Below are 57,671 nucleotides of genomic sequence, written 5' to 3'. Positions count from 1 at the left end.
CAAGGGAAATATAAAAATATTCTTAAATCGCTAAATTAGAATTAGAAAATCTTGACTTTTAAACCTCGCTTTGAGATAATAATACAGGTGTGCAGGCACGATTACGGCGGTTACGCTGTGAAAAGGCCGCGCCGGTGCGGTTTTCACTGCCGCATTGGTGAAAAGATGCGCATTGCAAGGCGTGAAGCCGTGGATTTGCAACAGAAACGGCTCTTCGGACAAGCCTAAACAGCTGCTGCCTCGAGGGGGAAAGGCTGCAATCACGCGGTACATAATACACACAAATAAAGGAGGACGTACTAATGTCAACAAAAGCGTATTATCCAATTTCCGAAATCGGCGCTGGTAAGACAGGTTTTTCCAAAACCAGATCTATCATTGAAGCTGCATTTTACGGAAATAATGTAGTTAAGATCAACACTCTGAAAGAGGCTTATGATCTTGCTAAGAATTCTCCTGGTACTGTTGTAACAGATATGCCTATTTACAGAGGCGATGAAATCGGACTTGAGAGAGATTCCAAGGTTCTTCTGTTCAACGACGGCGCAGTTACGGGCCGTTATGCAGGAGCACGCCGTATCAAAGGCGAACCTGGTGTAGATGCCGCAAAGCTTGACAAGGTAGTTATGGATGCTGTTTATGAGACACGTTGGAAAACAATGTATCATGCAGAAGTATACATCGGCCTTGATCCTGAATTTATGGTTAAAGCTCATCTGCTCATTCCGGAAGGCGAAGAGAACATCATGTACTCCTGGATGCTGAATTTCCAGTATATGTCTGATGAGTATGTAAGAATGTACAAGAACTCCAAACCTGTTGGAGACGGCAAAGAAGCTGACGTTTATATCTTCTCCGATCCTCAGTGGGCACCCACCAACCATCCGGATGTTGATTACAGCTGCTTAAGCGATCCTCTGACACTGTGCTACTTCGATACCAACGAAAACTGCGCAGCTATCCTTGGTATGAAATACTTCGGAGAGCACAAGAAGGGTACTCTGACAATGGCATGGGCTATTGCCAACAGAAACGGATATGCTTCCTGCCACGGCGGACAGAAGGAATATACTCTTGCTGACGGCAGAAAATATGTTGCTTCCGTATACGGTCTGTCAGGATCCGGAAAGTCTACTCTGACACATGCAAAGCATGGCGGAAAGTATGACATCAAGGTTCTTCATGACGATGCTTTCATCATCAATACAGATACCTGTGCTTCCATCGCTCTGGAGCCTTCTTATTTCGATAAGACCGCAGATTATCCTACAGGATGTGAAGATAACAAATACTTATTAACAGCTCAGAACTGCTCCGCAACTCTGGATGAGGACGGAAAAGTACAGCTGGTAACCGAAGATATCAGAAATGGTAACGGACGTGCTATCAAATCCAAATTATGGTCTCCTAACCGTGTAGATAAGCTTGACGCTCCCGTTAACGCTATCTTCTGGATTATGAAAGACCCTACCATTCCTCCGGTAGTTAAACTGAAAGGATCCGCTCTTGCATCTGTAATGGGCGCAACCCTTGCTACCAAGACATCTTCCGCAGAACGTGTTGCAGCAGGAACCGACCTGAACGCTCTTCGTATCGTTCCTTACGCTAACCCTTTCAGAACCTATCCTCTGGCTAACGACTATGAGAAGTTCAAAAAGCTGGTTGAAGAGAAGAACGTAGACTGCTACATCATCAACACAGGCGATTTCATGGGCAAGAAGGTTAAACCTGCCGATACTCTTGGAATCCTTGAGACCATCGTTGAAGAAAAAGCAGAATTCAAGCCTTGGGGACCTTTCTCCGATATCGAAATTATGGATTGGGAAGGCTTTGTGCCTGACCTGAAGGATCCTGAATATGTTGGCCAGTTAAAGGCTCGTATGCAGGACCGTGTAAATGCGGTAGAAGGTTTCGCAACCAAGAAAGACGGCTACGACAAGCTTCCTGACGAAGCACTCGCAGCGCTGAAGAAGGTTGTTGACGAAGCTAACACTCTGTAATTTTTAAAGAAGTGGAAGGGAAGGGCTAGTAACTGTTCAGACCTGTCTGAACAGTTACAAGGGTGGTTTACAGCCTTTCCTTTCCTTTTTTTTCTGTTGTATTTTCAGTACGATCAGGATATAATATAACTAACCTGAAATGTTCGATAACTCTTGTTGTTTTGAACCTACATTTACTTTAAACGGGACTCCTACATTGCCGCGTGGATGTCAGGCCCTCATTGCGCAGGGGAAGGCAGAAGCGCCGGTTGCGGTAACCCACCTAGCAGATAGCTAGGAGTCAAAAGACAAGAGCCGGCATTTTGGGGGACACAAAAGATAAGAGCAGCCTTCAATGGCTGCTTTTTTCAATCATTGAAACTTTCTGTACTGTTGAATATAAGGGGAGTTTATGGAAAGAGGCGGACGGGAAAGAGACAGCAGACAAAATCATCCTGCACGGTCTGCAAGGCGAAAGAGCACCATGCAGACACCGGGGCATAACCGGTATCTGGATGAAAAAAGAGACGCGCAGAGAAGGGAAGCGGAACGCAGGGCGGAAAAACGTCTGGCTGCCATAAACCGCGCCGGAAAACAGCAGAATCACAGACAGTCCCGGGGCAGGAGCTATGGTTTTGCCGGAAGAATTGGCCTGAAGGAAAACGCTGGCCTGAACAAAAGGGCGGGCCTGAATGGAAGAAATGGTACATACGGGGGAAATCCTCCGGGCGGAAGATGGATGAAGCTGACTGTGATTGTGCTGGGGGCTGCGCTGCTGTTTTTGCTGCTGATTCGGGCAATTGTGGAGATTACGGTGCCGCGTGCCGAAGGAGAATATCTGTCGCTCCAGGAGGCTGGTAATATGACCTGGCTGTTGGCGGATACTGCAGGGATCACGGACAGTAACGCATATGCATCGATTTTTGCCCGGGAGGCGTCTTCGGACAGCGACGGGATGCTGACCTTTTCCCAGTGGAAGCAGATTACTGAGCTGTTTCCGGATTGCGCTTTTGAGCTTCCCGGAGGCTACCGGAAAAAGGAGAAGGTACTGCAGGAGGACTGGTACCGTTTCTTTGATGAAGCCAGGAGGGTGTATGACCAGGAGGGGCGAATCCACGATATGGATTTGACACCCATTGGTTTTGGCGCTTCCGTTACGGACGCGGACGGCAGGGCGCTGGAAGAAAATGCTCTGATATCTGCAGAAAGCGCATATACTTATATGAGTGAACGGATCAGGGATTGTCTGTTTTTGCCGATAGTAGCGGTGGAAAGGGACGGTATTCTGTATGCTCTGCGGGAAAAGACAGGAACACAGTCTGAACTGTCCAACATCTGGCTTATGGAAGTGGAAAAGGATGCCCTGCGCTGCTTCTGGAACGATTATGAGCTTACGATTTCCATGCCGGAGGGAAAAGCGGAGCAGCTGGGAGCTTCCAGGGAACAGGTGGCGGATCTTTCTTTTGCGGACGGGGCGCTGGCGGCGGTTCATATGTGCACTGATAAGGTTTCCGGCAAGCTGTTAAAAATCAGGGACAATGGGGCGGAGATTGAAGGCCAGGGCTTTTATCCCTTTGCCGAAAAGCTGAAAATTTACAGGCTTTACGGAACTTTGAAAAAGTATTATACCACCGACTTATGTATCGGCTATGATTTTACGGATTTTGTAATAGAAGACGGGGAAATCCAGGCCTGTCTGGTAGTCAAGGAAGAAGCGATGGAGAATATCCGGGTGCTGGTTAAGACCTCGGATTTCGGAAGCGCTTTCCATGAAGCTCTGGAAATGAAGGCAGACTGCGACCTTTCTGTGATATCAGGCCCTTATGAAGCAAGGCAGACAACGGTGGTGCCTGCTGGAGAAACACTCATGATAGGAAAAGACAGCGAGCTTTTTGCGGGAGGACGCGTCCGCATTGAGCCTGCGGTGCTCACCGGGCATATCAGCCTTCTGAATGTAAACCGCAGCCAGGGAGTGCCCTCATACCGGGGAAGCCTGGAGCTGGAAAAGCAGCAGGATGGGATCGTTGTGATAAACGAGGTGCTTTTAGAGGAGTATCTTTACGCGGTGGTTCCCAGTGAAATGCCTTCCTCATATCCGCTGGAAGCGCTGAAAGCACAGGCGGTATGCGCAAGGACCTATGCCTACGCGAAGATGCTGCATGCGGGGCTGCCCGCTTACGGCGCCCATGTGGATGACAGCGCAGGATTCCAGGTGTATAACAATATTACGGAAAATGTGGAAACGACCAAAGCGGTAAAGGAGACGAAGGGCGAGCTGGTTTATTACGGTGAGCAGCTGGCGGATACCTATTATTATTCCACCTCCTGCGGTTATGGGACGAATACGGGAATCTGGCTGAATTCCGTTCCGGAAAATTTCCCTTATCTTCAGGCGAAGGCCGTAAATGTGGCGGGAGTGACCGATGCGCAGGGAGATGCGATTGACGAAAGCGTGAATGAAGCGGATATCAGTCCCGCCGGCTCCATGATGACTGAGGAGGAATTTGCCGCTTTTATCACCACCACCAGGGATTCTGATTTTGAAAAAGACGAAGCCTGGTACCGGTGGACCTATCAGGTGGATCAGCTTGACAGTACGATTCTCTATTCCAATATTGTAAAGCGGTATGAAGCAAATCCGGGTGCGATTTATGTCCGCCAGGCGGACGGCGGCTTTGCCAACCAGGCTCCGGTGGATCCGGGCCGGGTTACGGATATTTACATCGCTGCCAGAAATGCCGGCGGTGTGGCGGAGGAGCTGGTTATCGAAGGAGAGAACGGAGCGGTAATGGTGAAAACGGAGCACAATATCCGTTATGTCCTGAGCAACGGCACCAGCAAGGTAATCCGCCAGGACGGAAGCGAATATAATGCGGCCTCCATGCTTCCCAGCGCCTTTTTTACCATGGAAACTGGAAAAGAAAATGGATATGTGGTAGGATATAGGTTAATTGGCGGCGGCTTCGGCCACGGAGTGGGCCTGAGCCAGAACGGCGCCAGAAGTATGGCGGCGGATGGCTGCGACAGCGACACCATATTGGGATTTTTCTATGAAGGAAGCAGCGTAAAAGCGGTTTACTGACCGCTTTCTGCGTCTCTGACGCGGGAACGGCGGCGCCGCGCTGGCAGTTGCGGCGCCGATACGGGATGGGATCATCCCAATTAAAGACCCCGCTGCAAGCAACAGGGTATCAAACTTGCAGCGCTGCAGAGCAGCGGGGTATTCGGTCTACGCTCCGCTTCGGTCGGTGCAAAACATGTGCCACTGGCACATAGCACCCCTCGCGGCAGTCGCCAAATATCCATGCAAGCATGGCTACTTGGCTCGTTGCTCGCGGGAATAAATGCCATAAGCAGATTACAAAATAAAACGCAGGAAAGGAAAAGCGGTCAATGAGAATTTACAGGATTCTGAGAGGGTTTGGAAGACAGATGTCCCGTGCAAATGTGAATGCATATGCGGCCAGCACCGCCTTTTTCCTTTTTCTGTCCCTGATCCCCATGGTCATGCTGATTTGCTCCATCATACCTTATACGCCGCTGAAGGAATCCGATCTGACAAAGGCTGTCCTGCTTTTGCCAACAACGATTTCTCCCCTGCTGTCCTCTTTGATTGCGAGCATTTATGACAATTCCTTTGGTATCATGAGCGCCGCGGCGATTGTGACGATCTGGTCCGCGGGTAAGGGCGTGCTGGCGCTGATGCGCGGGCTGAATGCCATGAACAGCGTGGTGGAGGACCGGAACTATGTGCTGCAGAGAATTATAGCCTCCTTTTACCTGATTATTTTTCTGATTACCATCATATTTTTATTGATTGTAATGGTATTCGGAAATCTGCTGGCGGACACCATTGTGCGGCATGTGCCCCAGATGGAGGATCTCTTCGCGCTGCTGCTGCATTTCAGGGGGCTTTTTTCCTGGTGCGTCATGATCCTGATATTTGCGGTGATGTATACCTATATACCCAACTGTAAGCTGAAATTTTCCCACCAGATTCCCGGTGCCGTATTTTCCGCAACCACCTGGAATATTTTTTCCTGGGGCTTTTCTGTTTACGTCCAGCACTTTAACGGATTTGACATGTACGGCAGCCTTACCACAATCGTCATCGTAATGCTCTGGCTTTATTTCTGCTTCTATCTTTTCCTGATCGGGGCGCATATCAACAGGTTCCTTGCCCCTTTCCGAAGAATCAGGGAACAGACGGCATATGGAAATGTAAGAAAATAAAAAAATCACCGGGGTACGGTGATTTTTTTATTTCCGCGGGCAATGAGCCAAGTATCCATGCTTGCATGGATATTTGGCGACTGCCGCGAGGGTCAAAGACCCCGCTGCTCTGCAGCGCTGAAAGTTTGATACCACGTTGCTTGTAGCGGGGTCTTTGATTTTACAGTAATTACAGGGCAGCCAGCCGCCGCGTGTTCTCGGGATTCATAAGTGTGAGACCGGACACCGGCGATACTAAGCAGCTTCCCAAAGGAAACCGCCGCCGCACTCCTCCCGGAACTGACTGCACCTATATTATAGTCAGTTCCGGCGGCTTTTGCAAGTTTTTAGAGTAACATGGGTTGACAGCCCGGAAGGTTTGTGATACATTAACGATAGTTTATAGCAAATGAATCATTTTCTAAAAACTGTGATGGGAAGAAGTAAGGAAAAGAAGAACCTACAGAAAGCAGCCGGCAGATGAGAGGCGCAGGAGATACTTTCCCGAATACATCCCGGAGTTTCGCACCCAAATCGTTAAGAGAGTAGGCTGCGACGGAAAGCAACCGTTATCCTGCGAAGAGTATCGCTGATGTTGGCCGGACTGCAGGCCGGAGACAGGACAGTCGTACTCGAAGAGGCAGACAGTGTGAGCTGGCTGCGAATGAAGGTGGTAACACGGGTAACAGACACTCGTCCTTTTTTCCGGATATGACGGAAAAAGGGATTTTTTTATTTGCGCGGGCAGCGAGCCAGGCAGCCATGCCTGCATGGATAGCCGGCGACTGCCGCGAGGGTCAAATCCCCCATTGTTTGCAGCGGGATATTTGATTTTTAAGGATGGAATACGAGTGGAAAACCTGGCGTCGGCCTGTAAAAAATATGAAAAAGATAACTGAGAGTTACCGGACAGTAACAAAAGGAGAATGAAAAATGAAGGTATTTGAAGAATTAGGAGCGCGCGGGCTTCTGGCGCAGCTGACGGATGCAGAGGAGATCAGAGAGCTGGTAAATGCAGGAAAGGCTACTTTTTATATTGGTTTTGACCCTACGGCGGACAGTCTCCATGTAGGGCATTTCATGGCGCTTTGCCTGATGAAGCGTCTTCAGATGGCGGGAAACAAGCCCATTGCCCTGCTGGGAGGCGGCACCGGCATGATCGGGGACCCTTCCGGAAGAAGCGATATGCGTACCATGATGACAAAGGAAACTATTGACCATAACTGCGAATGCTTCCGGAAGCAGATGAGCAAGTTTATTGATTTTTCAGAAGGAAAGGCAATTCTGGCAAACAATGCGGACTGGCTGCTGGATCTGAACTACGTGGAGCTGCTGCGCGAGGTAGGCGCCTGCTTCTCCGTAAACAATATGCTGAGGGCGGAATGCTACAAGCAGCGTATGGAAAAGGGGCTGAGCTTCCTGGAATTTAACTACATGATCATGCAGAGCTACGATTTCCTCATGCTGTACAAGAAATACGGCTGCAATATGCAGTTCGGCGGCGATGATCAGTGGAGCAACATGCTGGGCGGTACGGAGCTTATCCGCAGAAAGCTGGGCAAGGATGCATACGCCATGACCATTACCCTGCTTTTGAATTCCGAAGGAAAGAAGATGGGCAAGACCCAGAAGGGAGCCGTATGGCTTGATCCCAATAAGACTTCACCCTTTGATTTCTACCAGTACTGGAGAAATATAGACGATGCGGACGTCCTGAAATGCCTGCGTATGCTTACCTTCCTTCCCATCGAGCAGATCGATGAAATGGACAAATGGGAAGGCAGCCAGCTCAACCAGGCCAAGGAAATCCTGGCATTTGAGCTGACCAAGCTGGTGCATGACGAGGCGGAGGCCGCGAAGGCCCAGGAAAGTGCAAGAGCGCTCTTTACCGGCGGGAATGCGGCGGAAATGCCTACCGCAGAGCTGACGGCCGCAGACCTTAGCGAAGGCAACATTGATATTTTGGACCTGCTGGTTAAATCCGGCCTGGTAGCCTCCCGTTCCGAAGGCCGCCGCGCGGTGGAACAGGGCGGCGTGTCCATGGATGGAGAAAAGGTAACTGACATCAAGGCTGTTTTTGCAGGAGAAGATTTCCACGGGGAAGGAAAGGTCCTGAAACGCGGCAAGAAAAACTTCAAACGTATTGTTGTAAAATAAGCCTTATCTCAGCCGGCTTCCATTCCTGTTTTTTTAGTCATATTCATTCCCTTCCGTTGCATATATTTGTAACAGCTAGGCACAGCGGAAGGGGATTTTTTTATGGACACTTTGCATACACAAAATTTATACAAAGACATTCAGTTAAGAACCGGCGGAGAAATCTACATCGGTGTGGTGGGACCGGTGCGAACCGGAAAGTCCACCTTTATCAAACGCTTCATGGATTTGCTGGTGCTGCCCTACATTACGGACGAAGCGGAAAAGGTACGCGCGCAGGATGAACTGCCTCAAAGCTCAGGCGGGAAAACAATTACCACAACAGAACCCAAATTCATTCCCAAGGAAGCTGCCCAGATCACGCTGAGCGGGGATGTGAACGTAAAGGTGCGTCTGGTGGACTGTGTGGGCTTCATGGTGGACGGTGCGGCCGGGCACATGGAGGACGATGAAGAACGGCTGGTAAAAACCCCCTGGTTTGAATATGAGATTCCGTTCACTCAGGCGGCGGAGATCGGCACCAAGAAGGTTATCAACGATCATTCCACCATAGGAATCGTGGTGACCACAGACGGCAGCTTCGGGGAACTGAAAAGAGAAAACTACATACCGCCGGAGGAGAGGACCATCCAGGAACTGAAAAAGCTCCATAAGCCTTTCCTTGTTCTGGTGAATTCCCAAAGGCCCTATGGGGAGGAGGCCCAGCACACAGCGGCGCAGATCCAGGAAAAATACCATGTAACGGCGCTTCCCGTCAACTGTGAACAGCTGAAGCGTGATGACATCAACCAGATAATGGAAAAGGTGCTTTACGAATTCCCGGTGACCATGATCGAATTCTATATGCCGAAATGGGTGGAAATGCTTCCCAATACCCATAAGCTGAAAGCGGATCTCATCGAAAAGGTGCGCACGATGATGGAAGGCATTGATACGGTCAAGGATGTGGTGGAAACCCAGGTGGCGCTGGACAGCGAATATATCAAGCGCTGCATTGTGGAAAAAATCAATATGGCGGATGGCAGCATCCGGGTGGTTCTGGATGTGGACGATAAATATTACTACGAGATGTTAAGCGAGCTTATCGGAGAAAATGTGGCCAGCGAATATCAGCTTATTTCCGTATTAAAGGAAATGTCCAGAATGCGCAGGGAATATACGAAGGTGCTTCACGCCATGGAATCCGTGCGGCTGAAGGGCTACGGGGTCGTAACTCCGGAGCGGGCGGAGATCAGGCTGGAGAAGCCGGAGGTCATCAAGCACGGCAACAAGTTCGGTGTGAAGATCAGGGCGGAAAGCCCGTCCATCCATATGATAAAGGCCAACGTTATAACGGAAATCGCGCCGATTGTGGGAACCCAGGAACAGGCAGAGGATCTGATCAGCTATATCGCGGATGCGGAGAAGGACTCAGACGGTATCTGGGAAACCAATATTTTCGGCAAAACGGTGGAACAGCTGGTCAATGACGGCATCACAAGTAAGATCGCCATGATTGGGGATGAAAGCCAGGTGAAGCTGCAGGAGACCATGCAGAAGATCGTCAACGACAGCAATGGCGGGATGGTATGCATCATCATTTAATAAGGAAAAGTAAAAACCGGAAGGTGGCTGTGGAAATGCGTATCCACAGCGGTGCCTTCCGGTTTTTTCACTAGGAATTGGCAGGGGTTTCTGCTATAATGATACATTATATGGCTTATGCGGGCCAGAATAACCATAATAAAGGAGGCTTATCTATGAATCCCGTATATGATAAATTGTTGAAATGCTACGACAGCTTTAAACGTAAGATTGATTTCCAGCCGGAGGTTGCCATTGTGCTCGGCTCCGGGCTGGGCGATTATGCGGATGATATCAGAGTGGAGGCGGAGCTTGACTATCATGAGATAGAAGACTTCCCTGTTTCCACCGTTCCGGGACATGCCGGGAAATTTATTTTCGGATATGTGAAAGATGTGCCGGTGGTCTGCATGAAGGGCAGGGTCCACTATTATGAAGGGTATCCGATTTCCGATGTGGTGCTTCCCACCAGGCTGATGAAGCTGATGGGTGCGAAGGTATTGTTTCTGACCAATGCATCCGGCGGAATTAATCCTTCCTTTACGGCAGGGGATTTCATGATGCTTAAGGATCATATTTCCCTTTGGGCGCCCAACCCACTGATTGGCGCCAACATTGACGAGCTGGGAGTGCGTTTCCCGGATATGACGCACGTGTATGACGAGGATCTGCAGGAGCTTATCAGGGAAGCTGCGAAGGAGCAGGGAATTTCCCTGAAGGAAGGGATTTATGCCCAGCTTACGGGACCGTCCTTTGAATCGCCGGCAGAAATTCAGCTGCTTCACAAGCTGGGTGTGGATGCCGTGGGAATGTCCACTGTTGTGGAGGCCATTGCAGCCAATCACATGGGAATGAAAATCTGCTGCATTTCCTGCGTATGCAACCTGGCGGCAGGCATGACGGATAACCCGCTTACCCACGAGGAAGTGCAGGAAGCGGCCAATGCGGCGGCTCCCAAGTTCAAGGCCCTGGTGACGGAATCTGTGAAAAAATTCGGCGCAGCCTTAAAATAATAGCTGCAAAACGGGGAGATGGAAATGACAGACTATCGTAATTTGATCAAAGAAGCGATTCGGGCGCGGGAAAATGCCTATGCGCCGTATTCGGGCTTTTATGTGGGGGCCGCGCTGCTTGCAGCCTATGAGCAGGATGGAAAGCCGCTTATTTTTACCGGCTGCAATATTGAAAATGCGGCGTTTACCCCAACCAACTGTGCGGAAAGGACGGCTTTTTTCAAAGGTATCAGCGAGGGTGTGAGAGCATTCCGGGCGATTGCCATTGCTGGCGGGAGGCAGGGGGCGCTCTCGGATTATACCATGCCCTGCGGCGTGTGCCGTCAGGTGATGATGGAGTTCTGCAATCCGGAAACCTTTGAGGTAATCGCAGCGGTTTCCGAAGATGATTACAGGGTTTTCAAGTTGAAGGAGCTTTTGCCGGAAGGGTTCGGCCCGGACAATCTGTAGCGGGAATGCTGCGGGCGGGAGCTTTCTGCAGGGAAGAAAGGCCGCGCGGCGAAGAGAGCGCTTCGGCCATAATAAATAAGGAGAAGATTTTAACATGAAAATACGTTTGTACAATGCCAGAATCATGACAATGGCAGAAGGCTGCAGTCTGCTGCAAGGGGAAATCTGGGTGGAAAACGACAGGATTCTCTATGTGGGAGACGGTACGGATCTGGATGCGTTCTGCAAAAGGACAGGCATCCCCGGCCTGGCTGCGGATAAGGAAATTGACTGTGAGGGAAATGTGCTCATGCCCGGCTTCAAGGATGCGCATACCCATTCGGCCATGGTGGCCATGCGTTCCTTTGCGGATGACATGCCGCTGCAGGAATGGCTGAACACAAAGATTTTCCCTCTGGAAGCGAAAATGACGGAGCAGGATAATTACGATCTGACGCAGCTGGCCATCCTGGAATATCTGACCACAGGCGTAACCTCTGTATTTGACATGTACCTGTCACCGAAGGATATCGCCCGGGCATGTGTGGATATGGGAATGCGCTGTGTGCTGGTAAGCGGCCTGAACAAATTCGGCCCGGCGCTTGAGGTGATGGAGGAACGCTACCTGACTCTGAACCGGATGCATCCGCTGATTTCCTATATGCTGGGCGTCCATGCGGAGTACACCTGTTCCAGGGAGCTGCTGGAGCAGGTGTCGGAAATGGTGCACAAATATAAGGCGCCTCTTTTTACCCATATTTCTGAAACAAGGACGGAGACGGACGAGTGTCTGGAGCGCTACGGCATGACCCCGCCGCAGTTCCTGGATTCCCTGGGACTGTTTGATTATGGCGGAGGCGGCTATCACTGCGTTCATTTCACGGAAGAGGATATGGATCTGTTCGCGAAAAAAGGGCTGCATATTATAACCAACCCCGGCTCCAACACGAAGCTGGCCAGCGGCGTGGCGCCGATTACCCGTTTCCTGGAAAAGGGAATCAATGTGGGGATAGGCACGGACGGCGCCTCCAGCAACAACTGCCTGGATATGTTCCGTGAAATGTTCCTGACCACGGGCCTTGCCAAGCTGAAGGAAAAGGATGCTTCTGCAGTGGACGCGGAGGAAGTGCTGAAAATGGCCACGGTCAACGGGGCGAAGGCCATGGGGCTTACGGACTGTGACATCCTGGCAGAGGGCAAGAAGGCGGATATCATCATGATCGATCTGCATCAGCCGAACATGCAGCCGCTTAACAACATTGCCAAGAATATAGTTTACAGCGGAAGCAAGCAGAACGTAAAAATGACCATGATTGACGGACGGATTCTTTACTATGACGGCAGGTTCCTCTGCTGTGACGATGTGGAAGCGCTTTATGCAAAGGCAAATGAGATCATTGCCAGGCTCAGCGCCGACTAACAAAATACGGGTTCCGGCGCGGCTGCTCAGTTTAGGGACAGCTGCGCCGGAATTTTTTGCGCCGGACTGCTTTTACACTTTCCGCGAGAAAGGCGGCATCTGGACCATCTGCTAAAAAGGACCTCTGACGCCAGAATTCGCCGACGGAATTCGACAAAAGGGCATAGACAAAAATTGGATTTCAGTATACAATTAGTAACGTGTTCTTTAATTTATTACACTACTATTTAACACAATCTTAGGAGGTAGGGAGATGTTAGAAAAGTTCTTCAAACTGAAGGAAAACAAAACCGATGTGAAGACAGAAATCATGGCCGGTATTACCACGTTCATGACAATGGCTTACATCCTTGCGGTTAACCCCAACATTCTTTCCGCGGCGGGAATGGATGCTCATGCGGTTCTGATCGCAACTGCGCTTGCTGCATTTGTCGGCACAGCCATGATGGCACTGTTCGCAAACTATCCGTTTGCACTGGCTCCCGGTATGGGCCTGAATGCTTATTTTGCTTATACCGTAGTACTGAATATGGGATATTCCTGGCAGATCGCTTTGATGGCGGTATTTGTAGAAGGTATTATATTTATCATACTTTCTCTTACCAATGTGCGTGAGGCGATTTTCAATGCCATTCCCATGACCCTGAAATCCGCAGTCAGCGTTGGTATCGGACTTTTCATCGCCTTTATCGGACTTCAGAATGCTAAAATCGTTGTAAACAGCGATGCAACACTGCTTACCTATCAGTCCTTCAAGGGAGATACCTTCCATTCCATCGGTATCGGCGCTATCCTGGCCCTGATTGGCGTTCTGATTACTGCCATTCTTCTTGTAAAAAGAGTAAAGGGCGGCATCCTTTTAGGTATAATTATCACATGGATACTGGGAATTATCTGCGAACTGGTTGGTATTTACGTTCCCAATCCGGATGCAGGCATGTATTCCGTAATCCCTTCCGCAATCGTAAGCTTTGACTTTTCTTCCTTCGGCCAGACCTTCGGCCAGGTATTCAAGGCAGATTTCTCAGGAATCCGGATTCTTGATTTTATTGTAGTAATGTTTGCGTTCCTGTTTGTTGACCTGTTTGATACGCTGGGAACACTGATCGGTGTAGCATCCAAGGCCGATATGCTGGACAAGGATGGCAAGCTGCCCAGGATTAAGGGCGCCCTGATGGCAGATGCAGTGGCAACAAGCGTCGGCGCTATTTTCGGTACTTCCACCACCACCACCTTTGTAGAAAGTGCATCCGGTGTAACAGAAGGCGGACGTACGGGCCTGACAGCGATTACCACAGGACTTCTGTTCCTGCTTGCGCTGATTTTCTCACCCCTGTTCCTTACCATCCCTTCCTTTGCAACAGCTCCTGCATTGATCATTGTAGGCTTCTATATGATGGGTGCGGTTGTGAAGATCAACTTTGAAGATATGTCGGAAGCGATTCCCTCATTCCTGTGCATTATCGCTATGCCTCTGGCATACAGCATTTCCGAAGGTATCGCCATCGGCGTTATTTCCTGGACACTGCTGAACCTGCTGACAGGAAAAGCAAAGGACAAGAAGATCAGCATCCTGATGTATGTGCTTACAGTCCTGTTTATTCTGAAATATATTTTCCTGTAATCAGCAAAACGGCAATTTCACATTTATGGCGGAAATCCATGCGGAACCGTCATGTGATAATTGTAACTGTGAGGGGGGAAACAGTTGTCTGCCCGGATTCTTCACAGCTGCTGATAATTACATAATAAAGAAGCTTATGAAAAGAGCTCCTGCCGTCCATGTGACCGCAGAGGCTCTTTTTTGACAGAACAGCATTTTAACCGACAGGGGAATGGCAGGGAAAACATAAATTTTTATAAATTTTTCCGGGAAGGATAAACAGATGGAAAAATGTATGGTACAATATCCCGGAAGCTTATTGGGCGGTAAATGTATAGGACAGAGCTGCCGAAGTGATAAAAAGATTACAGTTCAACGAATGTATAGCGGCGGCAGGCAGCCGGCCCACCGCGCAGCGATTTTTAATGGCGGGAGGCAGCCGCAGTTGGGCCTGGGCAAAACTGTGGCATGAAAAGGAGTGATAATATGCATAACCAGTTGACAGAAAATGATATCAAAAGAATGAAGGAAGAGATTGAATACAGGAAGCTGGTGGTCCGCAAGGAGGCGCTGGAGGCGGTGAAGGAAGCCAGGGCCCAGGGCGACTTAAGTGAAAATTTTGAATACTATGCGGCCAAAAGAGAGAAGAACCGGAATGAAAGCAGAATCCGTTTCCTGGAGAGGATGATCAAGACGGCGGAGGTGATATCCGACGATTCCAAAGAGGACGAGATCGGTGTAAACAATACGGTGGAGCTGTTCTTTGAAGAGGATGGTACCACGGAAACGATGAAAATCGTCACCACCATGCGCGGAAATTCCCTGGAAGGCCTGGTGAGCACGGAATCCCCCATTGGCAGGGCTCTTCTGGGACACCGGGAAGGGGACAGGGTATATGTTGAGGTGAACAGCAGCTACGGCTACTATGTGGTGGTCCGTTCCATCCGGAAAACCATTGACGACGGCTCTGATAAAATCAGGAGCTTTTAAGAGCCTCGGGCGCTGCCGGCAAGCCGGCCTGCGGATGGTTTATAGGAAAAGGACGGGAAAGGAGTGGCTATGAAAATTACTTATATCGCGCACAGCGGCTTTTGCGTGGAGCTGGAGAAACATGTGCTGCTGTTTGACTATTTTACAGGAGAGCTTCCCTCGTGGGATAAGGAGAAAACAATACTGGTATTTGCTTCCCATAAGCATCAGGACCATTTCAGCCTGAGAATTCTGGAGCTGCGGAAGGAATATCCTCATATACATTATTTTTTCGGAAATGATATCAAGCTCAAGCCCGACTATCTGCTCCGCAAAAAGGCGGATCCGGAGGCGCTGTCTGATGTAACGGTGATGAAGGCGCATGAACAGACCGGTTATGGCGGGGAAAGCCAGGCTGTGACAGTCCGTACGCTGAAATCCACGGATGAAGGCGTTGCGTTTCTTGTGGAAGCGGAGGGGAAGACCTTTTACCATGCAGGGGATTTAAACTGGTGGCACTGGGAAGGGGAGCCCGCGAGCTGGAACCGGAATATGGAGACTGGCTTCAGGCGGGAAATCGACAGCATTGCAGGAGAACGCTTTGACGCGGCTTTCGTACCGCTAGATCCCAGGCTGGAAGCGGCGTATGGCCTAGGGATGGATTATTTTCTCCAGAAGACATCGGCAACCCACGTATTCCCCATGCATATGTGGGAGGAATACGGCTATATTTCCAAATATAAGGAAACACAGACCGGACGGCAGCATGCGGCGCAAATCGTTGACATCAGCAGACGCGGAGAAGAATTTATGCTTTAAAAAAGCAGGAGGAACTTGCATATGGAATCGCTTATGATACTGGTGCTCGTCATAGCGGCCGTATTGGCCGTATTTATAAAGGGAGCGGCGGATGAACGCGTAAAGCAGCGCAGGCAGAAGCGGAAAATACATGAAGGCTTCGGCGCAGTGCCGGACAGAGACTATTCGGACGAGGAGCTTTCCAGCATACCCGGCTATTTTTCCATGCATCAGGAGCCGGAACAGGTGGATGATATCACCTGGAACGATCTTGGCATGGATCAGCTTTTTTTCCGGATGAACCAGACCTATTCCTCCGCCGGACAGGAATATCTCTATTATCTGTTGAGGACCCCGCAGCTGAAAGACGCAAAGGCACTGGACGCCATGGAAGAAAAAATTACCTGCTTCGGGCAGCAGGAGCAGCTGCGTGAACAGCTGCAGTATGCCTATATGCAGCTGGGCAGAAGCGGAAAATATTCCGTCTATGATTATCTGAATTACCTTGACAATCTGGGAGAGCGCAGCAGCCTTTCCCATATAATCTGCGATCTTCTGCTCATTCCGGCCATTGGCATGGTTATCGTTTCCCCGCCCATTGGCATGATGTTCCTTTTCCTTCTTTTTACGGTAAATATTTTCGGCTATATGAAACAGAAGCATGAAATCGAGCCTTATCTTACCAGCTTTGCCTATGTCCGCCGGATACTGGATTTTTCGGCCCGGATCAGGAAAATGGACATCCCCGTGCTGAAAGTGGAATGGGAGGAACTGAAAATACTGGAGGGCAAATTCGGCAAATTCCGTTACAGCGCCATGCTCGGCATGCGCGGAAGCGATACGGCGGGAGATCCCCTGTCCCTGATACTGGACTATGTAAATATGCTCCTTCACCTGGATCTCATCTGCTTCAACACCATGCTTAAGGAGGTCAGGAAGCACCTTACGGACATCGACAGAATGATCACCATTGCCGGAAAAACGGAAGCCTGCATAGCCATCGCTTCCTACCGTGCGTCCCTGGCTTCCGGCTGGTGCAGCCCGCGCCTGACGGAGGACAGCAGGGAAAGCGTACGCCTTGAAATCAGGGGACTCTATCATCCTCTGCTGGAAGAGCCTGTGAAAAATGATATCCTGGCAAAGCAGGGAATCCTGGTCACCGGCTCCAACGCCTCCGGAAAATCCACCTTTCTGAAGGCCGTGGCTCTGAATGCACTGCTGGCCCAGACAATACACACCTGCACCGCCGGTTTTTATTCGGGGGGCCTGTACCGCATCATGACCTCCATGGCCCTGCGTGACGATCTGGAAGGCGGGGAAAGCTACTATATTGTGGAAATCAAATCCCTGAAACGGATTCTGGATGCGGCAAGGGAGGGCAGCGCCCCTGTCCTCTGTTTTGTGGACGAGGTCCTGCGGGGCACCAACACCGTGGAACGGATCGCCGCCTCCACCCAGATCCTGCGAAGCCTCAGCCGCCCCGGTGTCCTCTGCTTTGCAGCCACGCATGACATTGAGCTGACGGAGCTGCTGGCGGACTGCTATGACAATTACCATTTTGAAGAAGAAATCTTGGAAGGAGACATTCTTTTCAATTATATACTCCGTTCCGGAAAAGCAATGACCCGCAATGCGATACGCCTGCTCGGCATCATCGGCTATGAAAATGCAATCATTGAAGAAGCCAATGCACTGGCCGCGCATTTCCTGGAAACCGGAAACTGGACGTAACGGCGGAAAATACCATACATTGACGGCTGGACAAAAATGACTATTGCAAGAAATGAGGGAAAATCAATGAAAGTAACCATATACACAGACGGAGCCGCAAGAGGAAACCCGGAAGGCCCCGGCGGCTACGGAACCATTCTCCAATATGTGGATCAGAAAGGGAACCTGCACGAAAAAGAACTCTCCGGCGGCTATATCAAAACCACCAACAACCGCATGGAGCTCATGGCGGTCATAGCCGGGCTGGAAGCCCTCAACCGCCCCTGTGAGGCTGAGGTTATCTCAGACTCAAAATACGTAACGGACGCCTTCAACAAACACTGGATAGACGGCTGGCTCAAAAAAAACTGGAAAGGAGCCTCCGGCCCCGTTAAAAACGTAGACCTCTGGAAACGCCTCCTGAAAGCCGCCGCCCCCCACACCGTCACCTTTACCTGGGTTAAAGGCCACGACGGCCACCCCGAAAATGAACGCTGCGACACCCTGGCCACCACCGCCGCCGACGGCACCAACCTGCTCCCGGACCCTGGCGTCTGACTGAAAGCCGGCCTGACCTGCGCTGCCTGTTGCCTGGTTCATCCCTGCCGGTGAATACAATACCTGCACCAATCAGCCACATGAATACGGAAACCAAACCTGCAACACATTTGCATTTTGAGAGGTGAAGCGATGCTGCTATATCACGGAAGCAATACCCCCGACATCAAAATCCTCAAGCCCCGCCAGGCGGATCATGACAGACCCTATCTGTATATGACCACGATAAAAATAGTAGCAGGCTTTTACCTGATAAATACGGTAGAACGCCCCTATTACTGGTTCCCCTATGGCTTTGAGGAGGACGGCACCGTACATTATCAGGAATGGTATCCCAATGCCCTCAGGGAAGCGGCAGAAGGCAAAAAAGGATACATCTATACAATAGAAGCCAAAGAGGAAGACACCCTCCCGCTCCCAAACATCCCCTGCGCAAGACTCGCCGTTACCCCCATGCCCGTACTTGACTGCCAGACAATAACCGACTGCTATAAATGGCTGATGGAACAACAGAAGCGCGGCGCATTCATACTAAAAAAATATACCGACAAAACCCCCGCCCAGCTTGCCTCCATGCACGGGCAGCTCATACAATACCTAAACGAAAAAAACATGAAAGAAAATCCCGCCTGCTCTTACGCAAAATTTATCCAAACCAAATTCCCGACAGTTTGGGAAGCCTACATCAAACAAATATAAAACATCCTTTTTCCTGCCTATGAAAAATAAATACCGCCTCCCACTCTTAAATATCAATTAACAAAATTACCGCCTGCCGCCATTTCCACCTTCCGCCATACATAGCCTACCCGATTCCGGCGCAGCCATCCGCAGGCAGGGAACGTCCTCCGGGCATCGGCTCCCGGGGCGGGGTATGGTTGCTGCAAGGGTCGTATAAAAACGCCGGTCCTTGCGTTGTGTCCTTTACAACGCTAGAGCGTATTCGAAAATTCATTCCCGCCGTCTGCACATCCCACTTCGCGGTAGATTTGCCCCAAATTCGGTCAACGTAGCCCGCTACGCCTCCCTCATTTGGGACAAATCTACCACAAAGTGAGACGCACAGCCGACAGAAAGCAATTTTCAAATACGCTCTAGTACCGCTGCGTTTTTAACCGAGCGAAAGCGTGCCCGCACAGCAACCATACCCCGCCCGCCCCAGGAGCCGATGCCCGGAGGACGTTCCCTGCCTGCGGATGGCTGCGCCGGAATCTCATCCCCCCCTCTTGACGGCCTGTACCAATAAATGTTATGATAAATAAGACCGCGGGGCAACACCGCGCCGAAATCGAAAGCCTGTGATTCAGGCAAGGGGTTTGAAGCAAATGGCTGATTTTACATTATTTTTGAATTCATTTTTATCCTATTTACTGCTTTTTGTACTGATTGCAGTGCTGGCTGTTATTGCCGTTGCAATCGGCATCACCATGCGGAAGAAGAAAAATGCCAGGGAGGCTGCGGAAGCCCTGACCCGGGGGACAGAAGAAGCACAGGCGCCGGGAACGCAGTCCTGACAGAAAACCAGGAGAAATGTTTACGTTTAACCAAAAGAGTGGGGATGTCCCGCTCTTTTTTGTGAGTAGTGCGGGGATTTGCCATGCCAAAATCATCGAATCAGAAGCTGAAGCTGCTTTACCTGCTGAAAATCCTGCGGGAGGAAACCGACGAGGAGCATTTCCTCAATTCCCAGCAGCTCATTGAGCGCCTTGCCCGGTGGGATATCAGCGCGGAACGAAAAAGTATCTATGATGATATTGCCCGGCTCATGGATTTCGGCTATGATATTGTCCATGTGAAAAATAAGGCCGGAAGCGGCTACTATATGGGTTCCCGGGAATTTGAGCTTCCTGAGCTGAAGCTTCTGGTGGACGTGGTTCAGGCCTCCCGTTTTATCACCCAGCGAAAATCCAGGGAACTGATACAGAAGCTGGAGCAGTTCGTCAGCGCCAAGGAAGCGACGCAGCTGCAGCGCCAGGTATATGTGGCGGGCAGGGTGAAGACGGAAAACGAAAGCATTTACTATAATGTGGATTTCATACACAGAGCCATCCAGGAAAACAGACAGATTTCCTTTCAGTATATGGAATGGACGCTGGATCGGAGGCTGGTTCCCCGTAAAGGCGGGGAGCGGTATGTGATCAGCCCCTGGGCGCTGTCCTGGAATGATGAAAATTATTATCTCATCGGCTATGATGCGGCAGCGGATCAGCTGAAGCATTACCGGGTGGATAAAATGGGATCCATCCAGCTGACGGCATTGGAAAGAGAGGGCGGCAGCGCTTTTAAAAGCTTTGATATCGCCGCTTATACCAATAAAACCTTCGGCATGTACGGAGGAAAAGAAGAGACGGTGTCCCTGGAGTTTGCGGACAGGCTGATCGGCGTGGTGATTGACCGGTTTGGAAAAGAAACGGACATCCGCAGACTGGCGGAGGGAACCTTCCGTATCCGGGTGAAGGTGGCTGTCAGCGGACAGTTTTTCGGGTGGTTGACAGGCCTTGGAATCCAGGCCAGGCTTACCGGGCCGCCGGATGTGGTTGAGGAATACAAAGAATATCTTAAAAAAATAAACAAACTGTATGAGGAAGGCCGTTTTGAGGAAGCATAACAGGGAACGGCAGACAGGAGGAAGACATGGAGCTTCATTTTGCATCCAGAATGAAGGATTATGAGGAAGGTATTTTTCAGGTATTAAATGAAAAGAAAAATGAACTGGAGCGGCAGGGGAGAAAGGTGTATAACCTTTCCGTGGGAACGCCGGATTTCAAGCCGCAGCAGAGGATCATCGACGCAGTGGTGAGCGCGGCGGGAAAGCCTGAAAATTATAAATATGCGCTTCGGGATCTGCCGGAGCTGACGGACGCGGTGATCAGCCGCTATCAGAAACGCTACGGCGTGCAGCTGGAGCCGGAGGAAATCATGTCCGTCTATGGTTCCCAGGAAGGAATCGCCCACGTGGGCCTTTCCCTCTGCGATGAAGGTGATATTGTCCTCGTGCCGGATCCGGGCTATCCGATTTTTGCCATCGGGCCGTCTCTGGCGGGAGCGAAGCTGGTAACCTATCCCTTAACGGAGGAAAACCACTGGCTGCCCGATCTGGAGGCGTTGGGGGAAACGGCGGATAAAGCAAAGTTTATGATAGTTTCCTATCCGATGAACCCCATATGTAAATGCGCCCCCCATTCTTTTTACGAGGAACTGATTCCCTGGGCGAAGGCACATGAACTGGTCATCATCCATGATAACGCCTATTCGGATATCATTTATGACGGAAGGCAGGGGATTTCCATTCTTTCCATTCCGGGGGCAAAGGAAGTTTGCGTGGAATTCTATTCCCTTTCCAAATCCTATAACTATACGGGGGCCAGGATGGGCTTCCTTACCGGAAACAGGGAGCTGGTGCAGAACTTCAAAAAGCTGCGTTCCCAGATTGACTACGGAACCTTCCTGCCTGTGCAGTACGGAGCCATTGCAGCGCTGACCGGGCCGGACGAGCCTGTGCTTCTCCAGTGTGAGGAATACAGGAAAAGAAGGGATGCCCTGTGCGGCGGCTTTCGTTCCATCGGCTGGAATGTGCCGGACAGCGAAGGCACCATGTTTGCCTGGGCGCCTGTACCGGAAGGTTTTGAAGACGATACCGCATTCGTCATGGAGCTTATGGAGAAAACAGGCGTGCTGTGTACGCCGGGAAGCAGCTTCGGCGAGCTGGGAAAAGGACATGTACGTTTCGCCCTCACCCTGCCTGTGGAGACAATCAGGGAGGCTGTGGAAGCAGTCAGAAGGAGCGGAATCCTTTCCAGATAACAGGAGAAAGGCAGATATCGGGACAGGGAAAGGAGAAGCAGCAGTTTGGCTATCCGGGCTGTTGCGGGAAGAAAAATGAAAAGCGGAAAATCCTCCGACAGGCATTGACAGAGAGGCCGGATTCCTTTATACTGATATCTGCCACTAGATATAGTGGTAAGAAATGTATATTTGGCAGGATATAGTATTTTTGCAGTGCTTGAAGGTGTTTGAAGGAATACAGTAGCTGCATAACTATCCTTTTATACTACATAACTGACAACGCATACCGCAAACCGGATGAGGGAAAAGGCAGAACGTGTACGGTGCCCGTCACGTACCGCATTCCAGCAACCGGATTTTTTTCCCGCTTTTGCGCTGACAGTAACGGGAAAGACGCGCCCCAACGGAGCAGATAGGAGAAGAAATGGAGAATACGGTACAAGGGCTTATGGAGAATGAAGAGCAGGATTACGGAAAAGAATACCAGACAAAGCTGGATGTAAAGGTGGTAAAGAAGGACGGGACAAGGGAGTCCTTCAATGTGCAGAAGGTGATAAATGCGGTGGGAAAAAGCGCTTACCGCGCCCTTACCAAATTTACGGATGAAGAAAAGAGAAGAATCTGCAGCTATGTCATTGAAAAGGTGGATGAGCTGGAATGCAGTGAGATTCCTATTCCTGTGATGCACAATATTGTGGAGAGCGCCCTGGAGGAGGTTAAGCCCATCGTGGCCAAAAGCTACAGGGACTACCGGAATTATAAGCAGGATTTTGTCCGTATGCTGGACGATGTGTACAAGAAGAGCCAGTCCATCATGTATATCGGCGACAAGGAAAACGCCAATACGGATTCCGCCCTGGTTTCCACGAAGAGAAGCCTTATTTTCAACCAGCTCAACAAGGAGCTGTACCAGAAGTTTTTTATGACAACGGAAGAAATCCAGGCCTGCAGGGACGGTTATATTTATGTGCATGATATGAGCGCAAGAAGGGATACCATGAACTGCTGCCTGTTCGATGTACAAAACGTCCTGTCCGGCGGCTTTGAAATGGGAAATATCTGGTACAACGAACCGAAAACCCTGGATGTGGCCTTTGACGTTATCGGCGATATTGTCCTGAGCGCCGCCAGCCAGCAGTACGGCGGCTTTACGGTGCCCAGCGTGGATCTGATACTGGAGCCTTATGCGCAGAAATCCTTTGACCGGGATATGAAAAAATATCTGGCGCTGGGTGTCCCGGAAGAAAAAGCGGAAGAAGTGGCCTATGCAGATGTGGTCAAGGAAATGGAGCAGGGTTTCCAGGGCTGGGAATATAAATTCAACACCGTGGCCAGTAGCCGCGGGGATTATCCGTTCATCACAGTGACTGCGGGCACGGGAACCGGACGTTTTGCGAAGCTTGCCACCGTTTCCATGCTGAAGGTGCGCCGGGAGGGACAGGGAAAGGATGGCTTCAGGAAGCCGGTGCTCTTCCCCAAGATTGTTTTCCTCTATGATGAAAACCTGCATGGCCCCGGAAAACCGCTGGAGGATGTGTTTGAGGAAGGGGTAAGGTGCTCCGCCAAAACCATGTATCCCGACTGGCTCAGCCTGACCGGAGAAGGCTATGTGGCCAGCATGTATAAAAAATACGGCAAAATCGTATCCCCCATGGGCTGCCGCGCCTTCCTTTCCCCCTGGTATGTCAGGGGCGGCATGCATCCTGCGGATGAAAAGGACGAACCTGTGTTTGTGGGCCGTTTCAATATCGGCGCGGTTTCCCTCCATCTGCCCATGATCCTTGCCAAGGCAAGACAGGAAAGCAAGGATTTTTATGAGGTGCTGGATTACTATCTGAACCTGATCAGGCAGCTGCATATCCGTACCTATGCCTATCTGGGAGAAATGCGTGCGTCCACCAATCCCCTTGCCTACTGCGAGGGCGGTTTCCTGGGCGGAAATCTGAAGCTTTCGGATAAGATCAAGCCGCTGTTAAAGTCGGCTACGGCATCCTTCGGCATTACGGCGCTGAATGAGCTGCAGATGCTCTATAACGGCAAATCCCTTGTGGAGGACGGCCAGTTCGCGCTGGAGGTTATGGAGCACATCAACAGCAAAATTAATGAGTATAAAGAAGAGGACGGCAACCTCTATGCAATCTACGGTACGCCGGCAGAAAACCTGTGCGGCCTGCAGGTGAAGCAGTTCCGCAATAAATACGGCATTATCGAAGGGGTATCCGACAGGGAATACGTGAGCAACAGTTTCCACTGCCATGTAACAGAGGATATCACTCCCATTGAAAAGCAGGATAAGGAAGGCCGTTTCTGGAACCTGTGCAACGGCGGAAAGATCCAATATGTAAAATACCCCATCGATTACAATATCGAGGCGGTAAAAACCCTCATCCGCAGGGCAATGGACAAGGGCTTCTATGAAGGCGTGAACCTTTCCCTTGCCTACTGCGACGACTGCGGGCATCAGGAGCTGGAGATGGATATCTGTCCCAAGTGCGGCAGCCGGAACTTGACCAAAATCGACCGGATGAACGGCTATCTTTCTTATTCCAGGGTCCACGGCGATACCAGGCTGAATGACGCCAAGATGGCTGAAATTGCGGAAAGGAAATCAATGTAGCATGCGTTACCATAACATTACTCATGAGGATATGCTCAACGGGGACGGCCTGAGGGTCGTCCTCTGGGTAGCAGGCTGCGAGCACTGCTGCCCGGAATGCCAGAATCCTGTCACCTGGGATCCGGAGGGCGGGCTTGCATTTGACAAAGCGGCAAAGGAAGAAATTTTTGGCCAGCTGGATAAATCCTACATATCAGGAATTACTTTTTCAGGCGGCGATCCCATGCATCCCGCCAATAAGGGAGATGTGCGGCAGCTGATGAAGGAAATCAGGGAAAAATATCCCGATAAAACCATATGGCTCTATACCGGGGATGTATGGGAGAATCTGTACAGGGATTCCATTATGAAATATGTGGATGTCTGCGTGGACGGGGAATTTGAAATTGCCAAAAAGGATGTGCGGCTGATGTGGAAGGGAAGCTCCAATCAGAGAGTGATTGATGTACAGGCCTCCCTGAAACAGGAAAATCCGGCGGTTCCCGTTCTTCACTGCCCGGATTATGCACCGGAAGACGGGGTATTTCAGAAAGGAGTGACAGGATGCGGAGAATAGCCAGATTTATGAAGGTGAGCAGGGAGCAGTTCACCGCTGATTTTAAGGATGCCTTTCCGGCATGCGGGCAGGAACAGATTGCACAGATTTATGATGCGCTGAAGCTTCCGGCAAGAGCGACCGGAGGCAGCGCGGGATATGATTTTTTTATGCCTATACAGATAGAACTGAAGCCTGGGGAAACCGTGAAGATTCCTACGGGAATCCGGGTAACCATGCAGCCGGAATGGGTGCTGCACCTTTATCCCAGAAGCGGGCTGGGCTTCAAATACAGGCTGCAGCTGAATAATACGGTAGGCATTATTGACAGCGATTATTTTAACAGCGACAACGAAGGCCATATTTTTGCTAAGATCACCAATGATTCCAATGAGGGAAAGACGCTGAAGCTTCAGGCAGGCGAGGGCTTTATGCAGGGTATCTTCCTGGAATACGGAATTACTGAGGATGACGAGGCGGACGGCGTGAGAAACGGCGGCTTTGGCAGCACGACTAAGAATGCATAAGGGAGCTCCTTTCCGGACAGACTATATCTATATGTCCGGAAAGGAGTTTTTTGCTTATGTCTGAGGAAAAAATGGCGACAGGCCTTGAGTCAAATATGACCTGGCTGAATAAAAAGCTGAAGGCTGACCAGAATTTCGACGTGGTTTACAGGGTAATCCATGTGGGCGGGAAAAATGCCTGCATTTACTTCATCGACGGCTTCTGCAAGGATGAACTGATGCAGAAGCTGCTGCAGCAGTTTATGGGGATTACTGCGGAAGATATGCCGAAGGACGCCCATGAAATGGCCAAAAGCTTTGTACCGTATGTGGAGGTGGATCTGAAGGACTCCTGGGAGGAAATCCTCTACAGCCTGATGTCCGGCGTATTCGCCCTGTTTGTGGACGGCTTTGACAAATGCATCCTCATTGACTCCAGGACCTATCCCTCCAGGGGAGTGGAGGAGCCGGAGAAGGATAAGGTGCTCAGAGGCTCCAAGGACGGCTTTGTGGAAACCATTGTTTTCAACACCGCGCTTATCCGGCGCCGCATCCGTTCCACGGAGTTGGTGATGGAAATGATGCACGCCGGCAAAAGCTCCAAGACAGATATTGTACTGTGCTACATGGACAACCGGGTGGATCATGCCTTCCTGGAAAAAATACGTGACCGGATTAAACACATTCAGGTGGACGCCCTGACCATGAACCAGGAAAGCCTTGCGGAGTGCCTGTATGACAGGAAATGGTACAATCCTTTTCCGAAATTCAAATTTACCGAGCGCCCCGACACCGCATCGGCCCAGGTGCTGGAGGGAAATATTATCATCCTGGTGGACAATTCCCCCTCCGTACTGATCATGCCCACATCCATTTTTGACGTGGTGGAGGAAGCGGACGACTACTATTTTCCCCCTATTACAGGAACCTATCTGAGATTATCCAGGTTTATTATCGCGGTGCTTACCTACCTGATGACGCCCACATTTCTGCTGCTGATGAAGAATCCGGATTTGATACCAAGGGGCTTTGAATTCATTATGGTAAGGGATACGGTGAATATTCCCCTCTTCTGGCAGTTTTTGATACTGGAGCTGGCGATTGACGGCCTGCGGCTGGCCGCGGTGAATACGCCCAATATGCTCAGCACCCCGCTGAGTGTCATGGCGGCCCTGGTGCTGGGGGAATTTTCCGTCAACAGCGGCTGGTTCAACTCTGAGGTCATGCTTTATATGGCTTTTGTGGCGATAGCGAATTATACGCAGTCCAGCTATGAGCTGGGCTATGCGCTGAAATTCATGCGTATCCTGAACCTGATTCTCACCGCTGTTTTCGGAATCTGGGGATATGTGGGGGGAATTATACTCTGCATCCTTTTTATGTTTACCAACCGCACGGTGTCCAATCAGAGCTATGTCTACCCGCTTTTTCCCTTTAATGCAAAGCAGCTGGCAAAACGCCTTTTCCGCCTGCGCCTTCCGGGCGCCCTGGATCCGGTGAGGGAAGAAAAAAAATAAAAATACGGATATGGGAGCAGGCCGGAAAGAGAACATCTGGAGGCCTGCTTTTTTCCTGTTCGTAAAAACAGCTTCGTAAAAAGGTGTTTTTTGTTCTTACGTAGAAAAAGGTTCAGAATTTGCTGAAAAAATAAATACATTCATATATATTTTCTTGTTTCCGGCGACTAACCGTGCTAAAATAAAACGAGCGTATTAATCCGCAATCGGATATGAGGAGGAAGAAGATGGCCGGTTTTAAAATTGTTACAGACAGTACGGCAGATTTGCCGAAGGACTACATAGAACAGAATCAGCTGGGCGTAATGGTGCTGCCTTATATTGTGGAAGGCGTATCTTACGGTATTGACAAGGAAATGGATGTCAAAGATTTTTATAATAAGATGCGGGGAGGCATGATGCCAACTACTTCCCAGGTGAATCCGGAATCCGCCAGAGAATATCTGGAAGGCTACCTGGAGGAAAGCAGGGAAATCCTGGTGATGTCCTTTTCCTCCGGCCTGAGCGGCACCTATAACAGCGCCTGTGTGGCGGCGCAGGAAATCATGGCGGAAAGGGACGACTGCAAAATTATCGTAGTGGATACCCTGTGCGCTTCCCTGGGAGAGGGGCTTCTGGTCCACAAGGCCGTGGAGCTTAGGAAACAGGGGAAGAGCCTGGAAGAAACCGCAGAATGGGTGGAAAGCCACAAGCTTAATCTGGTACATGTATTTACCGTGGATGATTTATTCAACCTTCACCGGGGCGGAAGAGTAAGCAAGGCCACAGCCATTGTAGGCACGCTGGCAAGCATCAAACCCCTTCTCCATGTGGACAACGAAGGCCACCTCATAGCTGTGGGCAAGGTCCGCGGCAGGAAGAAATCCCTGCACAGCCTGGTGGATATGATGGAACAGAGAATTGGCAGCTACAGGGACAAAAACGACTGCTTTTTCATCAGCCACGGCGATTCCCAGGAGGATGCGGAATACGTACGTGACCTGGTAAGGGAACGGTTTGGAATTGAAAGCTGCATTATTAATTATGTAGGCCCTACCATCGGCGCCCATTCCGGCCCCGGAACCATAGCGCTGTTTTTCCTGGGAGACTACAGATAGAAACCGTCTGCTGTGCCCTGGCGGACATATCCGCAGGCAAAATAAGAGCAGTACTGTGAAAAAGACAGCAATAACGATTAAGACCCGGCGGGAAGCCGGGTCTTTTTGGAAGGAGGAAAATATTAGGTTCAGAGTCACTGGCTGCATCTGTATATGCAGGGTTATTTTTTACATCTATCGAATTCAGGATTGAATGCGTAGAAGTTTTTGCTGTCGAGTTTTTCCTGGACGATACGGAGTGCTTCACCGAATCTCTGGAAATGAACAACCTCACGCTGTCTCAGGAAGCGGATAGGGGCGGCCACTTCAGGATCCCTGACAGTCCTCAGTATGTTGTCATAAGTGGTACGCGCCTTCTGTTCGGCAGCCAGATCCTCAGTCAGGTCAGAAATAATATCGCCCTTGGACTGGAATTCGCAGGCATTGAAAGGAATTCCTCCGGCAGCCTGCGGCCACAGAGCGGTGGTATGATCGATATAATAAGGACCAAAACCAGAGTTCTCAATTTCTTCCATGGAGAGATTTTTGGTCAGCTGATAAACGATAGCTCCTATCATTTCAAAATGCGCAAGCTCCTCGGTGCCGATATCCGTAAGCAGCCCGGCCACTTCACGATAAGGCATGGTATAACGCTGAGAAAGATAACGCATGGATGCGCTCAGCTCGCCGTCGGGCCCGCCATACTGAGAAATAATGAACTGTGCCAGCTTGGCGTTAGGCTCCGTAATTTTTATAGGAAACTGAAGTCTTTTTTCATAATTCCACATCTATGCTTCACACCCCTTCCCATGGAAGAGGCGCCATGCCCCATTTCCATTCCTTGTTAAAAGAATCAGCGGTTGCCAGGTTCAACGGATAAAACTTAGCCGCGAATTCGGCGGACATTTTGTTCAGCATCCGGTTATAATAATTAAAATAATTCAAAGCTTCCCTGTCGTGAGGATGGGTATCCAGATACTCGGTAAGCTCAACCACTACGAAGCTTGCGATACCGATATTCATCAGGCTGCGTTCCTGTTCCGCATTCTGACAGGGAGTACAATTCTGATTGCTCATTATATACATCTCCTTCCTGTAAAGGGTTTGATCAATTCAGGAAAGATAGTACCGCACCGGAAGCCTTCTTCCAGATCCTCGCAGATAACAGGCTCACGCTGCCACGGGACATAGGCCATAGCTATGGGAAAATCATCGATATTCTCGACATAGTTATCATTAAATTCCTGCATAAAACTCCTCTCATATACTACATACTTTTTTAATACTATAGTATGAGGGGAAAAGATATTTGCTACTTAATATCGCCCGCTTTCATGCTGTTCATTCAGCCACCTCACAAGCTCGTCCACAGAATCCGGCACATTCGGATACTCCTTCACCACCTTCTGCTCCTCAGGCGTCTTCACAAAACAGAACTTATCCGGATACACAACCGCCCTGATACAATCCCCGCTTTTTACCAGATAATACCGCATCCCCTGATAACTGCCCGTCAAAGGCTCCTTCTGGATAAAATTAAAAGAAATTTCTTCCTTACAAATCATAAACCACACCATCCTTTCATCATCCGCATCCAATTACCAAGTATACCACGCCCACCCCCAAACTCCAACACTCCGGTCTCCAAAATCCCAGCTTACAAAATCCCCGGACAGGCCGAAGGCCAATCACTTCCCCACAGAACCCGCAGCCGGGGCGGTATTAAAACCCTCCATTTTTTTTACAGTTGACAACCCGTGAGTATAAGAATATAATCCTAATTGAGAATGGTTATCAACTGAAAGAGGAAGGACGAAGCAGTCATGACACTCTATGAAGGGCAGACAGGCGGCCGGTATCTTGTGGCAGATATGAAGATAGAAGAAGATATCTCCAGAAGACTGCAGGCATTGGGTTTAATCGAGGGAACGAGATTAAAGCTTCTGAACCGTAAAAAAAACGGTTCCTTAATAATTTATGTGAGGGGAACCAGGCTGGCCCTGGGAAAACATATTACCTCCGGAATCGAAGTAGAGGAGGTGGAAGAGGATGCAGAGAGATAACCATGTACATGTGGCGTTTGTGGGAAATCCCAACTGCGGAAAGACAACGCTGTTTAATGCGATAACGGGTTCCAAGCTTAAGGTGGCCAACTGGCCCGGCGTCACCGTGGAAAAATACGAAGGCACGCTGGAGTATGAAGGCTATGGATTGAAGCTGGTGGATACCCCCGGCATTTACTCCCTGACCTCTTATACCATAGAGGAAAAAGTAACAAGGAAATGTGTCCTGGATGATGATATCGAAGTCATTGTAAATGTAGTGGATGCATCCTGTCTGGAACGTAACCTTTACCTGACGCTTCAGCTGCTGGAATTGGGCAAGCCGGTCATCCTTGCCCTTAACATGATGGATATTGTAAAGGAACGGGGAATGGAGATTGACATGCACCGCCTTCCGGAAATGCTGGGTGACATCCCGGTGGTTCCCGTTTCCGCGGCCAAGCGGACCGGCCTGGATATCCTGATGCATGCGGTGGTCCATCACTATGAAGAAGGCCCTAAAAACGACATTCTGGATTACGGCCCGGCGGTGGAAGAGAAGCTTGCTCTTCTGGAAGAGAGGATGCAGTCGAAATACCCCAATCATTCCTCCGTCCGCTGGCATGCCATAAAGCTGCTGGAAAACGATGAGGAGGTAAAAAAGGATCATCCTCTGGAAGTGGAAAGCATTGTAGATCGTAACTATGAAAAGGATATCACGGAAAAGAAATACGAATATATAGAAAAAGTCATCCAGGAAGTGCTTTTTTACAAGGACAGGAAAGCGGCGAGCACGGACCGGATAGATAAGGTGCTGACCCATCCCGTTTGGGGCGTGCCGGTATTCCTGTGCATTATGGCGCTGGTATTTTTTCTTACCTTTTTTGTTGGCGATTTCCTGAAGGGTGGATTGGAATATGCGCTGGGAATCATATCGGAGCTGGTGAGAGCGGGAATGACCGGTCTGCATGTGGCTGACTGGATGATTTCCCTGATTGTTGACGGAATCATAGCGGGTGTGGGAGGTATCCTTACCTTTGTCCCTAATATTTTTATCCTGTTCCTGGCGCTTGCCATTCTGGAGGACAGCGGCTATATGGCAAGGGTAGCCTATGTTATGGATGGCATTATGGGAAAGGTGGGGCTTTCCGGAAGGGCCTTCCTTCCTATGGTACTGGGCTTTGGCTGTACGGTTCCTGCAATTATGGCCACCAGGGCGCTGGAAACAGAACACGACAGAAGAAGGACAATGGTCATAACGCCTTTTATGTCCTGCTCGGCAAGACTGCCTATATATGTTCTGTTTTCGGAAATGTTTTTCCCGCAGTGTGCCATGGTGGTGGCCTTTTCCATGTATGTTATCGGAATGGTAATGGGCATCCTGGTGGCCATGGTGCAGCATAAGCTGGAAAAAGGCAAGATCAACCAGTCTCTGATGATAGAGCTTCCAGAATATAAGCGCCCCAATGCAAGGACGATAAGAACCTATGTGTGGAATAAACTGAAGGATTACCTGACCAAGGCAGGAACTACGATTTTTGTGGCCTCGATCATTATCTGGTTTATCCTGAATTTCGGCATTCACGGCATGGTATCCGATCCTGCGGAAAGCTTCGGCGCGGCGCTGGGAAGGATTTTGGTGCCTGTCCTGCGGCCTGCCGGCCTGGGGCTGTGGCAGATAGCGGTTGCACTGATTTCAGGTATTTCCGCAAAAGAAGTGGTGGTTTCCTCCTTCTCCGTCCTGTTTGGCGTCTCCAATGTGAATTCGGCAGCAGGTATGGCCTCCATCGTGCAGAATATCCAGCATTTTGACCCGGCCTTCGGAGGGCTGAACGCCTTCTGCCTCATGCTTTTCTGCCTGCTTTACGTCCCCTGCGTAGCGACAATGGCAACCATTAAAAAAGAAAGCGGTTCCTGGAAGTTCACAGGCGGTATCATGCTTTTCCAGATTGGCCTGGCCTGGCTGGTAAGCGTTCTTGTATTCCAGATCGGCAGTTTTTTCATATAGGAAGGATGGCGGGGGATTAATGTATCCGCCAATGGATACAGGGCAAAGCATTTTTCCTCGCTTTGCCCTGTATTTATTGAAATTGCGGACTATCCAGCCTGCAAAGGAAGCCCTACAGTTAATCCGACAGGATTTCACGAACGCTGTTTACCGTAATATGGCAGGCGGCGGAGATTTCTTCCTCATTCTTTCCCTCGCCGGCCAGGCGGATTACAGCCTTTGCCAACTGGATTCCCTGGGCCCTCCCCTGAGCCCTTCCCTGGGCTTTTCCCTGCTTCAGCCCTCTTTTTAAGCCTTTTTTAATTCCTCTTTCTTCTATTGCTTCGCTCAAATTACACATCTGCCTCAGCTCCTTTCCCAATTCCTGTTCCATAACCAGGCCATAATTTTCTGCCAGTAACCTTTCTTTTTCCGCCGCATCCATAGCAGGAGACAGCAGTGTATTCAGAAATCCATGCAGCTTTGCGTAATTACCTTCCGGCGCCTCTTCATTCAGGCAGATAATGACAACCGACAGCTTGTCATAGCTTGCCTGCTGTTCCGGGATTGCTCCGATAAGATCCTGTTTGGCAATCCGGTATTCCGACATGGCATTTCCTATATGCTTCGGGGCGTTCATGCATATCCAGATACTGTATACCTTCTTCAGTTCGTCATAATCGGAAGCCGTAAATTCTCTGTCCAGCTGCTCCGACAGCATCCTTGCACCATAGAAGATTCCTCTGGTAACAATGTGGTATTTCTGATAAAATTTCTTCTGCGCTTCCACATTAAGCAGCAGCTTTACCGCGGCAGGCTTACTTTGCCCGGGAAGCAGGGCGCGGAACCGGATGTCATAGGTGAGGCTTCCCTCTCCGGGGACCTTGCTTTCCGTGTTGTCACCTGTGATTAAAAGCTCATTGTCTCTCTTCCCGCCAGGCTTTACCGGCACCCTGGAGACTTCAATTCCCGGCTCAATCCATTCCGTGATTTCTTCCGCACAGCAGCCTGCATATTCGCTAACGGCGCCCTGCAGGATACGGGCCAGAACCTGCCTGCTGCTCAGGATTCTTTTTACATGTTCATCGTACTGTACTTTGATGCCGGCTGCGTCAAGTTCTTCAGCGATCAGCGTCCTTTTTTTCATTGTACCTCCTTTTGAGGGCAGGAACGCGGAGCTTGAAAGAAAAAATGACGCCTGGTGTTCCTGCCGTTTTATAAAAATGTGATTTTGCGGCAGAAACTGCCAGAATGTGCGAATGCACAAAAAAATAAGACTATTATGATGATACTTTATATCTGTTAAAAAGTCAATTAACAATTCACACAAAATTATCCGGACAGGTTACTGTTGCCCCCGTTTGGACTCCTGCCATCGGCGCCCTGTGACCGCGTCTCTGTGTACGCCAGCCGGCTTAGATGGCAGGAGCCCAAAAGGGGGGCAACAGTAACCCGGACAGTGAATCACGAGGGAAAAATCTCTTGATTTAGCAGGCTTTTTGTGTAAGAATAGGAAAAGATGGAAATGATGTAAAACAACGGTGCCTGTGAGTAACACCTGTGAAATTCAGGTGACGGGAAAAACAGGCTGACAGGAATGGAGGTTGCAGGTGAGAGGAATTGACACTCAGGTAAGACAAATCCGCAGGCGTGTGTTTAAGGAAGTTGCCAATCTGGCATATACATCGGAGAACCTGAAGGATGATGTGGAGGCGCTGCCGTACAGTATTGTGGGCGCCGACGCGCCGGCCTACAGGGACAGTATTTACCGGGAGAGAGCGGTAGTGACGGAACGGATCCGTATGGCCATGGGGCTTTCCCTGCGGCCGGAAAACGTGCCGGTACATCTGACGCAGGGGCTGGATGAAAGCAATATTGATCAGAAGTACTATGAACCGCCGCTTGTACAGGTCATTCCCTCCGCATGCAATGCCTGTCCGGAAAACCGCTATGTGGTCACTGATAAATGCATGGGCTGCATGGCGCATCCCTGCAGGGAGGTCTGTCCCAAGGAGGCTGTCTCCATGGTGGACGGCAAGTCCCATATCGATCCGGAAAAATGTATCCGGTGCGGTAAATGCAAGGCTATCTGCCCCTATGATGCAATCAGTCATCAGGTGCGACCTTGTGCGGCAGCCTGCGGCGTGAATGCGATTGAAAGTGATTCCCAGAAAAGAGCGGTAATCAACGAGCAGAAATGCGTTTCCTGCGGTCAGTGCATGGTGAACTGCCCCTTCGGCGCGATTGCTGATAAATCCCAGATTTTCCAGCTGATTAAGGCCATCCGTTCCGGAAGGAAGATCATTGCCCAGGTAGCGCCCGCTTTTGTAGGCCAGTTCGGCCCCGGCGTAACGCCTGACATGATTAAGACGGCGCTGAAGCAGCTGGGTTTTGCGGACGTATATGAGACGGCCATCGGCGCTGATATGGGTGCGGCCGCGGAAGCCGAGCACTACGTGCATGAGGTTGCCACCGGAGAGCTGCCGTTTCTGCTCACCTCCTGCTGCCCTTCCTGGTCCGTGCTGGCAAAGAAATTTTTCCCGGAAACCATTGACAATATTTCCAATGCGCTCACGCCCATGGTGGCAACAGCGCGCAAAATCAAAGAAGACCATCCGGATGCTTCCGTAGTATTTATAGGCCCCTGCGCTTCCAAAAAGCTGGAGGCTTCAAGAAAGAGTGTGCGTTCCGACGTGGATTTCGTCATCACCTTTGAAGAGCTGGCAGGCATGTTCGATGCAAAGGGCATTGAATTAAAAGGCGTGGAACCGGAGGATACCATGGCGGATGCCACCGGGGCGGGCCGCGGCTACGGCGTGGCGGGCGGTGTTGCCAGCGCGATTGAGGCCTGCATCCGGGAATATTATCCCGACGTGGAGGTGAATATCGAGCATGCGGAGAGCCTGGCGGAATGCCGGAAGATGCTGATGCTCGCCAAGGCGGGCAAGAAGAATGGCTGCCTGATCGAGGGGATGGCCTGTCCCGGAGGCTGTATTGCCGGAGCCGGAACCAACATTGCGATACCACAGGCCATGAAGGAGGTCAACGCCTTTAAAATGGCGGCGGAAAAGAAAATTCCGGAAGTTACAAATAAGAAAGAAAGCGAAGGATAAAAAAGTGACAAAAATAAGAACCCGTTTTGCACCAAGCCCCACAGGACGTATGCATGTGGGAAACCTGCGTACCGCGCTGTACGCCTATCTGATTGCCAAACATGAAGGAGGGGATTTCATCCTCCGCATCGAGGATACGGATCAGGAACGTTATGTGGAGGGCGCTGTGGATATTATCTACAGGACCCTGGAGAAAACCGGCCTGAAGCATGATGAAGGACCGGACAAGGACGGCGGGGTCGGCCCCTATGTACAGAGTGAGCGCCAGGCGCAGGGCATTTATCTGGAGTATGCGAAACAGCTGGTTGAGAAGGGCGAGGCCTATTACTGCTTCTGCGATAAGGACAGGCTGGCCACGCTGACCCGTACTGTGGCGGGCAAGGAAATCAATGTATATGACAAGCACTGCCTGCAGCTTTCCAGGGAAGAGGTGGAAGCAAAGCTTGCGGCGGGCGTTCCCTATGTTATCCGACAGAACAATCCCACAGAAGGCACCACAACCTTCCATGATGAGATTTACGGGGACATTACGGTTGATAATGCAGAGCTTGACGATATGATTCTGATTAAATCCGACGGCTATCCTACTTATAATTTTGCCAACGTGGTAGACGACCATCTCATGGGAATCACCCACGTGGTGAGAGGTAATGAATACCTTTCCTCTTCCCCGAAATATAACCGCCTTTATGAAGCCTTTGGCTGGGAGGTGCCTGTTTATGTGCATTGTCCGCTGATTACGGATGAAGAGCACCATAAGCTGTCCAAACGCTGCGGCCATTCCTCCTATGAGGATCTGGTGGAGCAGGGCTTTTTAACGGAAGCTATCGTGAACTTTGTGGCCCTTCTTGGCTGGAGCCCTGAAAATAATGAGGAAATTTTCTCCCTGGAGGAGCTGACGACGGAATTTGACTACCGCCATATGTCCAAGTCCCCTGCCGTATTCGACTATACCAAGCTCAAATGGATGAACGGGGAGTACATTAAGGCCATGGATTTCGACCGTTTTTACGGCCTGGCCGAGCCTTATCTGAAAAAAGCGCTGACCAGGGATGTAAATCTGAAGAAAATTGCCGAAATGGTAAAAACGAGAATTGAAACCTTCCCGGAAATCGAAGAGATGGTGGATTTCTTTGAAACGCTGCCGGAATACGACGCAGCCATGTATACGCACAAAAAGATGAAGACAAATACGGAAAGCTCCCTGGAGGTCCTGACGGAGCTGCTTCCCATCCTGGAAGCACAGGAGGACTACAGCAATGATGCGCTGTACCAGACGCTGGTAGCCTATGTGGAGAAAAAAGGCTGTAAAAACGGCTATGTTATGTGGCCGGTACGCACCGCGGTTTCCGGAAAGCAGATGACGCCTGCGGGCGCAACGGAAATCATGGAAGTCCTTGGAAAGGAAGAGTCTCTTGCCCGTATCCGTGTGGGCATTGAGAAGCTTAAAGATGCCTGATTCCGGTAAAAATTCAGTCAACTTAGGCCAGATGACGGCCATAAAGCACGAGAACGGAGCCCTGCTTGTACTGGCAGGGCCCGGTTCCGGAAAAACTTATACAATTATCCAGCGTATTCTTCATCTGATAGAAAAAAGTAATGTGGACCCGGCGTCCATTCTTGTGATTACCTTTACCAAAGCTGCCGCAAGGGAAATGAAGCAGCGGTTCCGGCAGAAGACGGCAGGCAGGGCCTGGCCGGTGAATTTCGGAACCTTCCACGCAGTCTATTACCATATTCTGAAAACATCCTGTCATTACCGATCCGGTAATATTATATCCGATTACGAAAAAAGAGAATTACTGAAAACTATCCTGCAAAGACCGGGCTTTACCTGTACGGACGAGGAGGAGACAATTGACAGCCTGCTGGGTGAAATCAGCCGGTTTAAAAACGACGGCTGCCCGCCGGAAAACAGGGATCCGGAATGCGGCCTGATCAGCCGGGAGGAATTTGCCCGGCTTTACCGATCCTATGATGAGGCTCTGCGCCGGGAGGAAAAGCTGGACTTTGATGACATGGTTTTAAGATGCCGTGATCTGCTTGTATCCCGGCCGGACATACGGAAGGCCTGGCAGCAGAAATTCCGCTACATTCTGGTGGATGAATTCCAGGATATCAATCCCATGCAGTATGAAGTGCTGCGCCTGCTTGCGCAGCCTGAAAACAACCTGTTTATCGTAGGAGACGACGACCAGTCGATTTATGCCTTCCGCGGCGCGAGGCCGGAAATCATGTTAGGCTTCAGGCAGGATTATCCGCAGGCAGGTATCGTGGAGCTCACACAAAATTACCGCAGCACGCCGGAAATTGTAACGGCTGCGGGACGGCTTATTGCCGCAAATAAAAGCCGTTTTATAAAAAAGGCGCAGGCGGTAAGCCCTTCCGGGGAGCCGGTGCTTTACCGGGGCTATTCCACAAGAGATGAGGAAAATGAGAGCATTGCAACCGAAATCGCCCGTTTCCCGGAAGACTTTAACGAAACAGCGGTAATTTACCGTACCAACCAGGATGCCGCGGCCATGGCGGAGAAACTGACGGAAAAAGGAATTCCCTTCCGTATGAAGGAAAAGCTGAAAAGCCCTTACAGACAAATGGCGGCGCAGGATGTCCTTTCCTATCTTTCCTTTGCCCTGGAAGGCAGGAAGCGGAAGGATTTTTACCGCATCATGAACCGCCCGTCGCGGTATATCAGCCGCAGCGCAGTGAACGGCGAAACGGTGGATTTTGAAGAATTGTTTGATTTTTATGCAGAAAAACCGTATATGAGGGAAATCCTCCGGAAATTCCAGATGGATCTGGAGCGTCTTAAAAGGATGGATTTATACGCGGCAGTCAACTACATACGCAGGGGAATGGGGTATGACGAATATCTGGTAAGAACTGCGGCGGAGAAGGGAACGGATAAAAATGAACTGTTGAAGGAAGCGGAATGGTTCCAGAAGCAGGTCAGACAGTTTCGCAGTCTGGAACAGTTAAAGGAGCATATCGCCCTTTATGAAAAAGAACTGGAAAAGGCCGGCCGTGATCCCGACAGCAGGGAGGGCGTATCCCTGCTTACCATGCACGCCTCCAAGGGACTGGAATTTGATACCGTTTATATCCCTGACTGTAATGAAGGCATAATTCCCCACAGGAAGAGCATGAAGGATGAGGCGGTGGAAGAGGAGCGCCGCATGCTCTATGTGGCCATGACCCGTGCCAGGAAAAGGCTGACATTAACCTATGTCGCCGGAACGAAAGAGGAACCGGGATTCCTCTCCCGGTTCCTCACAGATCTTGTCAGACAGTCTGTCCTTCAGTAACGGTTCATACAAGCAGACCGTTACGCACATAAGGACCGTTATGCACATCCGGCCATAAAAATACGATGCGCGATGAGCCGATGTTTATTTTTCCGGATCGATAAGCTCATCAAATTCACAGTTATCCAGATACTCATCAAAAGCATCCGCTACCATTTCATACTCATCATCGTCCTCAATATAACGCAGCTCCGGTTCTTCGTCAGGATTCTCTTCGTTTTCCGAATATCCGTAGAACCAAACCTCTCCGTCCTCATTCTGTCCGCTTTCATCCAGCGGAAGCAGCACAATGTAGCTCTTTTCCGCCACATCCAGAATTGTAATCACCGCACAATTCACAAGAGTGCCGTCCTCCAGCTCCAGTTCCACGCTCATTTCCTCTTCAGGCTCACCCGCAGGCATCTTTGCATTATCTTCGCTCATGAATCATCCTCCATTATTCCTTTTCACAGGATCCTGTGTTGCTATTCCTATTCTAACCGATGTTATGTGCGGATGCAAGATAAACTGGTAAGAGAGGGGAAGGTGTGGTATAATAAACGACAAAGGCAGAGCCGGGAATATTTTGCAGGACTCTGCCCTTCCCATTATCAAAGCCAGTCTTTTTTAGGCTTGGCCGACGCACTGTTGCCGGCCTTCACAAGATTAAGACAGGAGATAAACCATATGACATCAAGACATGAACTCAAAATTCTCCCCGGAACGCCTTATCCCATGGGGGTGTCCCTGACGAATGACGGAAAGGTTAATTTTGCGGCCGCACTTCATACCAGGGAGGAATGCGGTGTCCTTCTTTATCTGCATGCGGCGGGAAAGCCTGTGCGTATTCCCTTCACAGAAAAAAACAGAATAGGCAACATTTACTGTATGCAGGCGGAGGGCCTGGCGGATACGAAATTCCAGTATAATTTTTATGCGGGAGAGGAGATTATAACCGATCCCTATGCGGACGTCATATACGGGAACGAGCGCTGGGGCCGTCAGACGGATCCAAAGCTCCGCGGAGGCTTCAGCAGGCATACCTATGACTGGGAGAACGATGCGCCGCTTATGACCCCGCTGTCGGAAACCATTCTTTATCTTGTGCATCCCCGGGGTTTTACCAGGCATGCCTCCTCAGGAGTGGAGCATAAGGGAACCTTTGCCGGTATCGTGGAGAAAATCCCTTATCTGAAGGAGCTTGGAATCACTGCTGTAGAACTGATGCCCTCCTATGAGTTTTTGGAGCTGGAAAAGCCGGAATGCAGGGAAATGAGCATGGAGGATGCGGTGAACCACTACAGGGATTTACCCGCAGGGGAAGAGGAAGCGCCCCGGATCAATTACTGGGGGTATAAAAAGGGATACTATTTTGCACCCAAAATGTCCTATTCCAGCTCCGACTGCCCGGCGGAGGAATTTAAGGACATGGTGAAGAAGCTGCATCAGAACGGGATTGAGGTAATCATGCAGTTCTATTTTCCTGTGGATGTAAAGAGGGCATATATTCTTGAGGTTATCAAATACTGGGTGTTCAGCTGCCATGTGGATGGCTTCCATCTGCTGGGAGTCCATATCCCCACGGCGCTTCTGGCCACGGAGCCGATGCTGGGCAATACCAAGCTTTTTTATACCGATTTTTCCTGTGATGAAATTTATGATAACAGCGATATTCCCGCCTATAAGAATCTGGCGGTTTATAATGACGATTTTATGTATGCGGTCCGCCATTTCCTGAAAAGCGACGAGGGTTCCCTGCTGCCAGCCCTGGGTAGCCTGCGTAAGAATCCCAGGCAGACAGGCGTGATTAATTATGTGACCAACTATTCCGGCTTCACCCTGGCGGATCTGGTTTCCTATGACAGAAAGCATAACGAAGACAACGGCGAGGAAAACAGGGACGGGGAAAATTATAACGTGAGCTGGAACTGCGGTTTTGAGGGCAGGACCAGAAAGAAATCCGTAATGGAGCTGAGAGGGAGGCAGATGAAAAATGCCATGCTGCTTTTGCTCACCTCCCAGGGAACTCCCATGATAGTCAGCGGAGATGAGTTCGGTTTCAGCCATGGAGGCAATAATAACCCCTACTGCCAGGACAATGGGGTCAGCTGGCTGAACTGGCGCCTGCAGGAGACAAATCAGGAATTTTTCAGTTTTGTTAAGCAGGCAATTGCCTACCGGAAAAAGCATCCTGTGCTGCACCGGCCGGACGAGCTTGCCATGATGGATTATATTGCCTGTGGTTATCCGGATCTGTCCTATCACGGCGAAGAAGCATGGAAGCTGAAGGCGGACAATTTGAGCCGGCAGGCCGGACTGATGTACTGCGGCTGCTACGCCAAAACGGACAGGAAAAACGATGACAATTTCATTTATATTGCATATAATATGCATTGGGAAGAACACGATTTTGCTCTGCCCTCTCTTCCGGCAGGCCTGAAATGGACCAGGGTCCTGGACACGGCTGCGAAAGAGAACGGCGTACAGGATGAAAACGGTAAAACAGCGGCTGTCAAAGGGCGCTCCGTACAGATTCTGGAAAGCAGAGAGAAAACGGAGAAAGAAAAACAGAAGGCAGGACGAAAAAAGAAGTGACAGAAGGTAAGAAGGCAGCAGGCAATATTATAGTCAGGGCATGGAAGCATTTTAAGACGATTACGCGCCATAAATATCTGGTGATGAAGGGTTGTTTTGCCGTGGGGCTGTACAGGCAGGGGCTGACGCATGACCTTTCCAAGTATGAGCCTTCGGAATTCCTTATCGGGGCCAGGTATTTCCAGGGGGACAGAAGCCCCAACAACGCGGAGCGTGAGGAGAAGGGCTATTCCAGCGCCTGGCTTCATCATAAAGGTAGGAACAGGCACCATTACGAATACTGGATTGACTACAGCACAAGGGATGTGCCCGGCGGCATTGCGCCGGTGGAGATGCCTGTAAAATATGTGGCGGAAATGCTCATGGACAGGATTGCCGCCTCCAAGGTATACCGGGGTGATAAATACCGGGATGAGGATCCCCTGCTGTATTTTCAGTCCGCGAAAGAGATTCCCATCATGCATGAAAATACGCGTAAGCTGCTGCTGAAGCTTCTGACCATGCTGGCGCAGCAGGGAGAAAAGAAGACCTTTGCCTATGTAAGAAAAGAGCTTCTGGGCAGAAGGAAGTAAAAGCGGTGGAACCAAATCTCTCCTTTTACATATAGTAGTGTAAAGGAGATGAGAATATGAACTGTTTATGCTTATTACTACTCTTATGCTGCTGCTGCAATAACGGAAACGGCGGCGGTCAGAACAACGACGGATGTCATGGCGGCTGCGGCTGCCGGAATAACAACAGCTGCAGGAGCGGCTGCCAGCGCGGCGGATCTCAGGATGGCTGCGGCTGCGAAAGAGGCAATATGGGAAATGTAGCTCCCTGCCCGGAGGTCAGGCCTGTCTGTCCTTGTGCGGATGTGAGACCGGAGCCCCCGCTTCCCAGGCCGGAGCCCAGACCGAGAACGGAGCCGCTTCCCAGACCTTTCCCTACTTTTTCCGAGGGGAATAGCTGCGGTTGTGACGACTGATTGAGACAGGAAAACAGAATAGGTTTAACAAGAAGCCCCGGCAGTCCGCTGCCGGGCTTTTGCTGTGCAGAAATCGGTCCGGGCTGCACATTTAGCAGCAGCCTTAACTGTCACAGGACGGACATCTGGAAGCTTTTTTCGGTATCCGGCTTAACGGAGCACCTGCTGCATATCCTCCGGAAGCGGCGAGGTGAAAACCATAGGCTGCCCTGTGATGGGATGGCTGAATTCCAGGCGGCAGGAATGGAGCGCCTGCCGGCTGATGAGGGTTTTGTCAGGATAATAGAGAAAGTCCCCGATTAAGGGATATCCCAGATATTTCATATGCACGCGGATCTGATGGGTGCGCCCTGTCTCCAGGTGAAGGGAGATAAGGGAGCACCCGTTTTTTTCCTGCAGTACCCGGTAGTGTGTGACAGCGCGTTCCCCATGCTCAAAATCAACCATACGCTCAATGGCGGAGCCCGGCTTCCTGCCTAAAGGCGCATCCACAGTGCCCTCAGGAGGCATTCCGGTACCGCTTACAATAGCCAGGTATTCTCTGCTGATTTCCCTGCGGGCGGCCATGACGGAAAGAATGCCGCCGCTTACCATATGCTTTGCGATGATGGTAAGACCGGTAGTATCCCGATCCAGCCGGTTGATGCAGCGGAATACAAAAGGAATATTCTGCGAGGCAAAGTACCAGGCCAGCCCGTTGGCAAGGGAATTTTCATAATTTTTCATAGAAGGGTGGATGGGCATATCGGCAGGCTTGTCCAGTACCATCAGATCCTCATCCTCATAAACGATATGCACAGGGAGGGGGACCGGAGGGATTTTTTCTGAGATTTCTTCCTCCAGGATGTTGATTGTAAGCGTATCTCCTTCCGCTAATTTGTGGATAACATAGGCCGGTTTACTGTTCAGCAGGATACCCTGCTCCTGTTTTTTCAGCTGCGTGAGGTTCTGACCCGAATATTTTTTCCGCTTTAAGAATTGACCGATGGTGAGCCCGTCTTCCTCCGCATTAATATGGTAAATTATTGTTCTTTTCATATTCTAAGCACCTGTCTGAATGATAATAATTTTCGATGAGGAAAAATCCCCATTCACAGTATATATGATTCCGCTGCATTTGGCATCAGTCATTTTTGGCTTATTTTTCAGGAAAACACAGACTTTTCACAATTTAAACAAAGATTGGAAACATTTTACCGATAGAATTTAAAAATAATTAACATGTTAATTATTTGGAACAGATTGTTTATTTTCAGATTGGAAAACGTTTGAGGAGGAGTCAGATGAAGACTGGCGGAAAGCTGCGGAGCCTGGAGAGAAAAAAGAAAATAGCGCTGGGAGTTGTTCCCATATTGGCACTGGCGATATTTGGCGGTGTTATTTTTTTGCTTGTAAAAAGTACGGGGAAGGAAGAAGCAGGGCAGCCGGAAGGGCCGGGCAGGCTGCCCGGTCTTGGTGAAAATGTGATTTCTGCCAGCGGAAGCACATCGGTGGGAATGCAGGAGGAAAGCTTTGATTTGGATTACATAGAAACAAAGCTGGAGATAGAAGAGGTTTTTCTGTCCAGCCAGGATGAGGCGGCGGAAGGAACCGCTATACTTAAGCTGACGGAGGAGAGCATACAAGCGGCCCGCAGGGAGCTGGAACGGAAGGCCAAACAGGCGGCGCTGGATTACAGGCAGCAGCTTCTTGACAGTGAAGAGGAAAAAATAACGGCAAAGCAGACGCTTGACGCCAGCCTGGCCCGGGGAGCCTATGCATCCTGCTCTTATGAGGAATCGCTTCAGGAATATGCGGATAAAATAAGCGAGTGCAAGGAACAGATACAAGAAGCCCAGGAGCTGGTGGAGGAATATACGGCATCCATAGAGAGCGATTATTATTATACTTATTATGAAGTGGCAGAGAAAAAGGAGGAATTTGAAAAAAGCTTTTCCTCCCTGATGCAGCTGTATGAGGAGTGGGATATTCCGGGACTGGAGGATCACTACCGTACGACAACCGAAAACGCAGGAAGCGCCTCCTCTTCTGGCGCAGCCCAGACCTCCGTTTCCGATTCCGCTTCCGGGCAGTCCGCCGGCGAGGGCCAGGCAGACGGTATGGGCCAGGCAGGCGGTATGGGGCAGCCCTCGGGCGGCGGCCAGGGCGGGAGCGCCAGCCTTACTTCGGAAAACGATTACAGCAAGCTGACCGTCTACAATATGCTGGATGAAGAGGTTCAGGAGAACGAGAAGCTGTATGAACAGGCGGTAGAGGATTATGAAGCGGCCAGGAAAAAGGCGGAAAGCTCTCTGGCGCAGGCCCAGAGTAATCTGAAACTACTGAATACCCGGCTGGAGGAGGCGCAGATCGCATACGACAAGCAGCAGGTGAGCAGTCAGGGCGATATGGAAAACACTGCGGCGGAAAGCAGCGGGGCGCAGGAAACCTATGAATCCGAACTTGGCAAAATCGAAGAAGAGTTAAACGTTGCGCTGAAGGAAAAGGAAGAAGCGGAAGAAAATCTGCAGAAATTTGAGGAGACTGTCGGCGATGGCTGTCTGTATACGCAGAGCGGCGGCACGGTCATGATGGTGGCGGCCAGAGCCGGCATGGAGCTTTCAGGAGGCAGCATGGTGCTTGCCTACAGCAATCCCGCATCCGTAACGGTTATGGCTTCCGTGGACCAGTCGGACATTGCAGCCATAGAGCTTGGGGAAAGCACAGTGGTGGAGATTGCGGATCAGGGAACCTTCCGGGGAACCGTGAGTAAAATCAACCCGGTCTCCCAGTCCGGCAGTAAATCAAGCATCTATTATTCCGTTACCATAGAACTGACCGGAGATATCAGCAAACTTACCCAGAACCTGTCGGCAACCGTATATTTCGGGATGCAGGAAGCAGAAGAGGAGGCTGTCAATGAAGCAGAAACACACGAGTAAAAAATTTGTTGTTAGGTTGCTGCTTGCAATCCTGGCATTCCTCATGCTGACCGGCGTGTGCGTATATACTGTTTTCATCCGCCCGAATCTGCATGGGGACACTGTAATTTATAAGGAAAGCCAGGTGCAGAAGGGCAATCTGGTCCAGGGGATCATGGAAAGCGGGAGCATTGCCCTGCAGGAGAGCCATATAAACTATGAGCTGGAAATTAATTATTCGGAGGAGGACGATGATGATGGGGAGGATGAGGAAGCAAGCCGTTATCTTCAGATAGAGGAGGTCTATGCCGTGCAGGGACAGCGGATGAAGGAGGGCGATCCACTCTTTAAAATTTCCCGGGACAGCATCGACGCCGTCAGACGGAAGCTTCAAAAGGCAAAATCTGAAGCGCAGCTGGAACTTGCGGATGCCAGAAGCGATTATAATACACAGGCCCGGAGCGCGAAGAGTACCTACAGCGCCTCCAAAGCGGAAGCGGACACTGCATCCCGGTCCCTTGCTGCGACGACAAACCGGCTGCAGCAGGAAATCGAGCTTCTTTACGGTGATATTCAGGTGCTGGAAGCGGAAATAAATGATTATAATGAAAAGCTGACGGATGAAGATACGCTGGAGGACTACAGTGACCTGAAATACGCCTTCGAAAAGGCGCAGGAGAAGCTGGAGGAAACGGATGCCTCCAGCGTGGCTGCCTATACTGCTAATTACAGCAGTTTCCAGAATGCAAAAACAGCCTTTGAGGAGTTGGACAACAGACTGCAGGGCTATAGGGACGGCATTGAAGAAAATCAGGAGCAGATACTCGAAAAGCTGGAGCAAATCAACCAATCCCAGGCGGATCTTTCCCGGGAGCAGCTGTCCGCACAGCAGTCCTATGACAGCGCCGTGCTGAATGGCAGTCTGGCCGGCGATATTTACGGATATACGGTGGATGACCTGGCAGGTACGGTGGAGGAAGCCCAGGCGGCGGTGGAGGAAGCGCAGGCGCTGCTTGATGATTTTGAAGCCTTTGTGGGAACGGATGGTATTGTTTATGCGGATGGCAGCGGCTTGATTACGGAGGTGGCCTATGAAGCGGGCGACAGGCTGATGAATACGGGAGCCATGCTTTCCTATGTTAAGGAAGAGGATTACACCATAACCATCGATGTTTCTGAGGAGGATATTTCTTATATTAATGTGGGAGATACGGTAGACATCGAATTCAACGCCTACCCCGACGAGCTCTGCAGCGGGATCGTCAGCGCTGTTACGACAACGGCGGACAGCAGCTATTCCTCCACGGTAAATTATCCGGTAACCATAAGGATAGAAGGGGATACCGGGAAGCTTTACGGCGGAATGACGGCGGATATCACCTTTGTGACGGACAGAGCGGAAGATGTGCTCTATGTATCGGCAAAGGCGATTGTAACCAAAGAAGACGGAAGCACCTGTGTATACATAAAAAATGCAGAAGGCGAAATGGAACTGAAGACGGTAACGACCGGATTTTCCAATGGCTCGGAAACGGAGATTACAGACGGGCTTTCGGAAGGCGATACCGTTTACATAGCGAGTACGGTAAGCGCCGGACAAAGCGAAGAAAGCCTGAAACAGACAGGAGGTTCCCGGCCGGAGCAGGGAACCGGGGAAAATGCAGGGGATGGAGAGGAAGTCATCCCTGAAGGAATGGGGGATTTTCAGGGAGGCCCGGGTGAAATGAATTTGGATTTCCCGGGAATGCCGTAAGGGAGGAAAAGCAGATATGGCAAAGCTTAAAATGACGTGGATAAAAGAAAAGAAGGCGTCCCTGTTTGTTGCTTCCGGTCTTTGTCTGGTACTGGCGGCAGGCCTGGGGACAGGACTGCGGTTAGCTTCGGAAAAGGAAGAGGAGGCCACATACAGGGAAGTGCAGGCAGAATACGGAGAGCTTACGGTTGGGCTGGAGGAAAGCGGCAATGTGACGGTAGGAACGACGGAACAGACCTTTGATCTGGATTTGAGCGCTTATACAGGAAGCAGTTCGGATGGGTTTTCCTGGGGACAGGGCGGCGGTATTTTTCAGGGAATGGGTGGGCAGAGCGGCGCAGGCAGCTCGGGCAGTTCAAGTACCCGGAATCTGATAATTGAAGAAGTCCTCATAACGGAGGGCCAGGAAATAGCGCAGGGGGATGCCTTATACAGAATAACGCAGGAAAGCATGGATTCCATCCGGGGGGAGCTGTGCAGCGACGTCTCGGAGGCTGAGGTGACCCTGGCAAAAACACAGACGCAGAAGCAGTTAACGGAGCTGGAGGCAAAACAGGCCTATGAGACAAATGTGGCCTACGGTACGCTTGCGGATGCGGAATATGAGAATTCCGTACAGGATCTGCAGGACGCAGTGACAGAGATGGAAGAACAGATCATGGAGCTGCAGGCTGAGCTTACCGAACTGAATACACAGCTGTCTGAGTACCAGGCGGATTTGGAGGTGGAAAAAAAGGTGCTGGAAAACGGAGAATATGTGGTAAGCACCACGGATATGGTGTCGGATGCCTATGGCTGGATTACGGCTGAGAACGCCAGAGAGGAAGCTGCCCAGGTTGTGGAAGGCCTGGAGGAAAGCGTGGAAGACACCACCGACACCATTGCGGAAAAGCAGAAGGAGCTGGAAGCACTGGAAAAGAGCCTGACAGGAGCGCAGAGAGATCTGGAGCTTGGCATCATAGAGGCACGGGCCCAGCTGGAAAAAAGAAACCTGAAATATAAAAACGCAGAGGAGATCTATAACGTAAGCGTGGAATTGAGCAGCTTTGAGGCAAAGAACGCGCAGGAGGATTATGAGGACGCGGCTTCCAAGCTGAACGAGTTTGATTCCTATCTGTCAGATCGAACCATCCGGGCGGAAAACAACGGCGTGATAACGGAATGTCCGCTGGAAGCGGGAGATGTGGTTAACACGGGAAGCTCACTCGCTGTACTCAATGATTATGACGAAGTAACCGTATCGGTATCCGTTGAGGAAGCAGAGCTGGCCAATATTAAGGAAGGGGATGCTGTCAATGTTTACATCGCTTCCTATCCGGATGAGGATTTTACCGGCACGGTGGATTCCATCGGGGAATCCGCCTACAACAGCTCCACAGGAACCGCTTATGTAGAAATTACGGTAAAATTAGGAGGGGAAACCTCCAAACTGTATGAAGGAATGACAGCGCAGGTGACCTTTATCACAAAAGAAACAGAAACCGTGGTTTACGTATCCAACCGGGCCGTCAGCCGTGAGTACGGGAAATCCTATGTGAAAAAGAAGGAGGCGGACGGCAGCATTACCAGACAGGAGATAATAACAGGCTTTTCGGATGGCGTAAACGTGGAAATCAAGGAAGGGCTTTCAGAAGGAGATACGGTACTGATTGAAAGTAAGGTGAGCGATTCATGAAACTGACAGAAATACTGCGCCTTGTATGGCTGAACCTATCTGCCAATAAATCAAAGATCATTCTTACATCAACAGGCATCATCGTGGGCGCGGCAACCATTATGCTTGTAATAGCCATTGGAACGGGCGGCAGGGAAGAGGTGGCCGAGCAGTTCCGGAATCTGAATGCCGGGGCAATTGATATTACTTATGAATATCAGGGCAGCGGCGCCAGAGGCTCGGATGGCTTTGGAGGAGGAATGCCGGGAGGCAGTGGGTTTGGCGGCGGATTAAGCGGAAGCGGAGGCTTCGGCGGCGGTGGGATACCCTCCGAAGGGATACCTTCCGGAGGAATGTTCATGATGGAACAGGAAGGAAGGAGCAACACTGAACGGATTACGCTTTCTTCGGAGGATATGGAGGATCTGGAAACCTTTGTGCCGGGAATTGAGAACGCCACCATGAGCTTTTCGACGACAGCATCGGTGGATGGCGGTGAGCTGGAAAGCAGTGCGACGTATACGATTGCAGGCGTGCAAAGCAACTATGCCCGGATAAGCAACCTGGAAATAGCGCTGGGAGATTTCCTGACAGAGGAAAACGACAGTTATAAGGATAAGGTATGCGTGTTGGGCATTGATGTGGCAAAGACTGTGTTCGGCAGCGTCTATGATGCTTATGACAGTACGGTTTATATTGATAACAGGCCCTATAAGGTGAGCGGCATTCTCAGTGAAATGGGAACCGTGGCCTCCGGAATCAGCCCGGATGACGCTATTTTTGTTCCCTATAACACAGGAATCAAATATCTGTCCGGTTCCGGCGTTAGTCCGACGGTTACGGTAATCGCAGAGGATGTAAATGAAGTGGAAACCGTTATCACCAATGTGAAGGCGGTATTGGCTGAAAGCTATCCCAATGCGGAATTTACGATTTCCGATGCAGGAAGCAAGATGGAGGCGGCATCCAAATCCAACGATACCCTGACGATGCTTCTTATCTGTATGGCGGTCATTGTATTTATTGTGGGAGGTATCGGTATCATGAACGTCCTGTTCGTATCGGTAAAGGAAAGAACCAATGAAATAGGTATCCTGAAGGCTATCGGCTGCTGCAAACGGGATATACTGGTGGAATTTTTGATGGAAGCCAGTTGTACCAGCATGGTGGGCGCGGTGCTGGGAGTCATGCTGGCCCTCGGGATTACCCCCGTCCTGGAGCATTTTGGAGTAAGGGTGGAATTATCTGCTTATGGCGCGGTGCTGTCACTGGTATTCGGCGTGCTTACCGGAACCCTTTTCGGTTTCTATCCGGCATATCAGGCCTCCAATCTGATTCCGGTGGTGGCTTTGAACCATGAATAGGGGAGGGAAACAGATGGAAAAGGAAAAACGCGGCAATAAGAAAAAAGGCGGGAAAAAGGTTCTGGCGGCGGCCGCCTGCATCGGGCTTCTGGCGGCGGCAGGCGGCTTTTTCTTCTGGCAGAAAAGCAGCGCGGATGCCGCTGAAGGCGCGGTTGTGATAGAAGCCGGGGAAAACGGGGAGATTATCTATGCTCAAATAGACAATATTGTGGGAAATGATATTGATGTGTCCATTATGGCGGAAACTGCATCCGGATCCGGGAACACCGGACAGAAAGTTTCCGGACAAAATGCCGTCGAATCCGGCAATGCCGGACAGAAAGTTTCCGGCCGGGAAAATGGGGCCTGGGATTTGCCGGATGGAATGCCCCAGGGAATGCCGGCAGATATGTCGGATGGAACGCCTCAGGGAATGCCGGGTGGCTATCCGGCGGATGGAGCCGGCGTTATGGGCAACGGTGGGGACGAAGGTGGAAACAGCACCAGAAACAGCACTAAGGGCAGCACAGGAAACAACGCCGGAAGCGTATCCGCCTTTACAGATACAGGTGAAACAAGAAGCTTTGAGATTCCGGCAGGCACACAGGTAATAACAAAACTTGGCGTGGAAACCACCTTTTCCCGTCTGTCCGCAGGAAACATCATCGCGCTCCTGCTGGAGAAAGGAACCGATAATATTCTGAAAATATGGGTGGTATCATGACAGGCGGACACGGGCAGAAATGCATTGGCAAATAAAAAAAGCATCAGCAATCAGGGCGGGGCGAAGCTGCTTCGTACCGGACGGAAAGGGCAGGAAGATGGGCGGCAGGAAAGAAGAAAATAAGGCAGACTGCAAAGAAAACAGAGGAGTAAACAGAAAACCGGATGAAAAAGATGTTATGATCTGCATGAACAACATCAATAAAGGATATATGCTGGGCGAAGAGAAGGTCCCGGTCCTGCGTGATGTATGCTTTCGTGTGGAAAAAGGAGAATTTGTGGCAATACTGGGGCCATCCGGTTCCGGCAAAACCACGCTGATGAATATAATAGGCTGTATGGATATTGCGGACTCCGGGGAATATTTCTTAGATGGCAATGCCATTCATGAAATGACGGAAAAGGAACTGAATGATGTGCGAAATAAGGAAATCGGCTTCATATTCCAAAATTATCAGCTGATTCCCACCTATAACATACTCCAGAATATTATTATGCCGCTGGTGGTAAGAGGCATGGACTCCAAAGAAGCTGAGGAAAAATGCATGGATACTATACGGCTTCTGGGAATTGACCACAGGCTGCGCCACAAACCCTCCGAACTGTCAGGCGGGCAGAAGCAGAGAGTGTCCATAGCCAGAGCGCTGGTGGGAGAGCCTGCTATACTTCTTGCGGATGAACCTACGGGCGCGCTGGATCGCTCCAGCGGCCAGGAGGTTCTGAAGCTGTTCGGAAAGCTCAACAGTATGGGGCATACCATAGTCATGATTACCCATGACCTGAATGTGGCAAAATCAGCGGGAAGGATTGTCAATATCATAGACGGAGAACTGAGCGAGGCAGATGGGTAAAATAGCTGCCGCCATATATTCCTGCAAATGCCCAGACCAGGTTGACCGATTATGTAAAGTTTCGTTTACTTGACCGGCCATATCGACTATAATAGGATCAGATTAAGGAGAAAATTCCTCTGCTCGCCAGAGGGACTCGCATTTTGCTCCGTAAAACAAGGAGGAAATTCCTCTGCTCGTCAGAGGACAAATTTCTAAAGAAATTGCATTTTGCTTCGCAAAACAAGGAGGAATGAGCCTATGAAAAAGAAGATATATCTGGCCGGCCTGGCAGCAGGCATCCTTTTGGCCATGCTTCCCGCCGGAACCGTGAAAGCTTCGGAAAAGCAGACAACGGAGGAGTATTATTACCAGCTGCTGTTAAGCGGCGCGTATCCATATAACACTGCGGCAAACGCAGGCGGCCTGAATACGGCGGCCGGACTGCCGGCCGGAAGCTGGGAGCAGATTGTGGCCCTGGCAAATCAGCAGCTGACCCAGGCAGTGGCCCGGCAGCAGGCACTGCAGGCGGAAAGACAGAATATGGAGGCCCAACTGCAAGCCGCAGGACAGGCTGTCGCCCAGGCTCAGGCAGCGCTGACTGCCGCCCAGCAGGCGTATGCCGCGGCCCAGCAGGCTGCGCTTTACAGCCAGCAGGCAGCGATCTTAAACCAACAGGCGGCTCAGCTGAACCAGCAGGCAGTCCTGATGAACCAACAGACGGCAAATCAGCAGATGCTTTTCAATCCGCAGTATCCATATCTGCAGGCCGGCACGCCCCAGACAGTCGTTCCTGCCCTGACAACGGAGCTTATTGTAAAGGTGCAGAATCTTCTGACGCTTTATGGCTGCAGCTGCGCTCCCACAGGCATATACGATGTGCAGACCCAGGCGGCACTGATTCAGTTCCAGACCAAATACGGCCTGGTGGTGGATGGCACTATCAATGCTCAGGTGCTCCAGCTTTTCGGCCTGGTGATGTAAAGCGGTAAAGAGGTAGACGGTATCAGCCCCGGCTCCTCTTTCCTTTCCACAAAAAAGCCTGAAGCTGTCCGGAAAATTCCGGATGGCTTCAGGCTTTATGTTTCAGCTGGATTTTACTTCCTTCCAGAGCTCATTGTAAAGAGCGTCTGCATCCTCGCCAAGATAAGTAAAGGTTTCCAGATTACTGTAATCGCTCAGCGTGGGAAAAGCAATTTTGGAATTGCGGATATCCTCGTCCTCAATAAGTTCCCTTGCGGCATCATTGGGAGTGGAATAGGTGATGTATTCAAAATTCTTCAGCGCAATGTCGGGCCGGCACATGAAGTCAATGAATTTTTCCGCGTTTTCCTTGTTCGGCGCATTTTTTGTGATAACCCAGGAATCGATCCATACATTGGTGCCTTCTTTGGGGATGACATACTCCAAATCAGGATTTTCACGCTGGGTAAAAATAGCCTCGCCGGAATAGATAACACCGATGGCGGCTTCGTTTCCGATCATTTTGTCACGCACCTGATCGATTACATAGGCCTGAACGAGAGGCTTCTGGGCAATCAGGGACTCCTTGGCCGCATTCAGCTCCTCCGGATTGACGGAATTCATGGAATAGCCGTTCAACTTTAAGGCTACCATAAAGGCATCCCTGACAGAATCCTGCATTAATATATTGTCTGCGTATTTTTCATCCCACAGGATGGACCAGCTGTCAACAGGCCCGTCCACCATGGTTTTGTTATAAAGAATACCCACGGTGCCCCAGCAGTAAGGAACGGAATATTTGTTTCCCGGATCAAATTCCTTTGACATATCCCAGTATTGCTGGCCGATATTTGCTTTGGCATTAGGAACATTGTCATAATTGATCTCTGCCAGAAGATCGTTTTCAATCATCTTCTTAATCATGTAATCGGAGGGGCAGACAACATCATATTTGGATGCGCCGGCCTCAATTTTGGGAAACATGATTTCATTGGTTTCGAATTCATCATAAATTACCTTGATTCCCGTCTCCTCCTCAAACATGGAGATGGTATCGGGATCTATGTATTCTCCCCAGTTGTAAACAACGACTTCCCCGTTGGAGCCGGAAGAAGAAGCAGAGCCGCAGGCCGTAAGGGGAAGGACAGCCAGGGACAGGGTGAGCAGCAGGGCAACGGTTTTTTTCATTTTGGTTTCCTCCTCAAAAGTAAAAATGTTGGATCACAGTCTACGTGTTTTCAGAGCGCTATGCCGCTTTTTCCCGTTTGGAAGGCGCTTTGTTCACCAACAGAAGCAATAGCAGCACAGCCACAAAAATAAGGGTGGAAAGCGCGTACATCTCCGGCTTAATCCCTTTTTTAACCTCAGTATAAATCTTGGTTGACAGGGTATCGATTCCCGGGCCTTTGGTAAAATGCGTTATGATAAAATCATCCAGCGACATGGTAAAAGCCATAAGGAAGCCGGAGAGGATGCCGGGCAGCAAATCCGGGAAAACCACCTTGAAAAAGGCTTTTGTCCTGGAAGCACCCAAGTCCATGGCCGCTTCAAAGGTGCTGGGATTGAGCTGCTTCATACGGGGCATGACGCTTAAAATAACATAAGGAATGTTAAAGGTAATATGCGAAAGCAATATGGTGCCGAAGCCGAACCTCACCCCCATACTGATAAAAAGGAGCATCAGGGAGATACCGGTCACGATCTCCGCATTCAGCATGGGTATGTTGGTGATTCCCATCATAATGGCGCGGTTCCTTTTTTTCATGCCGTTGATGGCGATGCAGGCGACGGTTCCGATACAGGTGGAAATGGCCGCGGAAAGAAAGGCTATCAGCAGCGTATTGTACAGGGCTTCCAATATAATGCTGTTCTGGAACAGCTCATAATACCATTTCAAAGTAAAACCGCCCCATTTGGCCCTTGTTTTGCTGGCATTGAAGGAAAGGACCATCAGCGTGACGATAGGGGCATACAGGAAAATAAAAATAAGAGCGATATATATTCTCTGCGCAATCGTTTTTTTCATAATGTCTGGCCTTCTCCTTCCTTATCAAATATGGAGGTTGCCACCATATTGATGATGATGAAAATCATAAGCACGATGGAAAGACCGCTGCCCAGATGCCAGTTGCCGGCCTGAGTGAACTCCTGCTCAATGACGTTGCCGATTAAAAGGATTTTGCTTCCGCCCAGCAGGTTGCTGATGACAAAGGTGGTCAGGGCGGGAACGAAAACCATGGTAACGCCGCTGATAACGCCGGGCAGGCTCAGCGGAAAAGTAACGCGCAGAAAGGTCTGCAGCTCGCTGGCGCCCAAATCCCTGGCGGCGTTGAGCACGTTGGGATCGATTTTCACCAGCACATTGTAAATCGGCAGCACCATGAAGGGCAGGAAGTTATAAACCATGCCCAGCACGATTGCCGACGGCGTGTTAATAATATTTAAAGACGGCAGATGGAAAAAGGAGAGGATGGAGTTAATCACACCCGTTTTTTCCAGCAGGGTCTGCCAGGCAAGCGTACGCAGCAGGAAATTCATCCACATGGGAAGGATGAAAATCAGTACGATGAAGCTGTGCTGGTTCACGTTCATATGCGCCAGGATCATGGCCAGCGGGTAAGCAAGCAGAAAACAGATCAGCGTGCTGATTAAGGACAGGCCGATGGAAAGCCACAGGGCCTTGGAATGCTCGGCGCTGGCAATGGCCATAACGTTGGCCAGGGTAAAAGCCCCCGTTTTATCCGTAAGCCCGTAAAAAAACACCATGCATAAAGGGATGATGATAAATGCAGCGGACCAGAACAGGTAGGGACCTGAATACAGTAATTTATGTAATTTTTTATTCATCGACAGCTACAGCCTCCTCATCCTCAGACTCCGGCTTATGCATGATCTGGATATTGAAGGGATCCACACGGATTCCCACAGCAGTTCCTACAGGGAACATGCCGGTGGAATGAACCAGCCATTCAAAGCCATTGGCAGTAACCTCCATTTCATAATGGACACCCTTGAAAATCAGATGGGTAACCACACCCTGGATCGTGCCGTTTTCCGGGGCAACCAGCTCCACATCCTCCGGACGGATAACAGCGTCAACCGGCTTATTGGTACCGAAGCCCGTATCCACGCAGGCAAATTTTGCCCCCAGAATCTGCACCAGCTTATCCTGCACCATAACGGCGTCAAAAATATTGCTGTCCCCGATGAAGTCCGCAACAAAAGCGTTTTCCGGCTCATTGTAGATGTCCTCGGGCGTACCGATCTGCTGGATATAGCCCTGGTTCATGACCACAATGGTATCGGACATGGTAAGGGCCTCCTCCTGATCGTGAGTGACATAAATAAATGTAATGCCCAGTTCATTTTTCAGGCGGATCAGCTCGTACTGCATATCCTGGCGCAGCTTCAGATCCAGCGCCCCCAAAGGCTCATCAAGCAAAAGCACCTTGGGTTCGTTTACAATCGCCCGGGCAATCGCCACACGCTGCTGCTGGCCGCCGCTTAAAGAATCCGGCATACGGTTCTCATAACCGTCCAGATTCACCAGCTTCAGCGCATACTTGATCTTATCGTTAATATAGGATTTGCTTTTCCCCTTGATTTTCAGGCCGAAAGCAATATTTTCCGCAATGTTCATATGAGTGAAGAGAGCATACTTCTGAAAAACAGTATTCAGCTGCCTTTTGTTCGGCGGAAGATTGGTAATATCCTTGCCGTCAAACAGAACCTGCCCCTTATCCGGCGTTTCAAAGCCGCCTATGATACGCAGAGTGGTAGTCTTACCGCATCCGCTGGGACCCAGCAGAGTCAGAAACTCATTTTCCCGGATATAAAGACTCATGTCGTCCAGGATGGTGGAGGAACCAAAAGATTTTGTAATATGCTGCAAATCAATCAGTCTGTTGCTCATGTGTATGCTCCGTTTCTCCGCTGTGCGGTTAAAATAATCCGGTTCCCATGGGAACCTTGTACCTTAAAAACTGGGCGGGCTGCTCACCCAAATGAGAGACGCCCCGGTTTTTTCACTGGCCGTCAGATAATGTGTGGAATTGGGCGTAAAGTAAAAGGATTCGCCTTTTTTCGCCCGGATGGCGCGCTTCCCGATATGGATGGTTACGCTGCCGCTTAAAACATACCCGAATTCCTCCCCCTCATGGGGATTATCGGGATACGTGGAGCCGCCGGGCTCCAAAGTGAGCCTGATTGGCTCCATAATATTCTTCTGGGCATTGGGAATGATCCATTCCGTTTTATTTTTACAGGATTCATCCGTCTTCTCGAAATAATCCGCTGCACTGAACACAATCTGTTCTTCCGTCTTCTCACTGAAAAATTCATTCAGGTCCGTCCCCAGCACCTGCAGGATGTCCACAAGCGTGGCGATTGACGGAGAAGTCAGATCCCGTTCCAGCTGGGAGATAAACCCCTTGGACAGCTCCGCCCTGTCGGCAAGCTCCTCCTGGGTCAGCCCCTTCTGAATCCGCAGTTCCTTTAACTTGTTTCCTATTTTCATAATCGGCTGCCGCCTTCCTAAACAACATATAATAAACTAAAAGTTTACCAACACTAAACAAGACGCTGATACCAATTATACTTTATTCCTGGTAAATGTCAATCCATTAATTTGTAAAATTTTCTGGTGGGAAATGAGGGCGTCCCCCGTCCCTCCCGCCTTCTCCGCCGGGGGTTGGCAGGGGGCGTTTGTGAGGGGCTTGGGAGAGGTGTTTGGTCCCCGGTTTTGCCCTCCCTTCTCCCGGTACGGTCGCCGGCTGTTTGCCTCCTTTGCAGGTGCGGTGGGGTGTTTTGGGCTCCAGTCTCAAAAACGGGGTATTTCTAACAGTCCCGGAAAACCAGAATTCCGCCAACGCAGCCAAAACTCCTCGCGCAGCGACTTTCAGTCGGCTGCCGCTCGTCAGACAGGCTGCTAAGGACGGCGTAATCCTGGCTTTCCGGGGCTGTAAGAAATATCACCGTTTTTTCCAATGGAGCCCAAAACACCACGCCGCACCTGCAAAGGAGGCAAACAGCCGGCGGCCATACCAGGAGAAGGGAGGGCAAAACCGGGG

The 57,671-nt window shown here is 50.4% G+C and carries 50 protein-coding genes, 1 other RNA gene, 1 pseudogene and 1 other annotated feature (1 of these 53 only partly in view); of the genes and pseudogenes, 39 read left to right on the top strand and 13 right to left on the bottom strand.

Annotation, left to right across the window (positions count from 1 at the left end; genetic code table 11):
- The 16 genes from DXC51_RS17225 to DXC51_RS17145 form a co-directional block, all read left to right on the top strand.
- Nucleotides 1-14: the 3' portion of an aminopeptidase P family protein gene (locus DXC51_RS17225; RefSeq protein WP_117545019.1), read on the top strand. Its footprint begins 1,783 nt before the window's first position; the window shows 14 of its 1,797 coding nt (coding positions 1,784-1,797); its start codon lies beyond the left edge, outside the window; the stop codon is at nucleotides 12-14.
- Nucleotides 15-302: 288 nt separating this feature from the next.
- Nucleotides 303-2,000: a phosphoenolpyruvate carboxykinase (ATP) gene (locus tag DXC51_RS17220; RefSeq protein ID WP_021636385.1), complete on the top strand. Its 1,698-nt coding sequence runs from the start codon at nucleotides 303-305 to the stop codon at nucleotides 1,998-2,000.
- A gap of 128 nt (nucleotides 2,001-2,128) precedes the next feature.
- Nucleotides 2,129-2,313, top strand: a non-coding RNA gene (gene ssrS, locus DXC51_RS17215) — 6S RNA.
- A gap of 78 nt (nucleotides 2,314-2,391) precedes the next feature.
- Complete coding sequence (locus tag DXC51_RS17210) at nucleotides 2,392-5,061, top strand: SpoIID/LytB domain-containing protein (RefSeq protein ID WP_117545018.1); 2,670 nt, start codon at nucleotides 2,392-2,394, stop codon at nucleotides 5,059-5,061.
- A gap of 311 nt (nucleotides 5,062-5,372) precedes the next feature.
- Nucleotides 5,373-6,212, top strand: a complete 840-nt coding sequence (locus DXC51_RS17205) for a YihY/virulence factor BrkB family protein (RefSeq protein WP_021636382.1) — start codon at nucleotides 5,373-5,375, stop codon at nucleotides 6,210-6,212.
- Between the two features lie 400 nt (nucleotides 6,213-6,612).
- Nucleotides 6,613-6,895 (top strand) — a binding site (T-box leader).
- Between the two features lie 229 nt (nucleotides 6,896-7,124).
- Nucleotides 7,125-8,348 (top strand): tyrosine--tRNA ligase, encoded by a 1,224-nt coding sequence (tyrS, locus tag DXC51_RS17200; RefSeq protein WP_102288379.1) that lies wholly within the window; start codon nucleotides 7,125-7,127, stop codon nucleotides 8,346-8,348.
- A gap of 111 nt (nucleotides 8,349-8,459) precedes the next feature.
- Entirely contained in the window at nucleotides 8,460-9,932 is a 1,473-nt protein-coding gene (gene spoIVA / locus DXC51_RS17195) for a stage IV sporulation protein A (RefSeq protein ID WP_025491053.1), read from the top strand.
- 155 nt (nucleotides 9,933-10,087) lie between these two features.
- Complete coding sequence (locus DXC51_RS17190; protein ID WP_117545017.1) at nucleotides 10,088-10,924, top strand: purine-nucleoside phosphorylase; 837 nt, start codon at nucleotides 10,088-10,090, stop codon at nucleotides 10,922-10,924.
- A gap of 18 nt (nucleotides 10,925-10,942) precedes the next feature.
- Entirely contained in the window at nucleotides 10,943-11,374 is a 432-nt protein-coding gene (locus DXC51_RS17185; RefSeq protein ID WP_021636373.1) for a cytidine deaminase, read from the top strand.
- A 94-nt stretch (nucleotides 11,375-11,468) separates the two neighbouring features.
- Nucleotides 11,469-12,773 (top strand): amidohydrolase family protein, encoded by a 1,305-nt coding sequence (locus tag DXC51_RS17180; protein ID WP_117545016.1) that lies wholly within the window; start codon nucleotides 11,469-11,471, stop codon nucleotides 12,771-12,773.
- Nucleotides 12,774-13,026: 253 nt separating this feature from the next.
- Complete coding sequence (locus DXC51_RS17175; protein WP_021636370.1) at nucleotides 13,027-14,397, top strand: NCS2 family permease; 1,371 nt, start codon at nucleotides 13,027-13,029, stop codon at nucleotides 14,395-14,397.
- Nucleotides 14,398-14,862: 465 nt separating this feature from the next.
- Nucleotides 14,863-15,366: a GreA/GreB family elongation factor gene (locus DXC51_RS17165; protein ID WP_025491058.1), complete on the top strand. Its 504-nt coding sequence runs from the start codon at nucleotides 14,863-14,865 to the stop codon at nucleotides 15,364-15,366.
- Nucleotides 15,367-15,435: 69 nt separating this feature from the next.
- Nucleotides 15,436-16,164 carry an MBL fold metallo-hydrolase gene (locus DXC51_RS17160; protein WP_025491059.1) on the top strand — a complete coding sequence of 243 codons (729 nt, stop codon included), beginning with the start codon at nucleotides 15,436-15,438 and terminating at the stop codon, nucleotides 16,162-16,164.
- Nucleotides 16,165-16,185: 21 nt separating this feature from the next.
- Nucleotides 16,186-17,874, top strand: coding sequence for a MutS-related protein (locus DXC51_RS17155; protein WP_117545014.1), 1,689 nt, complete (start codon nucleotides 16,186-16,188; stop codon nucleotides 17,872-17,874).
- A gap of 66 nt (nucleotides 17,875-17,940) precedes the next feature.
- A complete protein-coding gene (gene rnhA / locus DXC51_RS17150) occupies nucleotides 17,941-18,411 on the top strand; it encodes a ribonuclease HI (RefSeq protein WP_035321921.1) in 471 nt (156 codons plus the stop codon).
- Nucleotides 18,412-18,543: 132 nt separating this feature from the next.
- On the top strand, nucleotides 18,544-19,110 hold the full coding sequence (locus DXC51_RS17145) for a hypothetical protein (protein WP_117545013.1): 567 nt from the start codon (nucleotides 18,544-18,546) through the stop codon (nucleotides 19,108-19,110).
- Nucleotides 19,111-19,216: 106 nt separating this feature from the next.
- Here the strand turns inward: DXC51_RS17145 and DXC51_RS30765 are convergent, their stop codons facing one another.
- Nucleotides 19,217-19,498, bottom strand: a complete 282-nt coding sequence (locus DXC51_RS30765; RefSeq protein WP_408608866.1) for a DUF6783 domain-containing protein — start codon at nucleotides 19,496-19,498, stop codon at nucleotides 19,217-19,219.
- 238 nt (nucleotides 19,499-19,736) lie between these two features.
- Between DXC51_RS30765 and DXC51_RS17140 the strand changes: the two genes are divergently transcribed.
- From DXC51_RS17140 to DXC51_RS17105, 8 genes are all read left to right on the top strand, one after another.
- Nucleotides 19,737-19,925 carry a hypothetical protein gene (locus DXC51_RS17140; protein ID WP_025491061.1) on the top strand — a complete coding sequence of 63 codons (189 nt, stop codon included), beginning with the start codon at nucleotides 19,737-19,739 and terminating at the stop codon, nucleotides 19,923-19,925.
- An 83-nt stretch (nucleotides 19,926-20,008) separates the two neighbouring features.
- Nucleotides 20,009-21,019, top strand: a complete 1,011-nt coding sequence (locus DXC51_RS17135; protein WP_021636361.1) for a helix-turn-helix transcriptional regulator — start codon at nucleotides 20,009-20,011, stop codon at nucleotides 21,017-21,019.
- Between the two features lie 26 nt (nucleotides 21,020-21,045).
- Nucleotides 21,046-22,215, top strand: a complete 1,170-nt coding sequence (locus DXC51_RS17130; protein ID WP_117545012.1) for a pyridoxal phosphate-dependent aminotransferase — start codon at nucleotides 21,046-21,048, stop codon at nucleotides 22,213-22,215.
- Between the two features lie 430 nt (nucleotides 22,216-22,645).
- The gene (nrdD, locus tag DXC51_RS17125; RefSeq protein ID WP_083492970.1) at nucleotides 22,646-24,814 is read left to right on the top strand and encodes an anaerobic ribonucleoside-triphosphate reductase; all 2,169 of its coding nucleotides are present in this window, start codon (nucleotides 22,646-22,648) and stop codon (nucleotides 24,812-24,814) included.
- 1 nt (nucleotide 24,815) lies between these two features.
- Nucleotides 24,816-25,370 carry an anaerobic ribonucleoside-triphosphate reductase activating protein gene (nrdG, locus tag DXC51_RS17120; protein WP_025491064.1) on the top strand — a complete coding sequence of 185 codons (555 nt, stop codon included), beginning with the start codon at nucleotides 24,816-24,818 and terminating at the stop codon, nucleotides 25,368-25,370.
- On the top strand, nucleotides 25,358-25,876 hold the full coding sequence (locus tag DXC51_RS17115) for a dCTP deaminase/dUTPase family protein (protein WP_021636355.1): 519 nt from the start codon (nucleotides 25,358-25,360) through the stop codon (nucleotides 25,874-25,876). The genes nrdG and DXC51_RS17115 overlap by 13 nt, the downstream gene beginning before the upstream one ends.
- Nucleotides 25,877-25,932: 56 nt before the next feature.
- Entirely contained in the window at nucleotides 25,933-27,372 is a 1,440-nt protein-coding gene (locus DXC51_RS17110; RefSeq protein WP_181970128.1) for a spore germination protein, read from the top strand.
- A gap of 227 nt (nucleotides 27,373-27,599) precedes the next feature.
- The gene (locus tag DXC51_RS17105) at nucleotides 27,600-28,469 is read left to right on the top strand and encodes a DegV family protein (RefSeq protein ID WP_025491067.1); all 870 of its coding nucleotides are present in this window, start codon (nucleotides 27,600-27,602) and stop codon (nucleotides 28,467-28,469) included.
- Between the two features lie 161 nt (nucleotides 28,470-28,630).
- On the opposite strand, the gene DXC51_RS17100 is transcribed toward DXC51_RS17105, so the two are convergent.
- From DXC51_RS17100 to DXC51_RS17085, 4 genes are all read right to left on the bottom strand, one after another.
- Entirely contained in the window at nucleotides 28,631-29,236 is a 606-nt protein-coding gene (locus tag DXC51_RS17100; protein WP_021636352.1) for a manganese catalase family protein, read from the bottom strand.
- 7 nt (nucleotides 29,237-29,243) lie between these two features.
- Nucleotides 29,244-29,525: a spore coat protein CotJB gene (locus DXC51_RS17095; RefSeq protein ID WP_025491068.1), complete on the bottom strand. Its 282-nt coding sequence runs from the start codon at nucleotides 29,523-29,525 to the stop codon at nucleotides 29,244-29,246.
- Nucleotides 29,525-29,698 (bottom strand): spore coat associated protein CotJA, encoded by a 174-nt coding sequence (locus tag DXC51_RS17090; protein WP_021636350.1) that lies wholly within the window; start codon nucleotides 29,696-29,698, stop codon nucleotides 29,525-29,527. Before DXC51_RS17090 ends, DXC51_RS17095 begins: the two co-directional genes overlap by 1 nt.
- Before the next feature lie 66 nt (nucleotides 29,699-29,764).
- Entirely contained in the window at nucleotides 29,765-30,013 is a 249-nt protein-coding gene (locus DXC51_RS17085) for a GNAT family acetyltransferase (protein WP_147332375.1), read from the bottom strand.
- A gap of 258 nt (nucleotides 30,014-30,271) precedes the next feature.
- Between DXC51_RS17085 and DXC51_RS17080 the strand changes: the two genes are divergently transcribed.
- The gene (locus tag DXC51_RS17080; protein WP_117545010.1) at nucleotides 30,272-30,511 is read left to right on the top strand and encodes a FeoA family protein; all 240 of its coding nucleotides are present in this window, start codon (nucleotides 30,272-30,274) and stop codon (nucleotides 30,509-30,511) included.
- Nucleotides 30,498-32,498 (top strand): ferrous iron transport protein B, encoded by a 2,001-nt coding sequence (feoB, locus tag DXC51_RS17075; protein WP_117545009.1) that lies wholly within the window; start codon nucleotides 30,498-30,500, stop codon nucleotides 32,496-32,498. Before DXC51_RS17080 ends, feoB begins: the two co-directional genes overlap by 14 nt.
- Nucleotides 32,499-32,616: 118 nt before the next feature.
- On the opposite strand, the gene DXC51_RS17070 is transcribed toward feoB, so the two are convergent.
- Nucleotides 32,617-33,624: a hypothetical protein gene (locus DXC51_RS17070; RefSeq protein WP_117545008.1), complete on the bottom strand. Its 1,008-nt coding sequence runs from the start codon at nucleotides 33,622-33,624 to the stop codon at nucleotides 32,617-32,619.
- Nucleotides 33,625-34,087: 463 nt separating this feature from the next.
- Here DXC51_RS17070 and DXC51_RS17065 point away from each other — a divergent pair, with 463 nt between their 5' ends.
- The 3 genes from DXC51_RS17065 to DXC51_RS17055 are packed head-to-tail and all read left to right on the top strand — an operon-like array spanning nucleotide 34,088 to nucleotide 38,895.
- Complete coding sequence (locus tag DXC51_RS17065; protein WP_243003220.1) at nucleotides 34,088-35,590, top strand: 4Fe-4S dicluster domain-containing protein; 1,503 nt, start codon at nucleotides 34,088-34,090, stop codon at nucleotides 35,588-35,590.
- 4 nt (nucleotides 35,591-35,594) lie between these two features.
- Nucleotides 35,595-37,049, top strand: a complete 1,455-nt coding sequence (gltX, locus tag DXC51_RS17060; RefSeq protein ID WP_117545006.1) for a glutamate--tRNA ligase — start codon at nucleotides 35,595-35,597, stop codon at nucleotides 37,047-37,049.
- Nucleotides 37,042-38,895, top strand: a complete 1,854-nt coding sequence (locus DXC51_RS17055; protein ID WP_117545005.1) for an ATP-dependent helicase — start codon at nucleotides 37,042-37,044, stop codon at nucleotides 38,893-38,895. Before gltX ends, DXC51_RS17055 begins: the two co-directional genes overlap by 8 nt.
- 84 nt (nucleotides 38,896-38,979) lie before the next feature.
- Here the strand turns inward: DXC51_RS17055 and DXC51_RS17050 are convergent, their stop codons facing one another.
- Nucleotides 38,980-39,318, bottom strand: a complete 339-nt coding sequence (locus DXC51_RS17050) for a DUF1292 domain-containing protein (RefSeq protein ID WP_021636341.1) — start codon at nucleotides 39,316-39,318, stop codon at nucleotides 38,980-38,982.
- A gap of 243 nt (nucleotides 39,319-39,561) precedes the next feature.
- On the opposite strand from DXC51_RS17050, the gene DXC51_RS17045 reads away from it, so the two are divergent.
- From DXC51_RS17045 to DXC51_RS17035, 3 genes are read left to right on the top strand one after another with little or no spacing between them, the layout of a single operon-like run.
- Nucleotides 39,562-41,469, top strand: a complete 1,908-nt coding sequence (locus DXC51_RS17045; protein WP_117545004.1) for an alpha-amylase family glycosyl hydrolase — start codon at nucleotides 39,562-39,564, stop codon at nucleotides 41,467-41,469.
- Nucleotides 41,466-42,041 carry a DUF5662 family protein gene (locus tag DXC51_RS17040; RefSeq protein WP_025491075.1) on the top strand — a complete coding sequence of 192 codons (576 nt, stop codon included), beginning with the start codon at nucleotides 41,466-41,468 and terminating at the stop codon, nucleotides 42,039-42,041. The genes DXC51_RS17045 and DXC51_RS17040 overlap by 4 nt, the downstream gene beginning before the upstream one ends.
- 56 nt (nucleotides 42,042-42,097) lie before the next feature.
- A complete protein-coding gene (locus DXC51_RS17035; protein WP_021636338.1) occupies nucleotides 42,098-42,436 on the top strand; it encodes a hypothetical protein in 339 nt (112 codons plus the stop codon).
- Nucleotides 42,437-42,586: 150 nt separating this feature from the next.
- Here the strand turns inward: DXC51_RS17035 and DXC51_RS17030 are convergent, their stop codons facing one another.
- A complete protein-coding gene (locus DXC51_RS17030; protein WP_117545003.1) occupies nucleotides 42,587-43,474 on the bottom strand; it encodes an RluA family pseudouridine synthase in 888 nt (295 codons plus the stop codon).
- Between the two features lie 245 nt (nucleotides 43,475-43,719).
- Between DXC51_RS17030 and DXC51_RS17025 the strand changes: the two genes are divergently transcribed.
- From DXC51_RS17025 to DXC51_RS16995, 7 genes are all read left to right on the top strand, one after another.
- Complete coding sequence (locus DXC51_RS17025; protein WP_117545002.1) at nucleotides 43,720-45,357, top strand: efflux RND transporter periplasmic adaptor subunit; 1,638 nt, start codon at nucleotides 43,720-43,722, stop codon at nucleotides 45,355-45,357.
- Nucleotides 45,335-47,089, top strand: coding sequence for a permuted SH3 domain-containing protein (locus DXC51_RS17020; protein ID WP_117545001.1), 1,755 nt, complete (start codon nucleotides 45,335-45,337; stop codon nucleotides 47,087-47,089). The genes DXC51_RS17025 and DXC51_RS17020 overlap by 23 nt, the downstream gene beginning before the upstream one ends.
- Before the next feature lie 16 nt (nucleotides 47,090-47,105).
- Nucleotides 47,106-48,764, top strand: a complete 1,659-nt coding sequence (locus tag DXC51_RS17015) for an efflux RND transporter periplasmic adaptor subunit (RefSeq protein WP_117545000.1) — start codon at nucleotides 47,106-47,108, stop codon at nucleotides 48,762-48,764.
- Complete coding sequence (locus DXC51_RS17010; protein ID WP_117544999.1) at nucleotides 48,761-50,107, top strand: ABC transporter permease; 1,347 nt, start codon at nucleotides 48,761-48,763, stop codon at nucleotides 50,105-50,107. The genes DXC51_RS17015 and DXC51_RS17010 overlap by 4 nt, the downstream gene beginning before the upstream one ends.
- A 13-nt stretch (nucleotides 50,108-50,120) precedes the next feature.
- Nucleotides 50,121-50,810 carry a hypothetical protein gene (locus tag DXC51_RS17005; protein WP_117544998.1) on the top strand — a complete coding sequence of 230 codons (690 nt, stop codon included), beginning with the start codon at nucleotides 50,121-50,123 and terminating at the stop codon, nucleotides 50,808-50,810.
- Nucleotides 50,811-50,988: 178 nt separating this feature from the next.
- Nucleotides 50,989-51,660 (top strand): ABC transporter ATP-binding protein, encoded by a 672-nt coding sequence (locus DXC51_RS17000; protein ID WP_117545066.1) that lies wholly within the window; start codon nucleotides 50,989-50,991, stop codon nucleotides 51,658-51,660.
- Between the two features lie 240 nt (nucleotides 51,661-51,900).
- Entirely contained in the window at nucleotides 51,901-52,623 is a 723-nt protein-coding gene (locus tag DXC51_RS16995; protein ID WP_117544997.1) for a peptidoglycan-binding domain-containing protein, read from the top strand.
- A gap of 102 nt (nucleotides 52,624-52,725) precedes the next feature.
- Here the strand turns inward: DXC51_RS16995 and DXC51_RS16990 are convergent, their stop codons facing one another.
- The 5 genes and pseudogenes from DXC51_RS16990 to DXC51_RS16970 form a co-directional block, all read right to left on the bottom strand.
- On the bottom strand, nucleotides 52,726-53,790 hold the full coding sequence (locus DXC51_RS16990; RefSeq protein ID WP_117544996.1) for an ABC transporter substrate-binding protein: 1,065 nt from the start codon (nucleotides 53,788-53,790) through the stop codon (nucleotides 52,726-52,728).
- 81 nt (nucleotides 53,791-53,871) lie between these two features.
- Nucleotides 53,872-54,628, bottom strand: a pseudogene (locus DXC51_RS16985) (ABC transporter permease); the annotation flags it as partial.
- Nucleotides 54,625-55,449, bottom strand: coding sequence for an ABC transporter permease (locus DXC51_RS16980; RefSeq protein WP_025491082.1), 825 nt, complete (start codon nucleotides 55,447-55,449; stop codon nucleotides 54,625-54,627). The pseudogene DXC51_RS16985 and the gene DXC51_RS16980, both read right to left, overlap by 4 nt.
- The gene (locus DXC51_RS16975) at nucleotides 55,442-56,515 is read right to left on the bottom strand and encodes an ABC transporter ATP-binding protein (RefSeq protein WP_021636324.1); all 1,074 of its coding nucleotides are present in this window, start codon (nucleotides 56,513-56,515) and stop codon (nucleotides 55,442-55,444) included. The genes DXC51_RS16980 and DXC51_RS16975 overlap by 8 nt, the downstream gene beginning before the upstream one ends.
- 63 nt (nucleotides 56,516-56,578) lie before the next feature.
- Entirely contained in the window at nucleotides 56,579-57,118 is a 540-nt protein-coding gene (locus tag DXC51_RS16970) for a helix-turn-helix domain-containing protein (protein ID WP_025491083.1), read from the bottom strand.
- Nucleotides 57,119-57,671 lie beyond the last annotated feature (553 nt).

The organism is Eisenbergiella massiliensis, from assembly GCF_003435485.1.
This window is presented reverse-complemented; position numbering and strand designations above follow the sequence as displayed.

Bases quoted from the DNA above. Each gene is read 5' to 3' on its own strand.
- rnhA (WP_035321921.1), top strand. From the start codon at position 17,941: ATGAAAGTAACCATATACACAGACGGAGCCGCAAGAGGAAACCCGGAA.
- DXC51_RS17100 (WP_021636352.1), bottom strand. From the start codon at position 29,236: ATGTGGAATTATGAAAAAAGACTTCAGTTTCCTATAAAAATTACGGAG.
- DXC51_RS16990 (WP_117544996.1), bottom strand. From the start codon at position 53,790: ATGAAAAAAACCGTTGCCCTGCTGCTCACCCTGTCCCTGGCTGTCCTT.
- DXC51_RS17140 (WP_025491061.1), top strand. From the start codon at position 19,737: ATGGCTGATTTTACATTATTTTTGAATTCATTTTTATCCTATTTACTG.
- DXC51_RS17080 (WP_117545010.1), top strand. From the start codon at position 30,272: ATGACACTCTATGAAGGGCAGACAGGCGGCCGGTATCTTGTGGCAGAT.
- DXC51_RS17000 (WP_117545066.1), top strand. From the start codon at position 50,989: ATGATCTGCATGAACAACATCAATAAAGGATATATGCTGGGCGAAGAG.
- DXC51_RS17005 (WP_117544998.1), top strand. From the start codon at position 50,121: ATGGAAAAGGAAAAACGCGGCAATAAGAAAAAAGGCGGGAAAAAGGTT.
- DXC51_RS17205 (WP_021636382.1), top strand. From the start codon at position 5,373: ATGAGAATTTACAGGATTCTGAGAGGGTTTGGAAGACAGATGTCCCGT.
- DXC51_RS17045 (WP_117545004.1), top strand. From the start codon at position 39,562: ATGACATCAAGACATGAACTCAAAATTCTCCCCGGAACGCCTTATCCC.
- tyrS (WP_102288379.1), top strand. From the start codon at position 7,125: ATGAAGGTATTTGAAGAATTAGGAGCGCGCGGGCTTCTGGCGCAGCTG.
- DXC51_RS17185 (WP_021636373.1), top strand. From the start codon at position 10,943: ATGGAAATGACAGACTATCGTAATTTGATCAAAGAAGCGATTCGGGCG.
- DXC51_RS17090 (WP_021636350.1), bottom strand. From the start codon at position 29,698: ATGCAGGAATTTAATGATAACTATGTCGAGAATATCGATGATTTTCCC.
- DXC51_RS17020 (WP_117545001.1), top strand. From the start codon at position 45,335: ATGAAGCAGAAACACACGAGTAAAAAATTTGTTGTTAGGTTGCTGCTT.
- DXC51_RS17155 (WP_117545014.1), top strand. From the start codon at position 16,186: ATGGAATCGCTTATGATACTGGTGCTCGTCATAGCGGCCGTATTGGCC.
- DXC51_RS16995 (WP_117544997.1), top strand. From the start codon at position 51,901: ATGAAAAAGAAGATATATCTGGCCGGCCTGGCAGCAGGCATCCTTTTG.
- DXC51_RS17220 (WP_021636385.1), top strand. From the start codon at position 303: ATGTCAACAAAAGCGTATTATCCAATTTCCGAAATCGGCGCTGGTAAG.
- DXC51_RS17190 (WP_117545017.1), top strand. From the start codon at position 10,088: ATGAATCCCGTATATGATAAATTGTTGAAATGCTACGACAGCTTTAAA.
- DXC51_RS17015 (WP_117545000.1), top strand. From the start codon at position 47,106: ATGGCAAAGCTTAAAATGACGTGGATAAAAGAAAAGAAGGCGTCCCTG.
- DXC51_RS17165 (WP_025491058.1), top strand. From the start codon at position 14,863: ATGCATAACCAGTTGACAGAAAATGATATCAAAAGAATGAAGGAAGAG.
- DXC51_RS17110 (WP_181970128.1), top strand. From the start codon at position 25,933: ATGTCTGAGGAAAAAATGGCGACAGGCCTTGAGTCAAATATGACCTGG.
- nrdD (WP_083492970.1), top strand. From the start codon at position 22,646: ATGGAGAATGAAGAGCAGGATTACGGAAAAGAATACCAGACAAAGCTG.
- DXC51_RS17135 (WP_021636361.1), top strand. From the start codon at position 20,009: ATGCCAAAATCATCGAATCAGAAGCTGAAGCTGCTTTACCTGCTGAAA.
- DXC51_RS17025 (WP_117545002.1), top strand. From the start codon at position 43,720: ATGAAGACTGGCGGAAAGCTGCGGAGCCTGGAGAGAAAAAAGAAAATA.
- DXC51_RS17160 (WP_025491059.1), top strand. From the start codon at position 15,436: ATGAAAATTACTTATATCGCGCACAGCGGCTTTTGCGTGGAGCTGGAG.
- DXC51_RS17010 (WP_117544999.1), top strand. From the start codon at position 48,761: ATGAAACTGACAGAAATACTGCGCCTTGTATGGCTGAACCTATCTGCC.
- DXC51_RS17180 (WP_117545016.1), top strand. From the start codon at position 11,469: ATGAAAATACGTTTGTACAATGCCAGAATCATGACAATGGCAGAAGGC.
- DXC51_RS17175 (WP_021636370.1), top strand. From the start codon at position 13,027: ATGTTAGAAAAGTTCTTCAAACTGAAGGAAAACAAAACCGATGTGAAG.
- DXC51_RS17130 (WP_117545012.1), top strand. From the start codon at position 21,046: ATGGAGCTTCATTTTGCATCCAGAATGAAGGATTATGAGGAAGGTATT.
- DXC51_RS16975 (WP_021636324.1), bottom strand. From the start codon at position 56,515: ATGAGCAACAGACTGATTGATTTGCAGCATATTACAAAATCTTTTGGT.
- DXC51_RS17055 (WP_117545005.1), top strand. From the start codon at position 37,042: ATGCCTGATTCCGGTAAAAATTCAGTCAACTTAGGCCAGATGACGGCC.
- nrdG (WP_025491064.1), top strand. From the start codon at position 24,816: ATGCGTTACCATAACATTACTCATGAGGATATGCTCAACGGGGACGGC.
- DXC51_RS17050 (WP_021636341.1), bottom strand. From the start codon at position 39,318: ATGAGCGAAGATAATGCAAAGATGCCTGCGGGTGAGCCTGAAGAGGAA.
- DXC51_RS17145 (WP_117545013.1), top strand. From the start codon at position 18,544: ATGCTGCTATATCACGGAAGCAATACCCCCGACATCAAAATCCTCAAG.
- DXC51_RS17030 (WP_117545003.1), bottom strand. From the start codon at position 43,474: ATGAAAAGAACAATAATTTACCATATTAATGCGGAGGAAGACGGGCTC.
- DXC51_RS16970 (WP_025491083.1), bottom strand. From the start codon at position 57,118: ATGAAAATAGGAAACAAGTTAAAGGAACTGCGGATTCAGAAGGGGCTG.
- DXC51_RS16980 (WP_025491082.1), bottom strand. From the start codon at position 55,449: ATGAATAAAAAATTACATAAATTACTGTATTCAGGTCCCTACCTGTTC.
- DXC51_RS17070 (WP_117545008.1), bottom strand. From the start codon at position 33,624: ATGAAAAAAAGGACGCTGATCGCTGAAGAACTTGACGCAGCCGGCATC.
- DXC51_RS17115 (WP_021636355.1), top strand. From the start codon at position 25,358: ATGCGGAGAATAGCCAGATTTATGAAGGTGAGCAGGGAGCAGTTCACC.
- DXC51_RS17105 (WP_025491067.1), top strand. From the start codon at position 27,600: ATGGCCGGTTTTAAAATTGTTACAGACAGTACGGCAGATTTGCCGAAG.
- DXC51_RS17095 (WP_025491068.1), bottom strand. From the start codon at position 29,525: ATGAGCAATCAGAATTGTACTCCCTGTCAGAATGCGGAACAGGAACGC.
- feoB (WP_117545009.1), top strand. From the start codon at position 30,498: ATGCAGAGAGATAACCATGTACATGTGGCGTTTGTGGGAAATCCCAAC.
- DXC51_RS17035 (WP_021636338.1), top strand. From the start codon at position 42,098: ATGAACTGTTTATGCTTATTACTACTCTTATGCTGCTGCTGCAATAAC.
- DXC51_RS17085 (WP_147332375.1), bottom strand. From the start codon at position 30,013: ATGATTTGTAAGGAAGAAATTTCTTTTAATTTTATCCAGAAGGAGCCT.
- DXC51_RS17210 (WP_117545018.1), top strand. From the start codon at position 2,392: ATGGAAAGAGGCGGACGGGAAAGAGACAGCAGACAAAATCATCCTGCA.